This is a genomic window from Plantactinospora sp. B6F1, assembly GCF_040120695.1.
GTDB lineage: Bacteria > Actinomycetota > Actinomycetes > Mycobacteriales > Micromonosporaceae > Plantactinospora.
The window spans coordinates 57,672-115,342 of sequence record NZ_JBEEAC010000022.1; the positions used below are offsets into that span (position 1 = coordinate 57,672).

Below are 57,671 nucleotides of genomic sequence, written 5' to 3' on the forward strand. Positions count from 1 at the left end.
GGAAGACTCGCGCTCTACCCGGGAAAGAGTGGCCGTCCGGTGGGTATGGGCCACTCCTTCCCGTCAGTAGTGCGATCACTCCGCAGCAGTGCGATCACTCCGCGACGGATCGGGTGGGGTGGAATGTGGGACAGCTCGCCTGGTCGGGTGTCAAGCCTGGAGAGAGACGGGCCCTGGGGCTAGGCTCGGTGGCCGGCAGCCGCGCCGGCGGGGTCCGACCCCGTGCCGGGGGCGCACGGTTCGCGCCGTCCGGCCCGCACCTGGCCGGCGTCGCGCGGTGCTGCCGTTTGGGGGATGCGTCGCTGGGTGACCGGCAGCCGCCGTCGACCTTTCCGTCGGCGGGCCGGCCGGCGGCCGCGTGAGGGAAGGGGGCCCTGGGTGTCTGACTCGTTCGTGCACCTGCACGTGCACACCGAGTATTCGATGCTCGACGGGGCAGCCCGGCTCAAGGAGTTGTTCGCCGAGACCGCCCGGCTCGGCATGCCGGCGCTGGCGATGACCGACCATGGCAACCTCTTCGGCGCGTACGACTTCCACAAGCAGGCCAAGGCCGCCGGGGTGAAGCCGATCATCGGGGTGGAGAGCTACCTCACCCCGGGGACGGATCGACGGGACCGGACCCGGGTCCGGTGGGCCGACGGTGGCGAGAACGACGTCTCCGGTGGGGGCGCGTACACGCACATGACGATGATCGCCGCCGACGTGGACGGCCTGCGGAACCTGTTCCGGCTGAACTCGCGGTCGAGTCTGGAGGGTTACTACTTCAAGCCGCGGGCGGACCGGGAACTGCTGCACCAGTACGGCAAGGGGATCATCGCCACCACCGGCTGCCCCTCCGGGGAGGTGCAGACCTGGCTGCGGATCGGGAACTTCGACAAGGCGTGCGAGTCGGCGGCGGAGTTCCGGGACATCTTCGGGGCGGAGAACTACTACCTGGAGGTGATGGATCACGGGCTCGACATCGAGACCCGGATCCGGCAGGACCTGATCCGGCTGGGCAAGAGGCTCAACCTGAAGCCGGTGGCCACCAACGACCTGCACTACACCTACGACAAGGACGCGGACGCGCACGAGGTGCTGCTCTGCGTGCAGTCCGGGTCGACGCTGGCCGACCCGAAGCGGTTCAAGTTCGACGCCCGGGACTTCTACCTGAAGTCGGCGGCCGAGATGCGCACGTTGTGGGACTCCGAGGTGCCGGGGGCCTGCGACAGCACGCTGGAGATCGCCGAGCGGATCGGTGACTACTCCGAGCTGTTCGCGTCGCGCAACCTGATGCCGCAGTTCCCGGTGCCGGCGGGGGAGACCGAGGAGACGTTCCTGCGCAAGGAGGTGCTGCGCGGGCTGGAGCGGCGGTTCCCGGGCGGGGTGCCGGAGGACCGGCGCCGGCAGGCCGAGTACGAGCTCGACGTGATCCTCAAGATGGGCTTCCCGGGCTACTTCCTGGTCGTCGCCGACCTGGTCGCGTATGCGAAGCGGGAGGGGATCCGGGTCGGGCCGGGGCGTGGTTCGGCCGCGGGCGCACTGATCGCGTACGCGCTCGGCATCACCGAGTTGGACCCGATGGCGCACGGCCTGCTCTTCGAGCGGTTCCTCAACCCCGACCGGGTGTCGATGCCCGACATCGACATGGACTTCGACGAGCGTAGGCGCGGCGACATGATCCGTTACGCCACGGAGAAGTACGGCGAGGAGCGGGTCGCGCAGATCATCACGTACGGCACGATCAAGGCGAAGGCGGCGATCAAGGACGCGGCCCGGGTCCTGGGGTACCCGTTCGCGATGGGTGACCGGATCACCAAGGCGATGCCCCCGGCGGTGATGGGCAAGGACATCCCGCTCGGCGGCATCTTCGACCCCGGCCACCCGCGCTATCCGGAGGCGGCCGAGTTCCGGCAGCTCTATGACGGCGACGGCGAGGTACGCAAGGTCGTCGACACCGCCAAGGGCCTGGAGGGGCTGAAGCGGCAGTGGGGGGTGCACGCGGCCGGGGTGATCCTGTCCCGGGATCCGCTGGTCGACGTGCTGCCGATCCAGAAGCGGGAGCAGGACGGCTCGATCATCACTCAGTGGGACATGGGTGCCTGCGAGACCATCGGCCTGCTCAAGATGGACTTCCTCGGCCTGCGCAACCTGACCATCATGGACGACGCTCTGGAGGCGATCCGGGAGAACCGGGGCGAGGAGCTGGTCCTGGAGGACCTGCCGCTGGACGACAAGGCGACCTACGCCCTGCTCGGCCGGGGTGACACCCTCGGGGTGTTCCAGTTCGACGGCGGTCCGATGCGGGCGCTGCTGCGGTCGATGGCGCCGGACAACTTCGAGGACATCTCGGCGGTCGGCGCGCTCTACCGGCCCGGCCCGATGGGTGCGAACGCGCACAACGAGTACGCCGACCGCAAGAACAACCGCAAGCCGGTGGTGCCGATCCACCCCGAGCTCGCCGAGTCGTTGCAGGACATCCTGGGTGACACCTACGGGCTGATCGTCTACCAGGAGCAGGTCATGGCGATCGCGCAGAAGGTGGCCGGGTACTCGCTCGGCAAGGCCGACCTGCTGCGTCGGGCGATGGGCAAGAAGAAGAAGGAGATCCTCGACAAGGAGTTCGCCCCGTTCGCCGCCGGGATGAAGGAGAACGGCTACAGCGACGCGGCGATCAAGACGCTCTGGGACATCCTGGTCCCGTTCTCCGACTACGCGTTCAACAAGGCGCACAGCGCCGCGTACGGGGTGGTCTCCTACTGGACCGCCTACCTGAAGGCGAACTATCCGGCGGAGTACATGAGCGCGCTGCTCACCTCCGTCGGCGACGACAAGGACAAGTCGGCGGTCTACCTGGCCGAATGCCGGCGGATGGGCATCAAGGTGCTGCCGCCGGACGTCAACGAGTCCAGCGCCCGGTTCGCCGCGGTCGGCACCGACATCCGGTTCGGGCTGGCCGCCGTCCGCAACGTCGGCGCGAACGTGGTCGAGTCGATCCGCCGGTCCCGCAGGGAGAAGGGCAACTTCACCGACTTCTACGACTACCTGCGCAAGGTCGACGCGGTGGCCTGCAACAAGAAGACCGTCGAATCGCTGATCAAGGCGGGTGCCTTCGACTCGCTCGGGCACACCCGCAAGGGGCTGCTCGCCGTACACACCGACGCGATCGACTCGTTCATCGCGCTCAAGCGCAACGAGGCGGTCGGCCAGTACGACCTCTTCGGCGACGCGTTCGGCGGCGGGAGCGACGGCGACTCCGGCGGCGGCATGGTGGTGACCCCGCCGATCCCGACCGGCGAGTGGGACAAGACCGACCTGCTCACCTTCGAACGCGAGATGCTCGGCCTCTACGTCTCCGACCATCCGCTCTTCGGCGTCGAGCACGTGCTCGCCGCCGCCGCCGACATGTCCATCGCGGCGCTGGCCGAGGAGGGCGGTGTCGCCGACGGGCAGGTGGTCAACCTGGCAGGCATCCTCTCCGGGGTGCAGCGTCGGATCACCAAGCAGGGCCGGGCCTGGGCCTCGGCGACCCTGGAGGACCTCGGCGGCGCGGTCGAGGTGCTCTTCTTCCCGAACACCTACGAGTTGGTCGGGCAGTACATCGCCGAGGACGCGATCGTGGTGGTCAAGGGCCGGATCGACCGCCGCGACGACCAGCCCCGGCTGATGGCGATGGACCTCTCGATGCCCGACATCACCGCGGCCGACGAGGTCAAGCCGGTGGTGCTGGCCCTGCCGCCGTCCCGCTGCACGCCACCGCTGGTGGAACGGTTGCGCGAGGTGCTGACCAGCCATCCGGGCTCGGCCGAGGTGCACGTCAAACTCGTCAACGGCTCCCGGGCCACCCTGCTGCGGCTCAGCCCGCTCCGGGTCGCCCCCACCACCGCGCTGATGGCCGACCTCAAGGCGCTGCTCGGGCCGAGCGCCGTCGTGGGCTGAGCTTCGCGCGGTGGCGCGGCGCTTTGTGCGCGCCGAGTGTCGTGATAGCGACAACCACTGCGCACACAAACTACGGTTTGATCAGTGGGTGCGGGACGGGGCTGGCGGACTGGAGTGGTTGCTGTTCGAGCAGGCGGGGGTGGTCACCTGGAGTCAGGCGGTCGCGGAGCTGACTCCCTCGAAGGTGCGGCACCTGCTCAACACCGGCCGCTGGCGCCGGGTGTCCCACAATGTGCTGGTCACGCAGGGCGGCCAGTTCACGCGGGAACAGCAGTGGTGGGTGGCGGTGCTCGCCGCTGGTGACGGCGCGCTGCTCGCCGGTCTGGCGTCGGCCCGCGCCGGCGGGCTGCGGGGGACGTGGCGCAGCGATGTGGTCGACGTGCTCGTTCCGTACGGCAAGAGGGCTCCGAACCTGCTGCGCCGGCTGCCGTTGGGTCTGCCGGCCGTACGGGTACGCCGAACTCGGCACCTGCCCGAGGCTGACCGTCAGCGGGGCCGGCCCGATCGCACCACGATGGCTCGGGCCCTCGTCGACGCGGCACAGTGGGCGCCCACCGACGACGAGGCGCAGACGATCCTCGCGGCCGGTTGCCAGCAACGCCGGGTCACGCCGGCCGAAATCGACGCGGTGATCGAGCGGATGCCTCGGCTGCGACGTCGGGCGCTGATGCGACAGACGATGGCAGACGTGGCGGGTGGAGCGGAGGCGCTTTCCGAGATCGACTTCATCCGGCTCTGCCGCCGACACCGGTTGCCGTCGCCAGATCAGCAGGAGCGTCGCAGGGACGCCAGCGGTCGGGCCCGCTATCTCGACGCCTACTGGCGGCGGTGGCGGCTGCACGCGGAGGTCGACGGCGCGCACCACATGGAGGCCCGACACTGGGCCGCGGACCTGCGGCGCCAGAACGAAATCTGGGTGGCCGGCGACCGCATTCTGCGCTTCACCGCCTTCGACGTGCGCCGCAAACCCGAGTACGTGGCGGCACAGGTGCGCGCCGCGCTCGAAGCCGCTGGCTGGCGCGAGAGTCCGTGACCACTTTCTGGCCGGCGTACGACCAGCGTACGGGCCGGATCGCATTGACCGGAGGACATCGCGCTGCCTCGGAAGCAGGTTGGGTGGTTTCCTGTACCGGGCCCCCCAGTGCTGGGCCGGGCCTGAGAGGATCATTCGGTGAGTCCGGCAACCTCCCGCCCCGACGGCCCGTTCGGCGATGGCGACGACGACCGCCCCCAGCCAACTTCAACTCCGGCTGCCCGCTCCGATCACGACGGCCCCGACGCCGCGCTGCGGGCGGACGCGCTGGACGCCGGACCGGTGGGCGCCGGACCGGTGGGCGTCGGGGTGCCGCCGGAAACGCCGGCTGGCTCGTACGGCTCTGGGCCCGCGGACGGCCCCGGATCGGCCCCTCCGCTCGGGAACCCCGTCGTCCCGCCTCCGGTCGGCGGCGATCCGGCCCCTCGACTGGTCCGGGGCCGGGCGGTACACGTCGGTGCGCTGCTGGTGTTGATCCTGCTGGGGATTCCGTTCGGTCTGGTCTGGTCGGCGGTGTCCCCCGGTGTGCCGGTGGTGCAGACCGAGGACGGGGCGCTGCTCGGCGCGCCGCAGCCGGAGGAGTTCATCGCCGCCGACGCCTGGTTCAGCGTCCTCGGATTCGGTCTCGGAGTGCTGGCCGCGATCGCGATATGGCTGCTGCTGCGCCGCCACCGGGGCCCGGTCGGCATCCTGGTGGTGGTGCTCGGCATGCTCGGCGCGGCTGTGCTCGCCTGGCAGCTCGGTCGGCAGATCGGCCTGTCCGGCTACGAGCGGCTGCTCGCCAGCGCTCCGCCGGGAACGACGTTCAGCAAGCCGCCGGACCTGCACGGCGGGCAGTACGATCTGCTGCTCGGGTTCATCCCCGCCATTCAGGACCTGCTGGTGCCGGCATTCGGCGCCGCGGTGATGTACACCCTGCTGGCCGGCTGGTCCCGGTATCCCGGGCTGCGGCCCGACGCCGAGCCGGCGCCGGTCAGTTGGGACTCGCCGGCACCGCCAGCTCCGTCAGCGGCACCGGCACCGCACGCACCTGACGCAACAGAGCCGCCTCGCGATTGAGCAGCCGCAGCTCCGCGCTCAGCCGGCCGGCGGTGTCCGGCGTCGCCAGCAGCCGCTGCCGGTCGGCGAGGGTGAGCGCGGCGGTCGCGGCCACCAGGTGCGACAGTACGGTCGGGTCGTCCGGCAGCTGTTCGGAGATCTCCTCCTGGTCGTCCCGGACCAGCGTGAGGTAGCGCCGGAAGACCGCGAGCACCCGGGGCGCGAGCAGGTCGGCGAGCTGCTCCTGCCCGGCCGGCTCGGGCAGCCACTCCACCTCCGCGGTCAGGTACGGGGTGGGGCCCTCCTCGACGCGGGCGATCCGGAACCGTCGCCGGCCGACGGTGACCACGTCCAGCCGGCCGTCCGGCAGCTCGGTCACCTGCCGGAGTTCGGCGGTGCAGCCGACCTCGTGCAGGGTGACCGGTGAACCGTCCGGACGCCGGTCGGTCAGCTCGGGCGGCGACACCGACTCGGCGCGGGACTCCGGGCCCGGGCCGGCGGAGACCGATGCCGACCCGCCGCTGCGGATGGCGACCACCCCGAACTGCCGGGGCGTGCCGTCCGGCAGGGCGCGCAGGTGCCGCATCAGTTCGAGGTAGCGCGCCTCGAAAATGTGCAACGGCAGGACCAGACCGGGAAAGAGCACCGTCCCGAGCGGAAACACCGGCAGCCGCGCGTCCACCGGTCGAGCCTAGCCCGTCGACTCCGGCGGTGGACCGCTCCGCCGGTCGATCGTCCGCCGCCGACTCGGCCCCTCTTTCTTACGGCCGCCGTCTCGCCCCTCCTGAGGTGCTCCGGCTCAGGGTGGTCGGGCTCACCGTCCCGCCGGCTGGGCGGACGCGGTCCGATCGGTGGGCGCCCGAATAGACTGCCAAGGGTGTTGAACCGGATCGACCTGCGCGGTGGTTGGCGCGACCCGCGCGCACTGCTGCCCCGTGCCCAGCTTGACGTCTCCCTGGCGGTGGAGAAGATCCGCCCTATCGTGGAGGCGGTCCGCGAGCATGGCTTCCCGGCCATCCAGGACGCCACCCATCGGCTCGACGGCCTGCGGCTGGACCGGTTCCGGGTGCCGGCCGAGACGATCACCGAGGCCGAGGCGACGCTGGAGCCGGAGGTCCGGACCGCGCTGGTCGAGGCGATAGACCGGGCCCGCCGGGTGCACGCCGACCAGCGGCGGGCCGACGTGACCACCGAGGTGGTCCCGGGCGGGACCGTCACCGAGCGCTGGGTTCCGGTCGACCGGGTCGGGCTCTACGTCCCCGGCGGCCTCGCCATGTACCCCTCGACCGTGGTGATGAACGTGGTGCCGGCCCAGGTGGCCGGGGTCCGTTCGCTGGTGGTGGCGAGCCCTCCGCAGCAGGAGTTCGGCGGCCTGCCCGACGCCCGGGTGCTGGCCGCGTGCGCGCTGCTCGGAGTCGACGAGGTCTACGCGGTCGGTGGTGCCCAGGCGGTCGCCATGCTGGCGTACGGAGCGGACACGGACGTCGACGGAGAGACCCGGTGCGAGCCGGTCGACATGATCACCGGCCCGGGCAACATCTGGGTCACCGCCGCCAAGCGGCTGCTGCGCGGCGTGGTCGGGATCGATGCCGAGGCCGGCCCGACCGAGATCGCCGTACTCGCCGACGAGACCGCCGACCCGGTGCACGTCGCGGCCGACCTGATCAGCCAGGCCGAGCATGATCCGCTGGCCGCGAGCGTGCTGGTCACGCCGTCGGTGGAGCTGGTCGAGGCGGTCGACCGGGAGCTGCGTCGCCAGGTGCCGGAGACCAAGCACGCCGACCGGATCGGCACCGCGCTCGGCGGGCCGCAGAGCGGTGCCGTGCTCGTCGACGACCTCGAAGCGGGACTGCGGGTGGTCGACCTCTACGCCGCCGAGCACCTGGAGATCCAGACCCGGGACGCCCGGACCTGGGCGATGCGGGTACGCAACGCCGGGGCGATCTTCGTCGGGCCGTACGCGCCGGTGTCGCTCGGCGACTACTGCGCCGGTTCCAACCACGTGCTGCCGACCGGTGGCTGCGCCCGGCACTCCTCGGGACTGTCGGTGCAGTCCTTCCTGCGCGGCATCCACATCGTGGAGTACGACGAGGCGGCGCTCCGCGACACCGCCCGGCACGTGGTGACGCTCGCCAACGTGGAGGACCTACCCGCGCACGGCCAGGCGGTCCGGGCCCGGTTTCCGGAGAGCACCGGCGGGGTGGTGGCGTGACCTCCCTCTCCGACCTGCCGATCCGGGACGACCTGCGTGGGCGTAGCCCGTACGGGGCGCCGCAGCTCGACGTGCCGGTGCGGCTGAACACCAACGAGAACTCGTACCCACTGCCGGAGCCGGTGGTGGAGGCGATGAGCAAGGCGGTCGCGGCCGAGCTGCGGGACCTGAACCGCTATCCCGACCGGGACGCGGTGGCGCTCCGTGCCGAGCTCGCCGACTACCTCGGGCACGGACTCGGCACCGCGAACGTGTGGGCGGCGAACGGCTCCAACGAGGTCCAGCAACAGCTGTTCCAGGTCTTCGGCGGGCCGGGGCGGACCGCGCTCGGCTTCACCCCGGCGTACTCGGTGCATCCGCTGCTCGCCACCGGCACCGGCACGGCTTGGCGGGACGGCAGCCGGGGTCCGGACTTCGGACTGACCGTCGGCGACGCCGTGGCGCAGGTCCGGGAGTATCGGCCGGACCTGGTCTTCCTCTGCTCGCCGAACAACCCGACCGGCACGGCCCTGGATCCGGCGGTGCTGGACGCGGTGCTGGCCGAGGCACCCGGGATGGTGGTGGTGGACGAGGCGTACACCGAGTTCTCCCGCCCCGGCACCCCGAACGCGCTGGCCCTGCTGCCCGGCCACCCCCGGCTGGTGGTGACCCGGACCATGAGCAAGGCGTTCGGCTTCGCCGGCGGACGGCTCGGCTATCTCGCCGCCGACCCGGCGGTGGTGGAGGCGGTGCAGCTCGTTCGACTGCCCTACCACCTCTCGGCGCTCACCCAGGCCGCCGCCCGGGCGGTGCTGGAGCACCGGGACCTGCTGCTCGGCACCGTCGAGGTGATCAAGGAGCAGCGGGACCGGATCGTGGCCGGGCTGCGACAGCGCGGTCTGACGGTCGCCGACAGTGACGCGAACTTCGTGCTCTTCGAGGTCGGCGGCGACCAGCGGGTGGCCTGGCGGACCCTGCTGGATCATGGGGTGCTGGTCCGTGACGTCGGGCTGCCCGGCTGGCTGCGGGTCACCGCCGGCACACCGCAGGAGACCGACGCCTTCTTCGCCGCCATAGAATCGGTGCCGACCGGCTCCGACTCCGGCCCGGCCGGCCCGGCCGTGCCACCGGCGGCCACCGGCCCGGCGCCGACCGAGACCGGGACGGTGTGATGCGTTACCGAACAGCAGGTCGGCCGGCCCGGACACCAGGTCGGCCGCCCCGGACAGCGAAAGGTCCTACCGTGAGCAGAACCGCCCGGGTCGAGCGGACCACGGCCGAGACCAAGGTGCTCGTCGAGCTGGATCTCGACGGCTCCGGACAGGCCGACATCACCACCGGGGTCGGCTTCTACGACCACATGCTCCACCAGATCGCCCGGCACGGTGGTTTCGACCTGACCGTGCACACGGTCGGCGATCTGGAGATCGACGCCCACCACACCATCGAGGACACCTCGCTGGCCCTCGGCACCGCCTTGGACCAGGCACTCGGCAACAAGATCGGCATCCGGCGGTACGGCTCGGCCACCATTCCGATGGACGAGGTCCTGGTCCGGGCCGCCGTCGACCTCTCCGGTCGGCCGTACGTGGTGCACGACGAGCCGGCGCTCGCCCCGTACATCGGGCCGGTCTACCCGACCAGCATGACCCGGCACATCTGGGAGTCCTTCGGGCAGTCCGCCCGGCTGACCCTGCACGTCTCGGTGCTCCGGGCCGCCCGGCCCGGCGGGCACCCGGACGCGCACCACGTGGTGGAGGCGCAGTTCAAGGCGGTCGCCCGGGCGCTGCGCGAGGCGGTGACGATCGATCCCCGGTCGGCCGGCGAGGTGCCGAGCACCAAGGGGCTGCTCTGATGGACACCGTCCTGCCCGTGGCGCTCTTCGCGCTGGGTGGCGTGCTGATCGGTGGTGCCTGGTCGCTGCACCGGCAGGGCGCCCCGCGGCAGATGCTCTGGATCGTGGGCCTGCTGGCCGTACTCGCCACCGTCGGTGGCGTGCTCTGGCTCGTACCGGGAGCGGATGGATGATCCCCGACCGGCCGGCGCCGTCCCGGGTGGTGGTGTTGGACTACGGTTCCGGCAACCTGCGCTCCGCACAGCGTGCGGTGGCCCGGGCCGGCGCCGAGGTGACGGTCACCGACGACCTCGACGCGGCGGCCGCCGCCGACGGACTGGTGGTACCCGGGGTCGGCGCCTTCGCCGCCTGCATGGCCGGGATCGACGCACTGCGGGCCGGTCCCGTGATCGCCGAGCGGGTCGCGGCGGGCCGGCCGGTGCTGGGCATCTGTGTCGGCATGCAGATCCTCTTCGAGTACGGCGAGGAGCACGGCGTCGTCACCAAGGGACTCGGCCTGCTGCCCGGCGGGGTGACCGGGCTGACCGCCCGGCGGGTCCCGCACATGGGCTGGAACACCGTGGCACCGCCGCCGGGATCCCGGCTCTTCGCCGGCCTGCCGGCCGGCACCCGCTTCTACTTCGTGCACTCCTACGCCCCGGCCGACGCGGCCGCGCTGGCCGCCGCCGGTGCGCTGCCGACCACCGCCGAGCACGGCGGGCGGTTCGTGGCGGCGGTGGAGCGCGGGCCGCTGTCGGCCGCACAGTTCCACCCGGAGAAGTCCGCCGAGGCCGGCCGGACGCTGCTGCGCAACTGGCTGGCGACGCTGTGACCGCGTCCCGGTCCGGGGCCGTCCCGGCGTGGCGCGCGGGGGCCGTCCCGGTCTGCCGTGTGAGGGCCGTCCCGGTGTCGGGCGCGGGGGCCGTCCCGGTCTGCCGTGCCGGGGCGGTACCGGTCTGCCGTGCCGGGGCCGTCCTGGTCTGCCGCGCGGGGGCCGGTGGCGCCCGGTGAGCAAGGAACGGGCCCGCCGCCGTGCGGTTCGGCTGGCCGAGGCGGAGCGGGAACGGGCCGCCCGGGCGCGGAGGGTGGCCCGGCGTCAGCGCCGGCGAGCCGTGCTGCGCCGGATCACCCCGCGACTGCCGGATCGGCGTACCGGGCGATTGTTCGCGCGGCGCAGCCGGGGCGAGCGGGCCGGGGTGGTCGTACTCTCGGGGGCGGCGGTGATCGGCATCTGGCTGCTCGTCGACGACCTGGCCCTGCGGCTCGGCCTGATCGCGCTGCTGTTACTGGTGCTGCCGGCGGTCGTGGTGATCGCGCTGGGCCGCCGGACCTGAGCACCACCTTCGTTCCGCCAACCGAGGAGGGCCCGTTGAGCCTGACCCTGCTTCCCGCCGTCGATGTCGCGAACGGCCAGGCCGTCCGCCTGGTTCAGGGCGCCGCGGGCAGTGAGACCAGTTACGGCGAGCCGTTGGAGGCGGCCCTGGCCTGGCAGCGGGACGGCGCCGACTGGATCCACCTGGTCGACCTCGACGCCGCGTTCGGCCGGGGCTCGAACGCCGAACTCCTGGCCGAGGTGGTCGGCCGGCTCGACGTCAAGGTGGAACTCTCCGGTGGGATCCGGGACGACGAGTCGCTGCGTGCGGCGTTGGGCACCGGGGCGGCCCGGGTCAACATCGGCACCGCCGCCCTGGAGGACCCGCAGTGGTGCGACCGCGTCGTCGGCGAGTACGGCGACCGGGTTGCCATCGGGCTGGACGTGCGCGGGCGTACCCTGTCGGCCCGGGGCTGGACCCGGGACGGCGGCGACCTGTTCGAGGTGCTCGATCGGCTCGACAAGGCGGGGACGGCGCGGTACGTGGTGACCGACATCACCAAGGACGGCATGATGCGCGGCCCCAACCTCGACCTGCTGCGTGAGGTCTGCGCTCGTACCGACGCCCCGGTGATCGCCTCCGGCGGCGTCTCGACCCTGGACGACCTGCGGGCGCTCGCCACGCTGGAACCGGTCGGGGTGGAGGGCGTGATCGCCGGCAAGGCGCTCTACGCCGGTGCGTTCACCGTCGCCGAGGCCCTCGCCGTGCTACGCGCGGCATGACGGCGTGTGGCATGACCGCGTGTGACATGACGGCGTGCGGGGTGCCGGCGCGTGGGTGGGATGGATGGCCGGGTGTGGACGCCAGAGGTGCCGGCGTGCGGGGTGGACGGATTGATGGCGGCGGCGGTTAGGCTCGGCAGATGACGGTGGCGGTGCGGGTGATCCCCTGTCTCGACGTGGACGCGGGGCGGGTCGTCAAGGGCGTCAACTTCGTCGACCTGCGGGACGCGGGCGATCCGGTCGAGCTGGCCGCGGCGTACGACGAGGCGGGTGCCGACGAGCTGACCTTCCTGGACGTGACCGCCTCCTCCGATGACCGGGGCACCATGCTCGACGTGGTGCGCCGGACCGCCGAGACGGTCTTCATCCCGCTCACCGTCGGCGGCGGCGTGCGTCGGGTCGCCGACGTCGACGTCCTGCTCCGGGCGGGTGCGGACAAGGTGGGGGTGAACACCGCCGCGATCGCCCGCCCGGAGCTGATCGCCGAGATCGCCGAGCGGTTCGGGCGGCAGGTGCTGGTGCTCTCGCTGGACGTGCGGCGTGCTCCCGCCGGCACCAGCACCGAGAGCGGCTTCGAGGTGACCACCCACGGCGGCCGGCGCGGCACCGGAATCGACGCGGTCGCCTGGGCCGCCCGGGCGGCCGAACTGGGCGCCGGGGAGATCCTGCTCAACTCGATGGACGCGGACGGCACCAAGGCCGGATTCGACCTGGAGCTGATCGGCGCGGTGCGGCGGGTGGTGGACGTGCCGGTGGTGGCCAGTGGCGGGGCCGGCGCGGTCGCCCACTTTCCCTCGGCGGTGGCGGCCGGCGCCGACGCGGTGCTCGCGGCCAGCGTCTTCCACTTCGGCGAGCTGAGCGTCGGCGAGGTCAAGGACGCGCTGCGCGACGCCGGCCACCCTGTCCGCTGACCCGACCCGACCACCGACCGGACCCGACCCGACCACCTACCGGGCCCGACCCGACCACCGACCGGACCTGATCACCCGGTTCCGTCCGACCGTCCGGTTCCGCCCGGTCGTCGGGTTCTGCTCGGTCGTCGGGTTCCGACCGGGGCGCTGGTCGGGGCGGCTGGCCGGGCGTCGGTTATCCGCTGTTCTCCGGCGAGCGGCGCGGCATCGGCAGCGTGAACCGGGCGGCGTACTCCTGCACCGCCGCCGCGTGCTCGTCCTCGGCGAGTTCCCAGTCGTGACTGCCGGGAGAATGCCGCCGGGTCAGCACCCCGTGCACCGTCTCGACCGTGGTGGCGAGACCGCCGTGCGGCCGGGTACGCCACAGGTGCTCCCCGGCGGAGGTGACCCGGAACCAGCCGTCCGAAACGGTGATCAGACCGGCGCCGACCAGGCGGCGCACCGCTGCCTCGATCTCGTGCCGGGCCGGGAGGGCCCGGTTGAGATGGTCAGCGGTGGAGAGCACGTCGGCGAGCCGGACGCCCTCAGGTCGACGGGTGCTGCTTGACCGGCGATGCCGGCCGGCACCGCCGGCGATGATCAGTGATACGAAGATCCATGCGTCGGACCAACGCCATCCCTCATCCCCCATGGGGAAATGATGCCGTGCCGGGCCATCCGACGGAACGGTTGTGCACCGGTTCATTCCGCCGAACCGGAGCGACCCGCGTTCCACGTGGGATGATCCGATCCGGATCGACGATCTTTTTTCTCGGCGGGCAGCCGCGGGTCCGCGGGCATGCCCGTGTCGGTGGTCAGCCGGTACCGGCCTCGGTGACCGTTCGGGGCAGGTCGCCCGGGTCGGTCCGCGACACCGGTGGCACGGTGAACATCGGGATGAAGACGTGCACCAGCGGACCGATGGCGAGGGCGTACGCCAGCGTGCCGATCCCGACCTGGCCACCGAGGGCGAACCCGATCGCCAGTACGGTCAGCTCGATCACCGTACGGACCAGCCGCAGCGACCGGTTCGGCCGGCGGGCGACGTACCCGGTCATCAGGCCGTCGCGCGGCCCGGGGCCGAGGCGGGCGCCGATGTACAGGCCGGTCGCCATCCCGTTGAGCAGGATGCCGGCGACCAGGAAGCCGATCCGGGTGGGCAGTGCCTGGACGGTGGGCAGCAGGGCGAGCCCGAGGTCGACGGCGAGTCCGATGACGACGACGTTGCTCACCGTGCCGACGCCGGGACGCTGGCGCAGCGGGATCCAGAGCAGCAGTACGAGGGCGCCGACGGCGATGGTCACGGTGCCGAACGACGCGCCGGTGAGCTTGGAGAGCCCCTGGTGGAAGACATCCCAGGGGTCGAGCCCGAGGGACGCCTCGATCATCAGCGCCATGCTGGCGCCGTAGAGCGCCAGGCCGACGTAGAGCTGCCCGAGACGCCGGACGAGCCGATCGCCACGGTTGCCAGTTCTTGCCATGCATGCCACTCTGAGGGCCAATCCGGCGTTTCTGAAGGTCCAATCGAGGTGAAGTGGCCATGACCAGCCTCGTTCGAGGAGCCCATCTGGGGCGGATGCTCGGGCAGTGGCACGCGTTGCCGGGACGCCGGCGCAACCCGGACTATGTCGCCTTGGCCGGCGCGGTGCGTGGACTGATCGCCGACGGCCGGCTGCCGCTGGGCGTACGACTGCCGGCCGAGCGGGAGCTGGCCGAGGCGCTCCGGGTGAGCCGGACCACCGTCACCGCCGCCTACCGGGAACTGCGGGAGAGCGGGCATCTGACCAGCCGCCGGGGCGCCGGCAGTTGGACCACGCTGCCCGGCGGGCACCGGGTGGCCAGCTCGGGGCTCTGGACCCCGCAGGACGACCTGGACATGATCGACCTCGGCTGTGCCGCGCTGGCCGCCCCGGCGCAGCTCGCCTCGGCGGCCCGGGCCGCCGCCGAGGATCTGCCCCGCTACCTCGGCGGCGCCGGCTACCATCCGACCGGGATCGTCGAGCTGCGCACGGCGGTGGCCCGTTCGTACACCGAGCGTGGTCTGACCACCAGCCCCGAGCAGATCATGGTGACCAACGGCGTACAGCATGCCCTGGACCTGGTGCTCCGGCTCGCGCTGCCGACCGGCGGCAGCGTACTCGTGGAGTCGCCGACTTATCCGAACGCGCTCGCCGCGCTCGCCGCGCGCCGCGCCCGGATCGCCACCCACGGCCTGTCCGCCGAGGGCGCCGGCTGGGATGCCGACCTGCTGCTGGGCAGCTTCCGGCAGACCCGTCCCCGACTCGCGTACCTGATCCCGGAGTTCCAGAATCCCACCGGTCACCTGATGCCGGCCGAGCTGCGCGAACGGGTGGTGGCGACCGCACACGCCAGCGGCACCGACCTGGTGGTCGACGAGTCCTTCGTGGATCTCGCCCTGGACGGCACCGAGGTCCCCCCGCCGACCGCCGTCTTCGATCGGCACTCCCGGGTCGTCACCATCGGCGGGATGAGCAAGCCGTACTGGGGCGGTCTGCGGATCGGCTGGATCCGTGCCTCGGCACCCCAGGTGCAGCGACTGGCGGCGGCCCGGGTCGGCGTCGACATGGCCGGTCCGGTGCTGGACCAACTGGTCGCGGTGCGGCTGCTCGCCGAAGCCGGGACGATCGTCGCGGCCCGCCGGGCGCAGTTGGCCGCCCAGCGCGACGCCCTGCTGGCCGCGCTCGGCGCGGAGCTGCCGAACTGGCGGGTGCGGACCCCGGCGGGCGGGGTGACGCTCTGGGCCGAGCTGGACGGGCCGATCGCCAGCGCGCTCGCCCGGGCGGCCGAGGAGGTCGGGGTACGGCTCGCGCCGGGCCCCCGGTTCGGCCTCGACGGCACCCTGGAACGCTTTCTCCGGCTGCCGTTCACGCTGCCCGCCGCCGAGCTGACCGAGGCGGTACGCCGCATCGCGGCGGTCCGCTACGACATCGACCGGGTGGAACGCCCGCTCTGGCGGGAGCCCGCGGTGATCGCCTGAACGGCGCCCGTCGGTTCGGGCGTTCGTCGGTTCGGAGCCGTTTGCGGTTCGAGCCGGTCAGGCCGGGTAGCCGGCCCGGGGGATGGTGGCCAGGCTGGGCATGCGCAACCGAGGCGCCGGAGTGGCGGCCATCCTCGCCCAGACGATCTTGCCGTCGGTGCCGGGCAGCACGCCCCAGTTGGTGACCGACCGGGACACCATGGCCAGCCCACGACCGCGTAGGGCGAGCGGTTGCCGCGAATCCGGGGCCGGTTCCCGCCGGGGCGGTGCCGGTACGCCGGGGTGCCGGTCGGCGACCGCGATCCGCAGTCGCTGCCGGTGGTAACAGAGGGTGAGATCGATCTCGGTGCCCGCGTGCTCGACGGCGTTCGCCACCAGCTCGGAGGCGACGAGCTGGGCATCCTCGGTGACGTCGGAGAGCCGCCACCGCTCGCAGCACTCCCGGACCAGTCCGCGCGCCGCGCTCACCGCCTGCGGCACCGGTGCCAGCCGCCGGTGGGCCCGCCGGGTGCGGGCCGTAACGGGATACGGCCGGACCCGGCTGAGCGCCTCGGCGAGCCGGGGGTAGAGCCGGACCCGCCGGGTCGGCAGGCGGCGGAGCAGCTCGGTCAGGGTCGAGGCCGGGGCGCAGACCAGTACGGTGATGCCACGCCGGCACGCCTCCCGGATCATCACCATCGCCGGCAACAGGGTCGGCAGCAGCCCGTCCGGAGCGACCCGGGTGCAGTCCACCGCGACGTACGGCGGGTGGTGCGCGATGCAGCGCGAGAACGCCCGTTGCAGCGTGTACGCCTGGGCCACGCTCCACCGGCCCGCCATGGTGATCACCAAGGCGCCGGTCTCCACGTGTGCTGCCACCGTGGCCACCATCACCGGAAACCCCCTCGCCCGTTCGCGCTGCCGGCCGGCCACCCTGACCCGGCCCGTCGTGCGCCTGATCCTGCTATTACCCCCGTGATGGACCGGTGAAGCCGGCCGGGTGTCATGTTGTCCAGCGGTAGCCGAGCCGGGACGTCCGGTAGTGCTCCAGGTGGCAGGGCCCTCCGGACAGCACCGGACCGCCGCGCGATCGCGGGTCGCGCGGCGGTCCGGTGGGGTGCGGATCCGATCTCCGGGGGGAGAGACCGGATCCGGCACGGGTCAGATCTGGGCGAGGCTGCCCTGGTACATCTGGTCGATCTCCGTCTTGAAGCTGGTCTCCACGGCACGGCGCTTGATCTTCATCGACGGGGTCATCTCGCCGTCCTCGACGGTCAGGTCGCGGGTCAGCACGGTGACCTTCTTGATCGTCTCCCAGCGGTTCAGCTTCTTGTTCAACTCGGCGACGTACCCCTCGACCAGGGTGCGCACCTCTGCCGAGCCGACGATCTCGGCGTACGGACGGCCGGCGAGCGGGCCGCCCTCGGCCCAGGTGGCGATGGCGTCGGCGTCCAGGGTGACCAGCATCGTGCAGTAGTTGCGGGCCTGCCCGATCACCACCACCTGAGAGGTGTACGGGCACAGCGCCTTGAACAGGCCCTCGATGTGCGACGGCGAGATGTACTTGCCCCCCGACGTCTTGACCAGGTCCTTCTTCCGGTCGGTGATCTTGAGGAAGCCGTCGGCGTCGAGTTCGCCGATGTCACCGGTCCGGAAGAAGCCGTCCGGGGTGAACGCCTCGGCGGTCTCCTCCGGCAGGTTGTGGTAACCCCGCATCACCGGCGTGCCCCGGAGCAGGATCTCGCCGTCGGAGTCGATCCGGCACTCCAGGTCGCCCATGGCCTTGCCGACCGTGCCGATCTTGAGCGCGCCGGGCCGGTTGACGAAGTTGCCGGCACTGGTCTCGGTCAGCCCGTACCCCTCGGAGATCGGCAGGCCGGCGGCGGCGAAGAAGTGTGCGATCTCCTGGCTCAGCGGCGCGGCGCCGGAGACGAGCACCCGGATCCGGCCGCCCAGCCGGGCCTGGAGCTTGCTGAAGACCAGCTTCTCGGCGAGCCCGTAACGCAGCCGCAGCCCCGCCGAGACCGGCTGCCCGGCCTGCTCCAGCGCCACCTTGTGCTTGCCGGTCCGGACCGCCCAGGCGAAGATCTTCGCCTTCGCGCCGCCCGCCGTCTGCGCGGTGGTGACCGCCCGGTTGTAGACCTTCTCGAAGATCCGGGGCGCGCCGCACATCAGCGTCGGCCGGACCACGCCGAGCAGTTCGACCAGCCGATCGAGCCGGCCGTCGACGTAGGTGGGCATGCCGACGTGGATCACGCCGCAGATCAGCGTCTTGCCGAACGAGTGCGACAGCGGCAGCCAGAGGTACTGCAGGTCCTCCGCCTTGATCAGCCCGAGCTGCGCCTGGGCCACCCCCTCCCAGCACCATCCGGCGTGCAACAGCTCGACGCCCTTGGGGCGGCCGGTGGTGCCGGAGGTGTAGATCAACGTGGCCAGGTTGTCCTGGTCGATCCCGGCCACCACCCGGTCGATCTGGTCCGGGTCGCTCTCCAGCGCCAGCGCACCCTGTGCCTCCAGGTCGGCGAGGGTGAGCTGCGGCGGGGTGGCGTCCGGATCGGCGGACCCGTCGATCAGTACGACGTGGGTCAGCGCGGGCAGTTCCACCCCGGCGATCTTGGCGGCCTGCTCGGCGTTCTCGGCGATCAGCACCTTCGAGCCGGAGTCCGCGAGGATGAAGGCGGTGTCCTCCGGCTCGGTGGTCGGGTAGACCGTGGTGGTCGCGCCACCGGCGCACATGATGCCGAGGTCGGCGAGGACCCAGTCGAGCCGGGTGTTGGCCAGGATCGCCACCCGGTCCTCGTAGTCGACGCCGAGCCCGCGCAGCCCGGCGGCGATCGCCTTCGCGCGTTGACCGACCTGTGCCCAGGTCAGCCAGACCGGGCCGGAGTCGTCCGGGGCGGGGTGGGCGAAAGCGTCCCGGTCGGGGGTGGCCGAGACACGCTTCAGGAACATGTCGGGGATGGACCGGTAGGGGACGTCGAGTGCCATGGCGGGGGGTGCCTCCGGATATCGTCTCGTGACGGTGATCACGTCAACTCGCGGTTACCGAAGGGTATTGCCTGCCCCTGCACCTGGGCTAGTCCCGTTCGGCTCCGCCGATCTCGCCGATCGGGTCGCCCACCCGGTCCCCGCCTCGTGGTTTCTCCGGTTGACCGGAACGGGGCCCGAGTGGCAAACCCGAAATTTCGGGGTACGTCTCTAAGCTATCCAGGCGTCTCCAAGGCTATCCAGGCGTCGGCCCGGACCGGTCGGACAGGTGCCGCCGCCTGGACCGGGGCGCGGAGGTCATCAACCACGGGTGAGGGTCGTCAACCATGGGTCATGCAGGACCGGTCATGCGAAGTCCCGGTCACGACGATGCGGTGCCGGGCCACGTCATCCACCTTCCCGTCGCGGTACCCACCCTGCACGCCGCCACCGAACTGGCCGCGCGGCTGGCCGAGTCGCTGGCCTTCCTGCCGGAGCTCGACGCCGGCGAGGTCACGGTCTCGGCCGAGGACGCGCAGCACGAGCGGTACCGGGTCTTCTGCGACCGGCTGCTGTTCGGTGCCGGCCGGTGTGGCGAGCGGGAGGGGCACCCGGGCGCCTGTGTCGCCGGCCCGCCCGGCACCGGCTCGACGGCCGGGCGCCGGGCACTGATCGACGCCACCTCGGGCAGCCGGGTCGGCGCGGTACCGCCGACCGGATGACCCGCCGGGCCAGGGCGAGGCGGCCGTGGCCGGCTCCGGCGCTGCCTGCCGGAGCTCGTGCCGCCCGGTCACCAGCAGGTGAAGCCGCCGTCGACCACCAGGTCGACGCTGGTGCAGAAGCTGGCGGCGTCGGTGAGCAGGGCGACACGGTCGTCGAGGCGGAACGAGGGTACGTCCTCGTGCCTCGGCGTTGCCCACCACGCCGAAGAGTTGACCCTCAGCGGCTGCCCCGGGCATCGGCGGCTGGTGGGCAGGTCGGGCTTGCCCGCGCACCACAGCTCAGCATCGTGGGGCCTGGTCCGGATCATTGCCGGTGGCTTTCCACGCCTCGGCAACTGTCTGCGTGCCGCGCAATGCGGAGCAGACGTCGGACAGCACTCGATCGGGGTCGGGATCCACGATATTGATCTGCGAATACACGCCGGCAATGGCGATCAGTCCGGTACCGGGTTGCACGGCAAGACCGTTGGAAGAGGTGGATGTACGCACCGCGGCCAGGAATCGTTGCGTCGATACCTCCCACAGCCGCAGCGAAACGTCATAGTCGCTGACCGAGGCAAGTGTGTCGCCGTTCGGCAGGAAGTCGACTCCCCTGATGGTGCCACCATGCCCGCTCAACGTACCGCCGACCTGCTTTCTGGTGGCGACATCCCACAGCCGCAGATTTCGGTCGCTACCACCGCTTGCCAGGAGCGTACCGTCATGGTTGAACGCCACCGCGGTGGCGAATCCGTGGCGGCCGTCCAGGGTGTCGACCAGATCACCGGTGCGCGGATCGCGAAGCTCGATCGTCCCGTTGCTCAACGGGACGGCGAGCAGACTCCCATCCGGGGAGAAGTCGATATTGCCGCCTGGATAGGGGTCGTGTGAAACGTCCCCGGGTTCGTAACTGATCCGAACCGGTGGCGAATCGGGGTTGGCGAAATCCCACCGGACCAGCCGAAGACGTAGAGCCGTGACGTCGCCCGAGTTTATCGCCTCCCGGGACGGGCCACCGAACGCGACCAGGGTCCTGCCGTCCGGACTGTACTGGACGGCGTAAGGCACCATGTCGGCTCCGATGACTCCGGGCCTACCCGACTGTCCGGTCGCGATATTCCACAACCGCACGGTGCCGTCGGCACCCGCCGTCGCCAGCTCGGCACCGTCCGGCCTGAAGGAAAGCGAATCGATCACGCCGGTGTTCAGTTCACGGACCACGGATTGCCTGGTCATGTCCCAGAGCGTCACCACCGTGCCTCTCGTGACGGCCAGCAGACGCCGGTCCGGACTGAACGCCACGGCAGTGGGGGTGTGGGACTGGTCGATAACGCTGGTCTGCGCCCGCCACAGAATCGCCGATCGATCGACGCTGCCGCTGAGCACCGTGTGCCCGTCCCGACTGAACCCGACCGAAACCACACCTCCGGTGTGTCCGACAAAGGAGCGGACGCTGGCACCGTCGACAACCCTCCACCACTGAACGCTTCTGCTCCTGTTCAGCCCCGCGATCACGTGTCGCCCGTCCGGACTGAAGACCGCCTCCTTGACGAACTCGTCCCCGCCGGGTGGGCGCAGTACCGGAACGTTGGCGGCCCGGCCGTCGCGTACGTCCCACAGCCGTACCGTACCGTCGGCACTGCCACTGGCCAACAGCCGGCCATTCGGACTGAAACTCGTGCTCGTCACGTATTTTTCGTGGCCGGCCAGAACCGCCATCTGGCGTCCGGTGGCGGTCTGCCAGACCCGGACGCTGTTGTCCCCGCCGCCGGCCGCGAGCAGCGAGCCGTCCGGACTCAACGCGACTCCGAGCCCGGCGCCACCCTTGTCGTAGGTACGCACCCGCCGCCCGCTTGCCACGTGCCACAACACGATGGTGGGTTCGCTCCGGGACACGGTTGCGATGGAGGTCCCGTCCTGGCTGAATGCCATACCGACGGCGTCGCCGGGCAGGCTGCGGACGAGTTTGCGCGTGCGCACGTCCCACAACCGCAGCCGGTGCTCGGCTCGTTCGCTGGAATGGGCGGTGCCGAGTGTGTTTCCGTCCGGGCTGAACTCGACGATCGGCATCTCGCCATCCGTGCCGGTCAACTCGGCGACCTGTCGATGACCCTCGGTGTCCCACAGCGTCACCGAGCCGTCGGTGGCCGCCAGCGCGGCGAGCGTGCCGTCGGGACTGAGCGCCGTGTCGAAGAGCCGGGCCGCAACGGGGCCGAGCACGCCCCGGTAGGGAATCCCCTGTGCGCTCAGGAGGGCGCCGCGCGACTCCTCGGTCGGCGCGGCCTGCCATGCCGCAATCGCCAGCAACAGCGATCGGCGCGGATCGGTGTCGCGGGTGGCCAGCGACTCCGACGAGTGCAGCCGGGACAGCGCGACGGCTCGCTGCTGCTCGGCCCGGAATCTCTGCTCGTCCGCTACCCGCTGTTGCCACACCGCGAGCCCGCTCGCAACCAGGGCGGCGACGAGCAGGAACGCGAGCGCCACCACCCCGCGACGCAGGCGCCGGTTGTTGCGCCGGACGGTGTCGCGCGCGGATTCCTCCGCGGCCTCGCTCGCCGCGACGAACTCGCGTTCCAGGTCCGAGAGGCCGGTCGGGCGGTCGTCGCGCTCGGCCAGCCAGGCCCGGGTGTCGGCCAGCCGAGCACCCCGGATCAGGCTGCCGCTGTCCCGATCCAGGCTCAGCCAGTCGTTGGCCGCATCGGTGAGCCTGCGGTGTACGACGAGACCGGCCCGGTCCTCGCTGAGCCAGGTGCGCAACCGTGGCCAGGCCCGCAACAGGGCTTCGTGGGCGATCTCGGCGGTGTCCTTGTCCAGGGCTACCAGCCGGGTCGCGACCAACCGGTTGAGCACGGTCACCGAGTCGTCGTCACCGCCGGTCAGTTCCGACTTCGACACCCTTCGACGGGTGTCATCGGCACCGGCACCGACCGCCACCATCGTCAGCAACAACCGCCGTACGATCTTCTGCTCCGGCTCGGACATCGAGGTGAACAGCCGCTCCGCCGCCTCGCTGATCGCGCCCCGAACGCCACCGGATTCCTGATAGCTGGCCAGGGTCATGGTGTTGCCTCGCCGCCTGTTCCAGGTGGCCTCCAAGGCGTACGCGAGCAACGGCAGGGTGCCCGGTTGATGACCGGCGGCGTCGACGACGTCCTCGAGGATCCGATCGACCAGGCCCCGCTCCACGTCGAGACCGACGACGGCTGCGGGTCCTTCCACGACGCTCCCCAGTTCGGAGATCGTCATCGGACCGACAAGAAACTGGTTGTCCTGCAGGATCTCCGCCAAGCCCGGTTCCTCCGCACAGGAGGAGAAGAAGTCCGTCCGCAGGCTGGCGAGCACCAGTGCGCTCGGGGTGGTTTCGTCGCCGGCGACGCTGTCGGCCGCCGCCCGGAGGGCCGCGATGAACGCGGCCCGTTCGGCGGCGTCCCCGCAGAGCGTGAAGATCTCCTCGAACTGGTCGACGATCAACACCACCGGCCCGGCACCGTCGAGTCCCTTCCTGCCCGCGTCCGCGAGCGTCGCCTGGCGGGCCAGCGCCGCGAACCTGACCGGGTTGTCGCGTACCTCGTCCACCCAGGACCCGACGGAACTGCCCGCCAGGACCGCCATGCGGCTGACCAGTTCGGTCAGCGGCCTGGAACCGGGCGTCAGCCGGATCCGCGGCCAATCCGCGGAACCGGGAATCGGAAGGTCGCCGCGCGACAACGCGGGCACGAGACCGGCCTGCAACAAGGACGACTTGCCCGAGCCGGAGACGCCCACCACGAGCAACGGTAATCCGCGATCCTTGGCCACGACCAGCCGGTCGACCAGTTTCGCGGTCAGCTTCTCGCGGCCGAAGAACCACTCGGCCTGGCCTGCGGTGAACGCGGACAGGCCGGGGTAAGGGCAGATGCCCGGTGCGGGCGGTTCGACGTACTCGGCCTTCTCCCTCGGCCGCAGCTCGACACCGACGTCGCGCAGCAGGGGGGCCAGGTCTTCCGTCCGCGCGACCCACACCGTGTCCCGGCCCCAGTTGTCGTTGGTGTTGTACCTGGCCGACACGACACCCACGACCGTGCCGTCGACACCCCGCACCGGGGCACCCGACATCCCCCGCATCACCGCGTTCGCCGTCAGCCGGCCCAGCCGCACCCCATCCCGGGTCGTACCACCCGCCCAATGCCCCGGCGCGTCCAGGAAGCGATACTCCTGAAAGTCCGGCAGGTCCACCGAACCCGTGACCACCACCTCGGCCCGAAGCTGGACGCCATCCGTGGCCGCTACGCCGGGTGCGACCGCGGGAAGCCTGCCTTCCGCCCGCAACACACCGAGGTCGTGCACCCGGTCAACGTTGATGATCCGCGCGGCGAAGTCGTCCCCACCGCCCAACGGATCCACCCGCACCACGCCGCCGATGTCTCCGGTGTCGGCTGTGCCCGCGTTGACGTTGCGCAGCACGTGCCACGCTGTCACGAACACCCCAGGCGCTACCTGAAAACATGTGCCTCCGGGACGACCCGCCGCATCGAGAACCCGGCCGAGAAACCCCGGAACCCTTTCGTCAGGCGCCATCGGGGTGGGGCTCCGCCGCAGCGCGGTACGTCAGTGCCACCTCCAGGGTCGCCTCGGTCGACACACCCGCGATGATCACGCTGCCGTTCGCCGAGAACTTCAACCCGAACGTGACCTGAACCTCGTCGGGCCGCTGCCCCTGCTCACCCAGTCGGGCGATGGTGCCCACGGTCGAGGTCGCCACCGCGACAATCGCGTCCTGGGCGCGCTCGAATGCGTCCGTCACTGCGTCGCGCACCATCTCCCCGCGCCCGGTCTCCTCCGAGCCGACCGGGCGGGCCACCTCAACCTGGAGTTCCACACCCGCCACGGAGACGGGAAGTACAACCGAACGACCAGTCAACGACGCCTCCCCAGGCCAATGCCGCGATACCCGACGTCGATCGCCCTTGTGAGGTACCGACTACGGTCCGCACCATACCGATAGCCGACAACCTGTGCCACGGCCACGAAACCTGGCTGATCGAGGGGGCCAGCGTCCACGTCCACCTCGAACTCCCAGCCGTCCCTGAGAATTTCGACGATCCACACCTCTCGGGGACGCCGATCCGGACGAGCTGCTCGACGACCTGGACGCGGAGGAGCGGGAGGGCAGCCGGCCCGGTAGGAGCCCGGTGCGAAGGAGTCTGCTTCGACCGGGCGAGGACCAGGGTCGAAGACCAGGTGAGCGCGCAGTTGCTCGCCCCCGGGCATCCGCTGCACGACGCGGTGATCAACCAGACCATCAAGCCCGTACGCGCCCGCGTTGGAGCGCGGTTGCGTCCTGGTCGACCGGCGGGACCGCAGCAGCAGTCCCGGCTGCTGCCGGTCGCAGCGGGAGGAGATCGCAGGCCGCCGCCGGCAGTGGCGCGCGATCTCGACGGCCCGCGCCGAGTCGACCGATCCGGCGGGTAGACGCCCGCTCGGTTCGGCCTCCGTCCCAGTTCCGCCGCACGGCAGCCGCCATGGTTGCCTCGCGGCCGTACGGCGGCCCTCGCCGAGATCTCATCGGACGTTCGTCCTGCGGTATCCCTTGCCCGGGTGTCGATCGGAGCCGGGCTGACCGGCCCGGCGGATGAGGTGCGCAGCCCGGACGAGGTGGCCCGGGCGCTGGCCGCCACCCCGCCGCCGGCGGCCCCGGGCGCGGTGCCCTCCGGTGACCTCGCCGGCCCGGTGCCGACCGCCTCCGGCACTGTGCCGGGCTCCGCCAGTTACCGGGTCGGCGAGGTCGAGCGTGGCCCGGACGACGACGCCGAGGTGACCTTCCACGGATCGGGGGGCGGGCGGATCGAGATCGAGGTCGAGTGCGTCGGCGGCAGGCCGGTGCCGACCTGGAAGGCGCACGGCGGCGACGACTGACCGGCCGCCGCGCACCGGTCAGGAGTGCCGGCGGCGGCCCGGCGGTAGCGGCCCGCGCCCAGGGACGTTCAGTGGTAGCGGCCCGCGCCCAGGGACCAGTCGAAACTGCCCCGGATCCAGGCCCGGCGGGCGGTGACGAACCGGAGGGTGTCGGGGTCGCCGCCGGCCAGCAGCGTGGACTCCAGCCTCAGGTACGCCCGCAGCCCCGCGTTGAACCGCCGGGCCGCGTCGAGGAGTCCCACCCGCTCCTCCCATCCCGCCTCCCTGGCGAGTACGACGATCAGGTTGTGACCGTCCCGACCGTGCCGGCGCTCCTTGGCGTACGAGAAGACGTCGTTGCACCAGCAGACCAGGTCGGCGGCGAGGTCGTCCAGGTGGGACGCGTCGGGGTCGGCCTGGCAGATGGCCTCGGCCAGTCCGCCGTACGCCAGGTCGGTCAGCGTGAAGCTGGGGCGTACTCCGCCGGTGTGCCGGCGCATCTGGAGGTACTCGGCCACCGCCGGTACCCGGTCCCGTTCCCGGTTCGCCGCCTCCCAGAGCAGCGCCAGCAGGTAGTCCCGCATCTGGGCGGCGAACCGGAGCAGCAGCAGGGGCGGGCCGTGTGCGCGTACCCGTCGGCAGAGGTCGTGCAGGCCGGCGGCGGTCGGGCCGGCGGCGGTGGCCGAGCCCGGTGGCGCCGGCCCGCCGCGCAGGTCGAGGACGTCGAGTAGCTGCCCGACGACCGGGGCGAGCCGGCCCGGATCGTCGCCCAGGCCGTCGTCGTCGCAGCGGTCGTCGAAGGTGAACAGCCAGGTGAACAGGTCGGCGACCAGCCGGAGGTGCTCGGGCCGGGCGTCCGGGCAGGTCCGTCCGGCCAGCTCGGCCGCGTTCGCCCGGTCCAGCCGGCGGGCCGCGGCGGGGCTGCCGATCAGGCCGAGTTCGGTGGCCCAGAGCGTGGACTCCGCGCCGACCCGAACGACGTGTGCGCTCACCCGTTCCGGAAAGGGTGGCCGGGTCAGCCACGCCAGGGCGAAGGCGCGCATCGGCACGTCCGGCCGCCTGCCGGGTCAGAGCCCGAGTCTCGCGGTCCGTAGCCGCTCGGTCAGCGCGGGTGGACCGACCAGTTGTACCCGGGCGACGCGCTGCCGGCCGAAGAGGAAGATCGTCAACTCGCCGGGCGACCCGACCATCCGGACCTGCTCGCCGCCGGCTCCGGCGGTGGCCTCGCCGTGCTCCGGTGCCTGGATCAGCAGGGTGGCCGGGAACCGGCGCAGCGAGAGCCGGGCCATCGGGGGGATGCGCTTCCAGAGTGCCGCCCGCTGCCCGACCGGAAGTTCCCGGGGCTGCCAGTCCGGCCGGGCCCGCCGGGCGTCCTCGTGGTGCACGAAGAACTCGACCAGGTTCGCCAGCTCGTCGACCGGAGGCAGGGCCAGCGGGCTCCACCGGGGCGGACGCCGGACCAGGTCGACCAGGGCGGGGTACGGCTTGCCGGCCACCGCCGCCCGGACCCGCTCACCGTGCTGCCGCAGGGGCGGGAGCAGCAGCCCGGCCGCCGCGTCCGGCCGGCGTTCCCGGACCACCAGGTGGGCAGCGAGGTCCCGGGCGGTCCACTCCGGGATGATCGTGGGCGCGTCCGGCCCGATCGCGATGAGGAGATCGGCCAGTGACTGTCGCTCCGTGCTCGCGTAGCGGGGCATGTCTTGATCGTAAATCCTGATCCGGTCGCCCGGCGCGGCATGTCCGGACCGGCTCCGCTCTCCGCGCGGTCAGGCACGGTGGAACAGGCTGTGACAGCAGACACAATCAGGGCCGAGTCGGTACCACCCAGGCCAATCGGTTCGTCAAGCCCCCACCTGATCAGTAAGGATGAGCTGGACGCAGGAGGCTTACGGCGGGGGAGAGCGTGGCGGGCAAGACAAGCCGGGACATACTCGTCCGGGGGATCAGAGTCCTCGGCTACGCGATCCGCGACGAGCCACGGATCTTCGCGGTCGCGGTCGGCGGCAGCGTCCTCTACAGCCTGTTGATCATCGTCAGCGCGTACGTCGTCGGTGCCGTCGTCGGTGACGTGGTGGTGCCGTCGCTGGAGAGTGGCCGGGCCGACCGGGCCGCGGTGCTGCTCGGCGCCGGCGCGCTGCTCGCGGTCAGCCTCGGCCGGGTACTCGGCATGTTCGGTCGCCGGCTCGGCGCCGGATTCATGCAGTACCGGTTGCAGGCCAGCTACCGGCGCCGGATCACCCGCCGCTACCTGGAACTCCCGCTCTCCTGGCACCACCGGCACGCCACCGGCACCCTGCTCTCCAACGCCAACTCCGATGTCGAGGCGGCCTGGTTCCCGATCGCGCCGCTGCCGTTCGCGGTCGGCACCCTGGTGATGCTGGTAGCGGCGATGGGCTCACTCTTCGTCACCGACTGGGTGCTCGCGCTGGTCGGCGTGGCGATCTTTCCGGCGCTCTTCGCCCTGAACGTCGTCTACTCCCGACGCATGGCGCCCCGGCAGGCCCGGGCACAGCAGATGCGCGCCCAGGTCAGCGCGATCGCACACGAGAGCTTCGACGGGGCGCTGGTGGTCAAGACCATGGGCCAGGAGGCCCGCGAGACGACCCGGTTCGCCGCACAGGCCGGCGAGCTGCGGGACGCGCTGATCTCGGTCGGTCGGCTCCGGGGCGTCTTCGATCCGATGCTGGAGACCCTGCCCAGCCTCGGCACCCTGGCCGTGCTGCTGGTCGGCGCGGTCCGGTTGAGCCAGGGCGCCGTCACCATCACCGAACTGGTCAGCGTGGCCTTTCTCTTCACCGTGCTGGCCTTCCCGGTCCGGGCGATCGGCTGGGTCCTCGCCGAACTGCCGCGCAGCGTCGCCGGCTGGGACCGGTTGCAGTCCGTGCTCACCGCCACCGGCGAGATGCCGTACGGCGACACCACACTGGACCGCCGGGACGGCCGCCCGGCCACCCTCGTCTTCGACCGGGTCACCTTCGGGTACGCCTCGGCCGAACCGCCGCCGGCCACCGCTCCCGCCGAGCCGGGCCTGGCCATCGAGGAGCCGGAGGCGGCGGCGAGACCCACCGGGGTACCGCCGCCGAACGGGCCGGTTTCCGCCGAGTCGCCGGTTTCCGCCGAGTCGCCGGCGTCCGTCGGGCTGCCCGCTTCCGGCCAGCCGCCGGTCCCCGCCGTGCAGCCGGCTTCCGCCGAGCAGTCGGCTTCCGTCGAGTCGCCGGCCACCGGGCCGGTGCCGGTGCTGCACGACGTGTCGTTCACCGTGCCGGCCGGCCGCACGGTGGCGCTGGTCGGGCCCACCGGCGCCGGCAAGTCGACGATCGTCTCCCTCGCGGTACGGCTGGTCGACCCGGACGCCGGCACGGTCACCCTGGACGGGGTCGACCTGCGCTCCCTCACCGCCGCCTCCCTCGCCGGCAACACCGCGCTGGTCGCCCAGGTGCCGTTCGTCTTCGACGACACCATCCGGGAGAACATCACGCTGGGCCGGGACGGCATCACCGACGACGACGTCTGGGCCGCACTCCGGCTGGCCGAGGCGGACGGCTTCGTGGCGGCGTTGCCGGATGCGCTGGACACCCTGGTCGGAGAGCGCGGCGCGGCGCTCTCCGGCGGGCAGCGGCAGCGACTCACCCTGGCCCGGGCGCTGGCCGGTCGGCCCCGGCTGCTGGTGTTGGACGACGCCACCAGCGCGGTCGACCCGAGGGTGGAGGCGGCGATCCTGGCCGCGCTGCGCGGCGGGCAGTCGGAGCCGGCCGATCCCGACGGTCCGCCGGGACCGGGGGCGTCGATCCTGGTGGTGGCGTACCGGCGGGCGACGATCGCGCTCGCCGACGAGGTGGTCTACGTCGAGCATGGCCGGGTGGTCGGTCGGGGTACCCACGCCACGCTGCTGCGTACCACGCCCGGGTACGCGGCGCTGGTCACCGCGTACGAGCGGGCCGAGGCGGAGCGGGAGCGGGATCGGGCGTACGAGATTCCCCGGCGAGGCGAGGAGGTGGACGCGTGAGCACGACCACGGCCGGGGCGGTGCCGGAGCGGGCGGAGAGTGCCTGGGGGACGCTGCGGCGAGGGCTGGCGCTCTCCCCGGAGCTGCGTACCGGCCTGGCCGGCACCCTCGGGCTGGCCCTGGTCTCGATGGTCGGCCGGGCCGCCGTACCGGTGGCGATCCAGCAGGGCATCGACCGGGGGCTGCGCGCTCCCGGCGGGCCGGACATCGGGGTGGTCGGCCTCGTGGTCGCGGCCACCGCCGCGGTGCTGGTGGTGACCACGATCTGCGGGTACCTGATGATGCGCCGGCTCTTCACGGTCAGCGAGACGGCGCTGGCCGGGGTACGGGTGCGGGCCTTCCGGCACGTGCACGACCTGTCGACCCTGCACCAGCAGGCGGAGCGGCGCGGTTCGCTGGTTTCCCGGGTCACCAGCGACGTGGACCAGATCACCCAGTTCCTCCAGTGGGGCGGGGTGATCCTCCTGGTCAATCTCGGTCAGGTGGTGGTGACCACCGTGGTGATGGCGGTCTACTCCTGGCAGTTGACCCTGGTGGTCTTCGCCGCGTTCGTCCCGGCCATGGCGGTGATCCGGATCTTCCAGCGGCGGCTCGCCGCCGCGTACGGGGTGGTCCGGCAGCGGCTCGGCGCGATGCTGGCCGCGGTCTCGGAGAGCGTGGTGGGTGCGCCGGTGATCCGGGCGTACGGCGTCTCCGGCCGTACCGCCGAACGGCTGGACCGGACCATCGACGCGCAGCGCCGGGCCCAGCAGCGGGCGATCCGGACCAGCGTGATCAGCTTCTCGACCGGCGAGATCGCCGCCGGGCTGGCCCTGGCCGGGGTGGTGGTGCTCGGGGTGCGACTGGGCGTCGACGGGTCGCTGGGCATCGGCGAGCTGACCGCCTTCCTCTTCCTGGTCACCCTCTTCATCCAGCCGGTGCAGATCGCCACCGAGGTACTCAACGAGGCGCAGAACGCGGTGGCGGGCTGGCGGCGGGTGCTGGACGTGCTCGACGTGGCGCCGGACGTGGCGGACCCGGGCGAGCAGGGTGTCGACCTGCCGGTCGGGCCGATCGACATCCGGTTCGCCGACGTCGGTTACCGCTATCCCGGCGGTCCGCCGGTGCTGGTCGACATCAACGTGGACATTCCGGCCAAGACCCGGGTCGCGGTGGTGGGCGAGACCGGCAGCGGCAAGACCACCTTCGCGAAGCTGCTGACCCGGCTGATGGACCCGTCCACCGGGGCGGTACTGCTCTCCGGGGTGCCGCTGGACCGGGTCCGGTTCGGCTCGCTGCGCTCCCGGGTGGTGATGGTGCCGCAGGACGGCTTCCTCTTCGACTCGACCGTGGCGGAGAACGTCCGGTTCGGCCGGCCCGAGCTGACCGACGAGGAACTGGCGCTGGCCTTCACCGAACTCGGTCTCGCCGACTGGGTGGCGGGGCTGCCGCTCGGGCTGGCGACCCCGGTGGGGGAGCGCGGCGAGGCGCTCAGCGTGGGGGAGCGGCAGTTGGTCGCGCTGGCCCGGGCGTACGTGGCCGACCCGGACCTGCTGGTGCTGGACGAGGCGACCAGCGCGGTCGACCCGGCAACCGAGGTACGCCTGCAACGCACCCTCGACGCGGTGACCCGGGGCCGGACGACGGTGGCGATCGCACATCGGCTCTCCACCGCACAGGGCGCCGACGAGGTGATCGTGGTGGACCGGGGCCGGATCGTGCAACGCGGTCCGCACGAGGAACTGGTCAGTGACCCGCAGTCGGTCTACGGGCTGCTCTACGCCTCCTGGTTGGAGCAGACCCGGTAGCAGCCGGAGAACCGGTGTCGGTGACGAGATGGACTCCGAATGAGTCGTAGGTTAGCCTGCCCTTACTAAGCACAGCCTAACTTGCGCCGGAGGTCGACGTCATGCAGCCCAGCTCCGCGGAGGTGGCCCGTACCCTGGCCGCCGGTCGGCTCCCCGGCACCGCCCAGGTCGCGTACCGGCCCGGACCGCACCAGGTCCGGCACGCCATCGACCCGTCCGGCCGGGTGCTGCTGCTCGTCTCGGTCGTCAGTGATTTGGCCGCCGCGCTCTGGCCGACCGGCGACAGCCGGGGCACGGCGCTGGTGCTCGACGTCCGCGACCTGCCGCCGGCCGCCGGTGCGCCGCCGCTCGGCCGGGTCTGGATCTCCGGCTGGCCCGAGCCGCTGACCGGGGTCGAGGCGCGGCAGGCGGCCATCGACTTCGCCGAGGTGGTGCCGACCGGGGATCTGCTGGACGTCGGCCGGGGCTTCACGCTGCACCGCTTCGAGCCGGCGGAGATCCGGCTGGAGCGGGCCGGCACCGTGCGGCAGGTCGAGCCGGCCGAGTACGCCGCCGCCGAACCGGACCCGTTGCACGCGCTGGAACGGGACCTGCTCGCCGACCTTGCGGACCATCACGGACCGGAAATCGCCGCCTTCCTCCGGCGCCAGCTCCGCGACCTCGTACCGCCGGGTGGTGTGGACGACCCACCGCCCCGGGTGGTCCGGCTGGACCGGTACGGAATGGTCGTGGCCCTCGGCGGACGCGATACCCGCTGCCGGGCCCGGCTCGCCTTCCCTCGCCCCCTCGCCGGCCAGGCGGAACTGGCCGAACTGCTGCGACCGGTGCTCTGCCGACACCGGCAGCCGGGACCGATGCCCGACCGGGGGTGGCCGGTCGGCAACCCCCCGGACCAGGCCTGGTCCGACCGGTAGCCTCCGGGACCCACCCCGACCGGCAACACCCCCGACCGGTACCAGGGACCAGCCGCCCCGCGCGCCCGCGGGATCAGCGGTCCCGCCCGGTGCCACGGGGATCGGCCGCCCCGCCGGGAGTGCCAGGATCAGCCGCCCCGCCGGTGAGCCTGGTGAAGTCTGCGGTCAGGTAGCGCTGCACGGTCGGCGCGACCGCCGCGACCACGACGTCCGGTGCCGCCGAGGCGAGCGGCTCCAGCCGCAGGATGTAGCGGACGAGGATTATCCCGGACATCTGGGTGGCGACCAGCGACGAGCGCAGCGGCGCCTCGGCCGGGTCGATCTGGAGCATCCCGGTCGCCCGGCGGAGCACCTGGGTCTCCAGGAACTCCCGGAGCAGCCGGGCGGTCCACTCGTTGTTCATCGCGGACCGGAACAGCGCGACCGCGGCCGTGCCGGCGGGGGAGTCCCAGACCCGCAGGAACGTCCGGACCAGCCGTTCCCCGACCCCGTCGAGCCCACCCGCGGTGACCTGCGGCACGAACTCCTGCGGGTCGAACGGGATGTCGATGGTGGCCAGGAAGAGCTGATCCTTGGTGCCGAAGTAGTGGTGGACCAGCGCCGGGTCGACCCCGGCGGCGGTCGCGATGGCCCGGATCGAGGTGTGGTCGAAGCCGCGTTCGGCGAACGCGCTCCGGGCGGCTCGCAGGATCCCCTCCCGGGTGTCGGGGTTGCCCGGTCGTCGTCCACTCCGTCGTGCCATCGCCGTCCTCGTCCTCGCACTCGTTCCGCCGGCACCGGTCGGCGCCGCCGGTACCCGGCGCCGACCGGTGCCCCGGCCCTCAGCCGGTGCGCCGCCGCAGCGTGGCCGAGGCGAGCACCAGGGCGACGACCACCGCCGCGGCCACCACCGCGATGTCCCGCCACATCGTGCCGGTCGGCTCGTTGTGCGCGCCGACCTCCTGTAGCGCCTCGACGGCGTACGACAGGGGTAGCACGTCGCTGGTCGCCTGTAGCCAGCCGGCCATCTGGTCGCGGGCGACGAACAGCCCGCAGAGCAGGAGCTGCGGGATCACCACGATCGGCATGAACTGTACGGCCTGGAACTCCGTCTGGGCGAAGGCGCTGCAGAAGAGGCCCAGCGCCACCCCGAGTACGGCGTTGAGCACCGCGATCAGCACCACCAGCCCACCGTCGCCGGCGGTGGAGAGGTCGAACAACCAGTACGCCGCGGCGGCCGCGACGCTGGCCTGGATCGCGGCGGCCAGCCCGAACGCGAGCCCGTAACCGAAGAGCAGGTCCAGTTTGCCCAGCGGGGTGGTGAGCAGCCGTTCCAGCGTGCCGGAGGTGCGCTCCCGGAGCATCGCGATGCTGGTGATCAAGAACATGATCGTGAAGGGGAAGATGCCGAGCATGACCAGGGCGATCCGGTCGAAGGCGGCCGGCTGTCCCGGTGGGGCGGGCTGGTCGCCGTACATGTAGTAGACGAGCGTGAGCAGCGCCACCGGCACCACCAGCAGCATCGCCACGGTACGCCGGTCGTGCCGCAGCTGGCGCAGGATGCGGCCGGTGGTGAAGGCCAGGATCCGCGGGTTCATCGGGGCGACCTCCCCTCGCCGGTGCGGGCCAACCGGTCCCCGCCGGCCTGCTCGTTCGCCCGGATGAGCCGCAGGAACGCCTCCTCCAGGTCGTCGGTGCCGGCCGCCGTGCGTACCGCCGACAGGGTGTCGTCGGCGATCAGCCGGCCCTCCCGGATGAGCAGCAGCCGGTCGCACCGGGCCGCCTCGTCCATCACGTGACTGGACACCAGCAGCGTGGTGCCCTCGGCGGCCATCGCCCGGAACTTCTGCCACAGCTCGGCCCGGAGCACCGGGTCCTGGCCGACCGTCGGCTCGTCGAGGATCACCACCTCGGGGCGGCCGACCAGGGCGCAGGCCAGCGAGGCCCGGCTGCGCTGGCCGCCGGAGAGGGTGCCGACGAGCTGGTCGGTCGCCCCGGCGAGGCCGACATCGGCGATCGCCCGGTCGGCGTCGGCCCGGCCGAGGCCGTGGAGCCGGCCGAAGTAGCGGACGTTCTCCCGGACGGTCAGGTCCGGATAGACGCTCGGTGCCTGGGTCAGATAGCCGAGGCGTCGCCGCAGGCCGGGGGTGCCGGCCGGCTCGCCGAGCACCGTGACGGTGCCGCCGGCCACGATCTGCACGCCGACGATGGCCCGCAGCAGGGTGGTCTTGCCGCTGCCGCTCGGCCCGAGCAGCCCGGTGACGCTGCCCCGCGGGATGGTGCAGCCGATGCCGTGCAGGACCTGCCGCCTGCCCCGGGTCACGACGAGGTCGCGGACCTCGATCGCGGTCTCCATGAAGCCTCCTCAAAGAAAACTCATCAAGCGTTGAAATTCAACGCTAGTTGAAATCTTGCCCCGCCACAACCGCCGAGGGTTGTAGCAGGGCAGTAAAGGTGAGTTAACGGGATGAAAAGAATGAAACGCCCAGGCGGCGCGTGATCGGGCGTTGCGTCATGATCGGACCTGCGGCACGATGGCGCCGTGGATCACGGTCCGTTACGGCAACTCGGGTTCCTCGACGAATGGACGGACCGGCTGCGCCGGCTGCCCGGCCCGCCCGTCGTCGGGGTGCTGCTGCGCGGCAGCTACGCCCGGGGCGCCGCCACCCCGTACAGCGACGTGGACATCGATGTCCTGGTCAGCGGGGAGCGGTACGCTGCGTACCCGGCCTTTCTGGTGGAGGTCGGCGACCGGCTGACCCACCTGTCGGTCGCCGTCCGGGACATCGGATCCTGGCTCGAACGGCTCGACCGGCCCGCCGAGTGGTCCTTCGGACTGCCGGTCGTCGCGCCCGTACGGTTACTCTGGGCACACGCCGCCTGGCGCTCGTCCGTGGACCTGACCGAGATCCGTCAACGCCCCGCCGAGCCCGACCTGGAGGAGTTGGTTGCCGCGCTCGGCAAGGTCGGCGGCGCCCGCGCCAGCGATGCCGAGTACGACGCCCGGCTCGCCGCCGCCGAGCTGGCCCGACGCTGCCCGTCGGTGCTCCGGCTCGCCAACCCCGCCGTCACGGTGGCCAGCCGACGGGACGCGCTGGCCGCCGCACTGGACCTGCCGGTCGCCCCGGACGGCTACCACGACGACATGCTCACCTGCCTCGGGCTGCGCCCCGACACCCTGCCCCGGCTGCACGCCGCCGCGCACCGCCTGGTGGCCGGCACGGTGGCACTGGCCCGCCCGTACGCGGAGGAACTGGCCGAGGTGGTCGGCGCGGACCTCGCCGCCGCACTGCGGGACGGCCGGCTCGACCGCTACGTCGGCCAACTCGCCCGGGGCGGCACGAACACCCCACCGGGGACGCCGGGCTGCCCGCCCGGCGGCGTGGCGCGGGCCACTTCGGGGCGCGGGAGCGGGGACGGGTGGACGGTTCCGGTGCCGCGTGCGAAACAATCGGGAACTATGCCCGTACCCGACCTCTCCCCGGTGACCGCGCCCGGGCCGGCGCCGCGCGGTCGCGCGCGCCCCTCGGCCCTCGATCCGGCGATCGCCGCGCGCCTGCGCCGCACCCCCGACGGACTCGTCGCCGCCGTGGTCCGGGCGCACGACACCGGCGACGTGCTGATGGTCGCCTGGATGGACGACGAGGCGCTGCACCGCACCCTCACCACCGGCCGGGCCACCTACTGGTCGCGCAGCCGGCGGGAATACTGGGTCAAGGGCGAGACCTCCGGCCACCACCAGTACGTCCGCTCGGTGGCGCTGGACTGCGACGGCGACGCCCTGCTGGTCAGCGTCGACCAGGTCGGCGCGGCCTGCCACACCGGAAACCGGACCTGCTTCTCCGACGAACTGCCGGTCAGCGGGACGACGTCCGCCGGGCCGACGACATGACCGACCGGACCTGGACGTGGACGTGGGCGTGGACGTGGAGGAGTCGACCGATGTCCCCTCGGACGGTGATCCGATGACCACCGGCGCGGTGAGCCCGGACGAGGCGACCTTCCGCGACCTGGCCCGGACCCGGCGAGTGGTGCCGGTGGTCCGGCGGCTGCTCGCCGACGGGGAGACCCCGGTCGGGGTCTACCGCAAGCTGGCCGGCGGGCCGGGGACCTTCCTGCTGGAATCGGCGGAGCAGGGCGCCGGCGCGGCCGGGATCGCCTGGTCGCGCTACTCCTTCGTCGGGGTACGCAGCGCCGCCACCCTGGTCGAGCGGGACGGCCAGGCGCACTGGCTCGGTACGCCCCCGGCCGGGCTGCCGACCGGCGGCGATCCGGTGGCGGCGTTGCGGGCCACCGTGGCGGCGCTGACCGGCCCGGCCGCCGTCGGCCCGGTCGGATCCGAGCGGGACTCCATGCCACCGCTGCTCGGTGGCATGGTCGGCTACCTCGGCTACGACGTCGTACGCCGTTTCGAGCGGCTGCCCTCGCTGACCGAGGACGACCTGCGCCTGCCCGAACTGGGCATGATGCTCGCCACCGACCTGGTGGTGCTGGACCACTTCGACGGCTCCGCGATCCTGGTGGCGAACGCCCTGCTGCCGGCACCGCCGGACGCCTCCGCCGCCGGTCTGCCGCCCGGTGCCGCCGGTGAGGATCCGGAGCGGGCGGCCCAGGTCGGGGCGGCGTACCACCAGGCGGTGGGCCGGCTGGACGCGATGACAACGGCGCTGTCCCGGCCGATCCCGCCGATGATCGCCACGGTCGGCCGGCCCTGCGCGGGCGAGGTGTTCAGCCGGACCGCCGACGGGGAGTACCCGAAGGCGGTCGAGGTGGCCAAGGAGGCGATCCGGGCCGGCGAGTGCTTCCAGATCGTGCTCGCCCAGCGCTTCGAACGGGAGACCGAGGCCGACCCGCTGGACATCTACCGGGTGCTGCGGGCCACCAACCCGAGCCCGTACATGTATCTGCTCCGGTTCGACGACTTCGACATCGTCGGATCGTCCCCGGAGGCGCACCTGAAGGTCAGCGCCGGCGCCGACGGCCAGCGGCGGGCCATGCTGCACCCGATCGCCGGCACCCGGCCCCGGGGAAGCAGCCCGGCCGACGACAGCCGGCTGGCCGCCGAGCTGATCACCGACCCCAAGGAGCGGGCCGAGCACGTGATGCTGGTCGACCTGGGCCGCAACGACCTGGGCCGGGTCTGCCAGCCGGGCACGGTCGAGGTGCCGGAGTTCGCCACCATCGAGCGGTACAGCCACGTGATGCACATCGTCTCCACGGTGGTGGGGACGCTGCGGGAGGACCGGACCGCGTTCGACGCGCTGGCCGCCACCTTCCCGGCCGGCACCCTCTCCGGAGCCCCGAAGGTGCGCGCGATGGAGATCATCGAGGAGCTGGAGCCCACCCGTCGCGGCCTGTACGGCGGCACGGTCGGCTACGTCGGTTTCGGTGGCGACCTGGACATGGCGATCGCGATCCGGACCGCGCTGATCCGGCGCGGACGGGCGTACGTGCAGGCGGGGGCCGGGATCGTCGCCGACTCCGACCCCGCCGCCGAGGACCGGGAGACCCGGAGCAAGGCGGCGGCGGTACTGGCCGCGATCGCGGCGGCGGAGACCCTGCGGCCGGCCCGGTGAACACCGACGGATCCCCGGAGAGCACTCCGGCGCGCCCCGGGTCACCGGCCCCGGCCGGTCCACCCCGCCCCGCCGGGGCAGCGGCGGCGGCCGGGCAGCCCTCCGCAGCGGCGGCACCGGTGGCCGGGCCACCCCCCGCCGACGCGGCACGGGTGACGGGGCGGCGGGAGTTGACGTACACCGTGCTGCTCTGCCTGCTCGGCGCCGGCCTGGCGGTCTTCGCCGCAACCCGGACCTGGTCCGTCGAGCTGACCGCCCGCCCGGCGCCGCTGCCACCCGGTCGGGTGACCCGGACCGGCGGCGACCTGCTGCCCTGGCTCCCGGCGCTGGCCCTGGTCGGGCTGGCCGCCACCGGAGCGGTGCTCGGCACCCGGGGGATCGGGCGCCGGCTGGTCGGTGGGCTGCTGGCGCTCGTCGGGGTCGGTCTGGCGGCCGGCGCCGGCTACGCCGGGCTCGGCACCGACACCGAGGTCGCTGCCGGCTGGCCGCTGCTCTGCGCGCTCGGCGGCCTGCTGGCCGGCGCGGCTGGCGCGTTCACCGCGGTGCGGAGCGGGGGATGGCCGGTAATGGGTGCCCGCTACGAGCGGGGCCGGTCCGCCGGTGCGGGTCCGGAAAGTCCGCTGCTCACCCCGGACGGCCGGGTCGACGGCCGACGGACGGCCGCCGCCTGGGACGCGCTGGACCGCGGCGAGGACCCCACGGTCGGCTGACCGGCGGCGTTGCGCGATCGGCTGACCGGCTGGCGGGCGCCCCTCGCGCCGCGCCGCGTCCCGGCCGGGCCAGCGGTCCGGACGGTCCCGGGCACCGCGTTGCCGTCCGGAGGGTTCGCGACGGTCGCGGGTGCGGCCGGTGGTGCGGTGCCGAGCGCCGCCACCAGGGCACGGATCTCGTCGCGGCGCAGCGCGCGTTCCCGGTCCGCGCAGATCGCCTCCCAGGCGTTGCCCCGGGCGGTCCGGATCCGGGCGTCGCCGATCACCGCGCGCTCCACGCTCTGCACCATGCCGACCGCGACGGAGAGTACGGCCCGGGGGATGCTGGTCAGGTCGATGGTCGAGCCAGGCTTAACAGCGCTCATCGTTTCCCCGCACGAAATCGATCGATCCGACTGGTCGGCGGCGGCCCCGCGACCAGTGTGCCCGACGGTGATGGTGCCCATCCGGTGTTTCCGGCCGGTCACCCCCGGATCAACGGTTCGTCCCGGCCCGGTCCACCATCCGGGACAACCTCCGCCGCGGCGTCCGCCTTCCTTGACATCCGTCACATTCGTCGCCCGGTCGCCCGGTCGCCCGGTCGCCCGGTCGCCCGGTCGCCGGATCGCCGTCGCCCGGCCGTCCGGCTGCGGAGTGGCTTCGGCGGCGGCTCCGGTGCGATGGCGCAGCGTGATAGGCCGCTCACAAGGGTGGCCATTATGCCCCAGCCCATCTCGTGAAGCACGCCATACCCCCGAGGGCGTCCGCCCCGTGGCGACGCCTAGCATCGGCCCATGACGCCCGGAGAGGGGAGTCCGTTGGTGACTGCTGAGCATCCGCACACGGCGGGAGACGAAGCCGGATCGGCCACGTCCGCCAACGTGCTCGACGAGATCCTCGCCGGAGTCCGCGAGGACGTCGCACGACGGCAGGAAGAGGTGCCGCTGGAGCAGATCAAGCAACTCGCGGCGGCGGCCGTACCGCCCCGGGACGCGTACGCGGCACTGCGCCGCCCGGGCGTCGGGGTGATCGCCGAGGTGAAGCGCTCCTCGCCGTCCAAGGGGCAGCTCGCCGAGATCGCCGACCCGGCCGACCTGGCCGGTGAGTACGCGGCGGGTGGGGCACGCTGCGTCAGCGTGCTCACCGAGGGGCGGTGGTTCGGCGGGTCGCTGGAGGACCTGGCGGCGGTCCGGACCGCGGTGGACATCCCCGTGCTCCGCAAGGACTTCGTGGTCTCCAGCTACCAGGTGCACGAGGCCCGGGCGCACGGCGCCGACCTGGTGCTGCTGATCGTCGCGGCGCTGGAGCAGAACGTGCTGGTCGGCCTCCTGGAGCGCATCGAGTCGCTGGGCATGACCGCCCTGGTCGAGGTGCACGACGAGGAGGAGGCGGACCGCGCGCTGGAGGCCGGCGCCCGGGTGATCGGGGTGAACGCCCGCAACCTGCGCACCCTGGAGGTCGACCGGTCGGTCTTCGAGCGGATCGCCCCGGGGCTGCCGAACAAGGTTGTCAAGATCGCCGAGTCCGGGGTACGCGGCCCGCACGACCTGATCCGCTACGCCTCGGCCGGCGCCGACGCCGTACTGGTCGGCGAGGGTCTGGTCACCCAGAAGAGTCCCCGCGAGGCGGTGGCCGAACTGGTCAACGCCGGCAACCACCCCGCGACACCCCGGCCGGTCCGATGAGCGAGCGTAGTGAGCGAATCAGCCAGTTCGGTGCGTTTGAGCCTCGTGGCGGCGCGGAGCGAAGCGGAGTGCCGACATGAGCGCGCCCACCATGCCGACCGGTGAGACGGCCCTGCCCGACCTCGCCGGCCACTTCGGCCCGTACGGCGGTCGGTTCGTCCCCGAGGCGCTGGTCGCCGCGCTCGACGAACTCGACACGGCGTACCGGGAGGCGCTGGCCGACGAGTCGTTCACCGCCGAGTTCACCCGGATGCTGCGCGAGTACGCCAACATCCCGTCGCTGCTCTATCCGGCGCAGCGGCTCTCCGCCCGGGTCGGGGCGCGGGTGCTGCTCAAGCGCGAGGACCTCAACCACACCGGCGCGCACAAGGTTCGCAACGTGCTCGGCCAGGCGCTGCTCACCAAGCGGATGGGCAAGCCCCGGGTGATCGCCGAGACGGGTGCTGGCCAGCACGGGGTGGCCAGCGCGACCGCGGCCGCGTACCTCGACCTGGAGTGCGTGGTCTACATGGGTGAGCTGGACACCCAGCGGCAGGCACTCAACGTCGCCCGGATGCGGATGCTCGGCGCCACCGTCGTCCCGGTGACCGCCGGCTCACGTACCCTCAAGGACGCGATGAACGAGGCCATGCGCGACTGGGTGGCCAACGTTGACCGGACGCACTACCTGATCGGCACCACCGCCGGCCCGCACCCGTTCCCGGCGATGGTCCGCCAGTTCGTCCGGGGCATCGGGGTGGAGGCCCGGCAACAGTGCCTGGAACTGACCGGCGCGCTGCCGGACGCGGTGACCGCCTGCGTCGGCGGCGGCTCCAACGCCCTCGGCATCTTCCACGCTTTCGTGCCCGACGCCGACGTCCGGCTGTACGGCTTCGAGGCCGGCGGCGAGGGCATCGAGACCGGACGGCACGCGGCGAGCATCACCGGCGGCTCCTCCGGCGTACTGCACGGCACCCGCACCTACGTGCTCCAGGACGCCGACGGGCAGACGGTCGAGTCACACTCGATCTCGGCCGGGCTGGACTATCCCGGGGTCGGCCCCGAGCACGCCTGGCTCAACGACGCCGGGCGGGCCCGGTATGCGCCGGTCACCGACGCGGAGGCGATGGACGCCTTCCAACTGCTCTGCCGGACCGAGGGGATCATCCCGGCGATCGAGAGCGCCCACGCGCTCGCCGGCACGCTCAAGATCATCCCTGAGTTGACCGCCGAACTCGGCCGCGAGCCCACCATCGTGGTCAACCTCTCCGGCCGGGGCGACAAGGACGTGCACACCGCCGGGGAGTACTTCGGCATCCTCGACGGAGACCAGGGGTGAGCGAGATGGCCATCGCCTCCGACCGGAGCATCGGGCTCGCGTTCGAGAAGGCCCGGGCCGAGGGGCGCGCGCTGCTCTTCGGCTGCATGCCGGCCGGCTTCCCGACCATCGAGGGCAGCATCACCGCGATGCGGGCGATGGTCGACGCCGGGGTCGACGTGATCGAGCTGGAGATTCCGTACTCCGACCCGGTGATGGACGGGCCGGTCATCCAGCGGGCCAGCGACATCGCCCTAGCCGGCGGCGTACGGACCCGCGACGCGTTGCGGATCATCGAGGAGGTGGCCGCGACCGGGGCCCCGGTGGTCACGATGACCTACTGGAACCCGGTCGAGCGCTACGGCGTCGACGCCTTCGCTCGGGACCTCGCCGCCGCCGGCGGCACCGGCCTGATCACTCCGGACGTGATCCCCGAGGAGGCCGGCGAGTGGCTGGCCGCCTCCGACGCGTACGGGCTGGACCGGACGTTCCTGGTCGCGCCCTCGTCGACCGATCGGCGGCTGGCGATGACCGTCGAGCACTGCCGGGGCTTCGTCTACGCCACCGCGCTGATGGGGGTGACCGGTGCCCGGGAGAAGACCTCGGACGCCGCTCCGACCCTGGTCGGCCGGGTCCGGGCGGTCAGCACGCTGCCGGTCGGGGTGGGTCTCGGCGTTGGCACCGGCGCACAGGCCGCCGAGGTCGGCGGGTACGCCGACGCCGTCATCGTGGGCAGCGCCCTGATCCGCTGCCTGCTGGACGCCCCCGACGAGGCCGCCGGGTTGGCCGCGCTGGGCAGGCTCGGCGCCGAGCTCGCCGAGGGCGTCCGCGCCGTACAGCGCTGAGGGCCAGCCCTCGGCACCCGGACCGGTCCGCCGCCCTCGGCCCACCGGAGATTGGTCCGCGTCTTTGGCGCACCGACCGATCCGACGGCGTGTCCTTCGGTGGAAAACGGACGGCGGCCCAGCTCACCCCAGGCGTCGGGCTGAAGCGGACAGGAGTCTCCCCGGGACGACAACCGGACCGGGGTGCCGCTGACGGGGGTCGCGACGGTAGCCTGTGCACCCGTGACCCTCGCCTCGCTCTCTCCTCAGGCGGCCCTGCCGAGCCCCGCCACCGCCGTGTGGCAGCTCGGGCCGGTGCCGATCCGGGCGTACGCACTCTGCATCGTGCTCGGGATCGTGGTCGCCTGCGTGGTGACCGAAATGCGGATGCGCCGCCGTGGCGTCGCCCCCTGGGCGGTGCTGGACATCGCCGTCTGGGCGGTGCCGTTCGGCATCGTCGGCGCCCGGATCTACCACGTGATCACATCGCCAGGCGCTTACTTCGGCGAGGGCGGTGACCCGATCAAGGCTCTCTACATCTGGGAGGGCGGGCTCGGCGTCTGGGGCGCCGTCGCGGGCGGTGCGGTCGGCGCCTGGCTCGCCGCGCGGCAGCTCGGCCTGCCGTTGACCGTGGTGGCCGACGCGCTCGCCCCGGGCCTGCCACTGGCCCAGGCCGTCGGCCGGATCGGCAACTGGTTCAACAACGAGCTGTTCGGCGGGGAGACGAAGCTGCCGTGGGGGCTGGAGATCCACCGGATGGATCCGACCAATCCCGGGCACGCGCTCCGTGACGACAGCGGCAACCCGGTCCTCGAACCCGGGCTTTTCCACCCGACCTTCCTCTACGAGGCGCTCTGGAACGTCGGCGTGGCCGGTCTGGTCCTCTTCCTCGACCGGCGGTTCAAGCTCGGCCGGGGCCGGGCCTTCGCGCTCTACGTGATGGGTTACACCGCCGGCCGGTTCTGGATCGAGATGATGCGCACCGACCCGGCGAACGAGTTCCTCGGCGCCCGGCTCAACGTCTGGACCGCCGCCCTCGTCTTCCTCGGCGCTCTGGTCTACTTCGTCCGGGTCCGGGGCCCGCAGGAGTTCCTCGTGCCGGTCGGTGGCGTGCCCGCCCCGCTGGGCGCGGATGGCGCCGCCACCGGCGACGTGTCCCAGGTCGACGTCTCCCGGAAGCCGGCCGCGGTCGGCGCGCCGAGCGCGTACCGGGTGGTGACCGAGGAGGAGTTCCGGCGCTTCCAGGAGACCGGCGAGGTGCCGCCCGCCGAACCGACCTCGGCCGTGCAGCCTGCCGACGCCGACGCCGACGCCGACGCCGACGCCGACGCCGATGCCGACGCCGACGGCGCTGAGGGCGCTGAGGGCGAGGGTGACGACGACGGGTCCCGGCCGGAGGTGCCGGCAGCCTCGTCCGAGGTCGCCGCAGAGTCGGCCGCCGCCGGAGAGTCGGCCGCGGTCCGGGACGGCGAACCCGCCGACGCCGGCGCGGTGCCGGGGACGGCAGACCGGGACCGTTGAGCGGGGGAGCCGGCCCGATGCGTACGGCCGTGGTGGTGGGCGCCGGAATCGGCGGGCTGGCGACCGCCGGTGCACTCGCCCGCTCCGGGTGGCAGGTGACCCTGCTGGAACAGGACGATCGGGTACGCGCCGGCCGCACCGCGCTGGTGCTCTGGCCCAACGGGGTACGCGCGCTGCGTGCGCTCGGTCTCGGCGAGGGGTTGGCCGCCATCGCGACACCGCTGCCCGACGTCGGCGTCCGGCGCCCCGACGGACACTGGCTGGTGCAGCCCCGCCCCGGGCTCGGCGAACGCGCGCCGGTCGTCGTACACCGAGAGGACCTGCACGACGCGCTGATCGCCGGCCTCGGCGACCGGGTGGAGATCCGGACCGGCGTCGAGGTCCGGACCGTCCGGGCCGGCGACGGCGACGGCGACCGGCCGGCGGTCGGTGACGGGCGCGGCAGCTACGAGGCCGACCTGGTCGTCGCCGCCGACGGCATCGACAGCGCGGTACGCCGTCGGCTCGCCCCGGAGGCCACCGTGGTCAGCTCCGGCTGCGCGGCGTGGCGGGCGGTCATCCCGTGGTACAGGGCGCCGCAGCTTCCGGCCGACCGGCCGGTGGACGGCGAGACGCTCGGCGCCGGTTACCGGTTCGTCGCGGCCTCGCTGGGCGACCGGGGCGATTCCGGTGGCTCGACCCGGGGCGGGATCTACTGGGTGGCGACGGCGGCCGGTGCATCCCGCCCGGAGCCACCGGCCACCCAACTGACCCTGCTCCGGCGCTGGTTCGCGAACTGGCCGGCACCGATCGGCGACCTGCTCGCCGCGACCGAGCCGGAGGACCTGGTCCAGCAGGAGGTGCGCGAGCTACGCCCGCTGCCCCGCGCGTACGGCTTCCCGGCCGGCACCGGCGGGGTGGTGCTGGTCGGCGACTCCGCGCACGCCATGCCGCACCACCTGGGTCAGGGCGCCTGCCTTGCCCTGGAGGACGCCGCGACGCTGCGTTCGGCGGTCCGGGAGGCGATTCCCGGTGCGCCGCTGCGCGAGGCGGTCGAGACGTACAACCGGGTACGCCGTCCCCGGACCGTGACGGTGGTCCGGCAGACCAGGCGGATGTCGGCGGTGTTGCAGGCCAGGGGGCGGCTGGCGCTGCGAGCCCGGGACGCCGCCCTCGGCACCATCACCCCCCGGCTGCTGGGCAGCGCGGCGAGCGTGGCGGCCCAGTGGCGGCCGCCGGAGTGATCGACCGGGAATCGACCGCCGGCTGACCATCCACGGCGTCTTCGGCAGCCGGCTTGCCGTCGGCGGATCTTCGCTCGCCGGGGGAATGCTGACGGCCATTCCAGATCGTGGACACCCCGAGGTTGCGAGCCGGCCGGCGTCCGTCCGGGGGCGCGCCAGCGCCACGGCCGGAGGATCAGAGGCCGCGCAGGTGGGAAGAGCGCTCCTGCCGCGGGTGTCCCGACAACCCCCGCTGCGGGTGTCCAGATAAGAGGATGGGCCGTGGCCCGAGCGGGTCGCGCCGGACCCTCCGGTTCGTCGGCCAACCGACCGATCGGGAGGATGCCCGGTACGCCGTCGCATCGCGCACACTACCCGGGAGCGAAGGTGAGGGCTGCCAGTTGCGGCACAGCGTGCCTGGTCAACAGGCGAGTACGAAACGGCGGTACACCCCGGGCAGGGTACGGCTGCTCGGGCCGGTCCGGCTGGTCGGCCCCGACGGACCGGTCGCGCTGCCGGACGGCGCCGGTGCGCTCCTCGGGTTGCTGGCGTTGCGGCCGAACGAGCCGGTCCCGGACGCGGAACTGCTGGCCGCGCTCGCCGGTCGGGACGCGCTGTCCCGGGCCGGTGATCGTCCCCTGGAGCACGCGGCGACGCTGCTGGCGGCCGCGCTGGCCGATTGTGGATCGCCCAACGCGCTGGAGATCCGACCCGGCGGATACCTGCTCCGGATGCCGAGCGGCCGGATCGACGCGTGCCGGTTCCTCCACCTCCTCGACCGGGCTCGGCGCCGGGTCGCCGGCGGTGACCTCCAGGGCGCCGCCCGGCTGTTCCGCGCCGCACTGGCCGTCTGGCCCGAGCCGTTGGTGCCGGATCGGTCTGCCGGGCGCCGGGTGGAGGCCGGCGCCGAGGTCTGCGACACCTACCGGTTCTGCCCGTCCGGCTGGGCCGCAGTCGAGTTGGGCCGGCTGCGGCAGGCCAGAATCGACGCCTTCGAGGACCGCTGGGAGTGCGACCTGCGGCTTGCCGTGGCGGCGCACGCCGCCGCCGGTGGCCCGGTCGCCGACCGCGCGGTGGTGGCCGCCGGAGCGACCGCCGCGCGGATAGCCGGGACGGCGGTCGGCGAGCTGACCCCGGCGGTGGCGGCCCATCCGCTGCGGGCACGGCTGTGGGAGCTGCTGCTCGTCGCCACCTACCTTGCCCAGGGGCGCCGGGCCGCCGCCGCGACGCACCAGCGGGCCCGGGAGGTCTTCCAGGACCAGTTGGGCGTCGAGCCGGCCGGCCGGGTGGGCGTACTGGCGGCGGCGGTGCGGACCGGTGAACTGCCCGAGGACTGGGCGACGGGGCCCCGTCCGGCACCCACCACCGAGGTTGCCGGCGGTCCGGGGACGTCCCGACCGCGTCCGGCCGCCCGGCTGCCGGTCCCGCTCACCGCCCTGCTCGGCCGGGACGAACTGCTGGAGGCCGTCGCCGAGCGGCTCGACCGGCACCGCCTGGTCACGCTCACCGGAACGGGTGGAGCCGGAAAGACCCGGCTGGCTGTCGCGGCGGCGAAGGCCCGTACCGATCGTCCGGTCTGGTTCGTGGACCTGACCGCGGTGGAGAGCCCGGTACGGGTGCCGCAGGCGGTGGCCGCCGCACTCGGCGTACCGGACCCGGGGCGGGACACGGTGGAGGCGCTCGCCGCCGACCTGGGCCCGGTCCGGGCACTGCTGGTGCTGGACAACTGCGAACACCTGGTCACCGGCTGCGCGGAGCTGGTGGACCGGCTGTTGTCCCGCTGCCCGGGGCTGCGGGTGCTGGCGACCAGCCGGGTCGCGCTGCGGCTGCCCGCCGAGTCGCTGGTCCGGGTGCCCGCGCTCGCCGTGCCCGAGGTGGGCACCGGGCACAGCCTCGCGGCACTGGCCGCACATCCGGCCACCCGACTCTTCCTCGAACGGGCCCGGGAGTTCTCCGGCCGGCCCGTCCCCGAGGCCAGTGCCGACGCGGTCGTCCGGCTCTGTGCCGACCTGGACGGGCTGCCGCTGGCGATCGAGCTGGCCGCGGCGCGTACCCCGATGCTGACGGTGCACGAGATCATCGCGCGGCTGCGTACCGACGTGCGGCTGCTGCGCAGTCCGGACCCGAGGCCGCCGGACCGGCACCGCAGCGTCGCCGCGGCGGTGGAGTCCAGCCTGGCCCTGCTCGACGACGACACCCGCCGGCTCTTCGACCGGCTCTCGGTCTGTGCGGGCGGGTTCGACACCGAGGCGGCGCGGTCGATCGGCGGTCCGCACGCACCGGCGTCCCTGGCGTCCCTGGTCGAGGCGTCCCTGATCGAACCGCTACCCGCCGCCGCGACCACGACGCCAGCCGTCCCGACCACGACGCCAGCCGTCCCGACCACGACGCCAGCCATCCCGACCACGACGTCGGCCGTTCCGACCGCCGGACCAGCCGCCCCGACCGCTGCCCCGGTCGAGGGCGCCGGCCAGCCCGGGGCGGGCGGGGGCGACCAGGCCCGCTACCGGATGCTGGAGCCGGTCCGGCGGCACGCGCTGGCCCGGCTGGTCCGCTCCGGTGCCGAGGTGGCCGCCCGGCAGGCGCTCGCGGCGTACTGCCTGGACCTCGCCGAGCGGGCCGACGCCCGGCTGCGGGGCACCACCCGGGACTGGTGGCTGGCGCGGCTGCGCGCCGACGAGCCCAACCTGCGGTCCGCGATGACCTGGCTGGCCGAGGCGGGCGCCGGCGGCCCCGCGCGCGGGGATCTTCGACTGGCCGCCGCCCTCGCCATGTACTGCCGGCTGGAGGGCAACTACCGGGAGGGCCACGACTGGCTGTCCACGGCGCTGTCCCGGCACCCCGACGCCCCGGCCGCGCTGCGGTCCCGGGCCGGAATCGGCGCGGCCATGCTGGCGATGCTGGCCTGCGACTATCCGGCCGCGATCCGGCACGCGGAGCTGGCCCGGGCCGCCTGCCGGACGACCCGGAACCGCCGTGCCGAGGCGCGGGTGGAGCAGATCCTCGGCTCGGTGGCCCGGGAGCAGGCCCGGTACGCCGAGTCCGCCCGTCACCTGGCCACCGCCGGGGCCATCTTCGGCGACTGCGACGACGAGTGGGGCGAGGCGCAGATCACCGAGCTGCGCGGCTTCACCGCCTGGCTCTCGGGTGACCTGGACCGGGCCGACTCGCGGCTGTGGGCGAGCCTGCGCCGGCACGAGCGGCTCGGTGACGCGCTGGCGGCGGCGAGCGCGCTGATGAGTCTCGGTGCGGTCGCGCTGTACCGGGGCGACATCGACCGGGCGTCGTCGTTGCTGGACGTGGCGCTGCGGCGGTACTCGGCGGTCGGCTTCCCGGAGGGAGTCGGCTGGGCGCACAACCTGCGCGGCCTGGTGGAGCTGCGCGCCGGGTGCATCCGGCGGGCCGCCCACCACCTGCGGCTCAGCCTGGCGGCGCACCGCCAGGTCGGCGACCGGTGGCGCACCGCCAGCGTGCTGGAGGCACTCGCCGAGGCGGCCCGGCTGGCCGGCGATGCGGTCGGCGCCGCCCGGCTGCTCGGTGCGGCGACCGGGATCCGGGACGAGATCGGCGCCCCGGTGCCGTCCTGCGAGCGACCGGACGTCGACGCGACGCGCCGGGCACTTCGGGCCGAGCTTGGCCAGCGGTACGCCGAGGCGTGCCGCTCCGGTCGCGATGCGGGCCTGGACGGGGTGCTGGCGGCCGCCAGGGTGGCCCAGTCGGCGGGCTGACCGTCGGCGTCGCAGCCGACCACCGGAGAGCCGCACGGCACCGACGACATGTCCGATGAGGACCGAGTTGGTGGAGTTGCTTCCTCAGGTTCTGAGCATAATCATCAACCTCTGTTGACTGCCGTCGACCCCGCAGTACACCCTTGCTCCAGTCATTGCACGGGGGAAGGTGCATAGTGGACACTGCTCTGTTTTGGCGTGCCCAAAATCAGCAACGGGGACCGGTCGGGTTTCTCGCGCTACTGGTCACGCTCGCGTCGGCGACCGTCAGCATCGGTGCACCCGCGGCCAGCGCCGCCACCGATACGGCGCCGGACTGTTCCGTTACCGAAGCCGCCGACGAAGCGTCGGCGGCCAGTCTGGCCGCGGCGTGCGGCGATCCGGTCGAGGTGCTGAGCAGACGGACCGAGTCTGCGCGGGTGCTCGTCGACTCCGCCGGTGTCCGCACGCTGGTCGCCTCGGCCACCCCGCAACGGGTCCGGCGCGGCGACGGTACCTGGTCGGCGATCGACCCGACCCTGCGGCGGGTCGGCGGCGGCGTCGTCCCGGCGGCGACCCTCGCCGACGTGTCGTTCTCGGCCGGCGGCTCCGGGCCCATGGTGACCTGGCGCTCCGGTGCCGCGACCTTCACGCTCGGCGCACCGTCCGGCGGGCTGCCCGCACCGCGGCTGGCCGGCGCCACGGCCGTGTACGAGTCGGTGCTGCCCGGAGTCAACCTGCACGTCACGGCGACCGCGGAGGGGTTCACCCACGCGGTCGAGGTGCTGACCCCGGCCGCTGCGGCGAATCCGGCGGTCCGGCGCCTGCGCTACCCGACCGGCGGCAACGTCCGGGTCGACCGGCTCGCCGACGGGGGCATCCGGCTGGTGGACGCAGCCGGTGCGACGCTGGGCGTGACCCGCGCCGCCTCGATGTGGGACTCGACGCGAGAGTCGGAGCGGGCCGGCGAGGTGCTGCCCGGTGTCGCGCCGGCCGCGCCGGCCGAGCCGGCCTCCGCCGCCGAACCCGGTGTCGCCTCCCGGCAGGCCGAGGTCGCGGTGGACGTCGTCGACGGTGGCCTGGTCGTGCGGGGCGACGAGCGGATGCTCGCGGACCCGGCGGTCACCTGGCCGGTCTTCATCGACCCACCCTTCAACGGGCTGCGGTCGAAGTGGGCATACGCCAACAACGCCAACAAGAACTGGGACGTCGGCAATCGCGCCTGGGTGGGTCGCAACCCGTACGACGGGGTGCTGTACCGCTCGTTCTTCGACTTCGACACCTCGGCGATACGGGGCACCCAGGTGCTCTCGGCAAAGGTGACGATGAAGCTCGACCACTCGTACTCGTGCGACAACGACTGGGTGCACCTCTATCGCACGGCCACCGCCGGGATCACCTCCGCCAGCGGCGGCCGGATGGCCTGGGCGACCCGTCCGCTCCCGTCGTCGACCTGGCTCGACTCCTGGGAGGGGCACGCGAACGAGGCCGGCGGCTGCGGCCAGACCCAGCCGGACGCCGACGCGGTGTTCGAGAGGGCCGAGTTGACCGCCGACGTGCAGGCCCAGGCGACGGCGAACGCGACCACCTACACCGTCGGGCTCTGCGCCTGCAACCCGGCGGGCGAGTACGAGTCGTCGCAGGGTCGGTGGAAGAAGTTCTTCACCGACCGGACCTACCTGATCGCGACCTACGACAAGTCGCCGAACGTGCCGACCGTGACGCCGTTCTCGACGACCACCGACTGCTACCGGGCCTGCGTCTCACCGGCCCGGGTGCGGACCGCGACTCCGACGCTGGGCGTGGGCGTGTCGGACCCGTACAACGGAAACCTGCGGACGACGTTCGAGGTCCGGACCGCGGCCTCGGAGACGGCATCGCTGGTCGCCGGCAACGCGGCCGCACCGGTCACCACCTCTGCTCCGGGACCGGCGACCTGGCGGGTGCCCTCGGGCGTGCTGACCAACGGCACCAGCTACTACTGGCGGGCCTGGTCGGTCGACGAGAACAACCTGACCGGGCAGCCGACCGGCTGGCAGACGCTGACGGTGGACACCGCGGCACCGGCCGCGCCGACGGTCTCCTCGGGGCAGTATCCCGAGCAGCGCTGGGGTGCGGTGCTGGGCACCGCGGGCACGTTCCAGCTCGGTGGGGCGTCGGACGTCGCGGAGTTCGCCTGGCGGATCGACTCGGGGCCGACCACGACCGTCGCGGCGACCGCGGGTACCACCACCACGGCCACCGCCTCGGCGACGCCCGGCACGGACATGGTCCACACGCTGGCGGTCACCGCCAGGGATACCGCCGGCAACACCAGCCCGACCCGGTCCTACCAGTTCTGGGTCTCGCCGGTGCCGAACAAGTACGCGCACTGGAGCATGGACGAGGTCTCCGGGGTGACGGCGGCGGACACCGGCGGCGGTGGCAGTGCCCGTTCGCCGATGACCGCCTCCGGCGGGGTCAGCTTCGGCCCCGGCTACCTGGGCAACGCGGCCTCGTTCACCGGCGGCGGCAGCCAGCTCGCGGCCGCCGGCCCGGTGCTGGACACCACCCGCAGCTTCACCGTGATGGCCTGGGTCCGGGCATCCGACCTCACCACCAGCCAGGTGGCCACGGTGCTGAGCCAGGACGGCACGACCGCCGGCCGATTCACCCTGGGCTACCGGCGCAGCGCCAACGGTGGCGCGGGTGGCTGGTGCTTCGCCATGCGGACGACCGAGGCCGGCACGCCGACCACCGCCTGCACCAACGGCTCCAGTTGGGGCCTGCCGTCCACCGGCACCTGGATGCACCTCGCCGGGGTGTACGACACCAGCACCGGCACCATCCGGGCATACGTGATGGGCGATCCGCTCAGCTGCGGCGGTGAGGTCGCCGAGACCGCGTTCACCGGTTCGTGGGCGGCCACCGGTTCCTTCGTGATCGGCCGATCCCGCAATCCGGATGCCACCACCGACCACTGGCGGGGCGCTGTCGACGACGTCTACGCCTTCCAACGGGTGCTCTCGGCCGCCGAGATCTGCCAGCGCGCCGTCGAGTGACCCGACCGATTCCGGTCTTTCGCTGACCGACCGGTTCCGGTCTTTCGCTGACCGCCCGGTGGCACCCGGACCGCCCGGTCCGGGTGCCCCGGGAGGCTCCGCCCATCCACCGCAGCCCGAACCCCAGGCATCCCGCCGACGGGTTTCGTGGCTTCCTTCCACAGCTCCGGTCGCTGCCGATCGTCCGTTCGAACGGGGGAACAGTTCGATGAAGCCAGACGCCACGGGTAGTCCATCCTCCACACCGCAGAGAAGAGCGGCCCGACGCCGGCCGGTCCGCGTCCCCTGGCGACCGGTCCGACGCGGTGTCGCCGCGACCCTCGCGGCGGTACTCGCGGTGACGCTGCTGGGGCAGCCGCCGGCCGGCGCCGTCGACCAGGGCTGGAAGCCGCCGGTGCCCCGGGACGTCCCCGGGGTCGAGGTGACCGAGCACCGACCGGCGGCGCCGCGGCCGGCCTGGTCGGCCGAGTCCCGGGCGGTACGCGGTGCCCGGCCGGTGACCTGGCCGCAGCCGGGCACCGCGACGGCCTTCCCGGCGTCCGCCGACCGGCGGCGGGCCGGATCCCTGCCGGTGACCGTCACCCGGGCGCCGGCCGACGTCGACCGGGCTCCGAGGGCGGCCACCGCCGGGGCCGGCGCGGTGGCGGTGACCGTCTTCGACCGGGCGGTGACCAACCGGGCCAACGTCTCCGGCCTGCTGCTGAGCCTGGCCCCGGCCGACGCCGCCGGCACCGGCCCGCTGTCGGTGGGCGTCGACTACGCCGGCTTCGCCGACGCGTACGGCGGGGACTGGGGGTCCCGGCTGCGGCTGGTCCGCCGCCCGGCGTGTGTCACCACAACCCCCGAGCTGCCCCGCTGCCAGGGCGGCACCGTCTTGCCGACGACGAACCAGGCCACCGCCCGTCGTCTCTCCGCCGAGCTGCGCCTGGCGGCGGACGGGCCGACGGTGCTGGCCGTCGAGCCCGGACCCTCCGGCGACAACGGCGACTACACCGCCTCCGATCTCTCCGCCGCCGGCACCTGGGAGGTTTCCACCCAGACCGGTGCCTTCACCTGGTCGTACGAGCTGGGGATGCCGCCCGCCCCGGAGGGTCCGGAGCCGAGCGTGTCGTTGGAGTACTCCTCCAGCTCCCTCGACGGCCGGACCGGCAACTCCAACAACCAGGGTGGCTGGGTCGGCGACGGCTGGGACTCCTGGCCCGGCTTCATCGAGCGCCGCTACGCCTCCTGCGCCGACGACAATCCGGGGCACAAGACCGGGGACCAGTGCTGGTTCTCGGACAACGCGACGCTGTCGATGAATGGCCGATCGGGTGAGCTGATCCGCAGCGGCAACGTGTGGCGGCTCAAGGACGACGACGGCACGAGGATCGAGCGGCTCTCCGAGGCGGCCCGGGCCAACGGCGACAACGACAACGAGTTCTGGAAGGTCACCACCACCGACGGGATGCAGTACTTCTTCGGCTACCACCGCCTGCCGAACTGGACCGCCGACAAGCCGGTGACGAACTCGACCTGGACGGCGCCGGTCTACGGCAACAACGCCAACGAGCCCTGCAACAAGTCCACCTTCGCCGCCTCCCGCTGCGACCAGGCGTGGCGGTGGAACCTGGACTACGTCGTCGATCCGAACCAGAACACGCTGGCCTACTACTACGGCAAGGAGACCGGGGCGTACGGCCGGGACAACACGCCCAGCCAGCGGACGACGTACGACCGTGGCGGCTGGCTGGACCGGATCGAGTACGGCACCCGCTACGGCACCGAGTACTCGGCCGCCGCCCCGCTGCGGGTTCTCTTCAGCACCGCCGAGCGCTGCCTGGCGGGCTGCTGGACCGGCACCCCGTGGCAGTCCGACCCGGTCCGGTCGGCCTGGCCCGACACCCCGTGGGACCAGTACTGCAAGGCGTCCCCGTGCAACGAGCAGACCGTGGCGACCTTCTGGTCGTCCCGGCGGCTGACGAAGGTGACCGCCCAGCTGCGCAACGGGACGTCGACCTATCGCGACGTCGAGTCGTGGACGCTGCGCCAGGAGTTCGTCAACGCCGGCACCGGCGAGAGCACCCCGATGTGGCTGCGCGGACTGCTGCGCAAGGGGCACGTCACCACCGCCGGTGGCGCGGAGGCGCAGGACCCGGAGATCACCTTCGATCCGGGGGCGGAGCCGCTGCCGAACCGGGTCGACGCCCTGGACGACCAGCGGACCGAGCTGAACCGCTGGCGGATCAAGGCCATCCGGACCGAGAGCGGCGGCGACATCCTGGTCAGCTACGCCGGTGGAGACTGCACCCGGAGCAAGGCGCCGAAGCCGGAGTCGAACACGACGCGCTGCATGCCGTCGTACTACGCCTGGCCGGGCAGCGGGGATCCCACCCTGGACTGGTTCCACAAGTACGTGGTGACCCGGGTCGACCTCGACGACATCGTCACCGACCAGCCCACCCAGTCGATCTTCTACGACTATCTGGACACCCCGGCCTGGGCCTACAACACCGACGAGCTGACCAAGGACAAGTACCGCACCTGGGGCGACTGGCGGGGCTACGGCCGGGTCCAGGTCCGCAAGGGCGACCCGACCAGCGGGGTGCGAACCGCGACCGAGTACCGCTACCTGCGCGGCATGCACGGTGACAAGCAGCCCTCCGGCACCCGTAACGTGCAGGTGCCGGACACCTGGGGCGGCTCGATCACCGACCACGAGGCGTTGCGGGGCTTCCTCCGCCAGGAGATCACCTTCGACGGCGCCGGCGGCGCCGAGGTCTCCAGCAAGCTCTTCGAGCCGTGGCGGGTCGGCCCGACGGCCACCCGGACCCGGCAGTCCCTGGTCACCAACGCCTGGAAGGTGGAGACGGCGACGACGCGGACCCGGACCGCGCTGGCCGACGGCCGGTTCCGGACCGCGAAGAGCACCAGCACCTTCAACAACGACGGTCTGGTGACCGCCGTCGACGACTTCGGCGACGAGAACGTCACCGGGGACGAGACCTGCGTGCGGAACCGGTATGCCCGCAACGAGACCAGCTGGATGATCGACCGGATCAGCCAGACCGAGACGCTCACCGGCACCTGCGCCGCGGCGGCCGACCCACCGGCACCGTCGACGGTGTTGAAGCGGAACCGGACCTTCTACGACGTCTACCGGGACGAGTCCTCGTTCGGCGCGGCGCCGACCAAGGGCAACGCCGTCCGGACGGAGGACCTGGAACGCTTCGCCGGCAGCACCCCGGTCTACGTCCGCACCGAGACCCGTAGCTACGACGAGAACAGCGGCCGGCTGACCAGTCAGACCGACGCCCGGGGCTACACCACCCGGTTCGAGATCGTCACCGCGCATGGTGGACTGGTGACCCGGCGCAAGGAGATCAATCCGCTGGGCCACACCGTCACCACCACTGTGGAACCCGCCTGGGACCTGCCGGTGCGGACGGTCGACGCCAACGACCGGATCACCGACCAGCGCTACGACGGGCTGGGCCGGCAGATCGGCGTGTGGCTGCCGGGCCGCGACTCGGCCACGCAGAGTCCGAGTGTGCGGATCGGCTACCAGATCCGCAACGCGGGTGGCCCGAGCGCGGTCACCACCGAGACGCTGCTGGTCACCGGCAGTTCGTACCGGACGAGTATCGAGCTGTTCGACGGCTTCCTCCGGGACCGGCAGACCCAGACCCGGGCCACCGGCGGCGGCCGGCTGCTCACCGACACCTTCCACAACGCCCGGGGCGAGGTCGACTGGGTCTCGCAGCCCTACTACGACACCGGCAACGGGGCACCGTCGACGACGTTGGGCCGGCCGGCCGGACAGATTCCGGCGGTGACCCAGACGCTCTACGATGGCGCCGGCCGGCAGATCGTCGAGATCCTCAAGGCCGCCGGGGCGGAGAAGTGGCGCACCACCACCGACTACGCCGGTGACCGGGTGCACACCGTGCCGCCGGACGGCGGTACCGCGACCACCGAGCTCAAGGACGTGCAGGACCGGACCACCGAGCTTCGGCAGTACCGGTCCCGCGCCGACGTCGGCTCCACCGACCCGGCCCGGTTCGAGGCGACGAAGTACACGTACACCCCGCTCGGGCAGCAGGAGACGGTCCGGGACCCGGCCGGAAACCTCTGGTCCTACCGGTACGACCTGCGTGGCCGCGAGATCGTTTCGGTGGACCCGGACCGGGGCGAGAGCATCGCGACGTTCGACGCCAGCGGCAACCAGGCGTCGAGCACGGTGCGGCTCGGCAGCGGTACCGCCACCATCGCCTACACCTACGACGAGCTGAACCGGCGGACCAGCGCCCGGGACGACAGCGCGACGGGCGCGTTGCGGGCCGCCTGGGTCTACGACACCCTCCCGTACGGGAAGGGGGCACTCACCTCGGCGACCAGGTATGTCGACGGGGCGGCCTGGATCACCCGTACCGACGAGTTCGACAACCTCGGCCGGCCGCTGGCGACGTCGGTGGTGGTGCCGGCCAGCCAGCCGCAGCTCTGCGCGTCGGCGGCACCGGACCCCTGCGTCTACACCACCAGGACCAGCTACCGGGCCAACGGGAAGGTGCACCAGACCACCCTGCCGCAGGCGGCGGACCTGCCGTCCGAGCGGCTCACCAGCGGCTACACCGACGTCGACGGTGAGGGGACCCTGCTGTCGCCGCAACAGATCTACGTCAACAAGGTCACCCACGACAAGCTCGGGCAGACCATCTCGCGCGAGTTCGGCGCCTACGAGTCGCGGCTGACCGTCACGGCGCAGATCGAGGAGGCGACCGGCCGGCTCACGGAGGCCAGCGCGATCCCGGTGGGCGGCGACCCGATCGCGAAGTGGTCCTACAGCTACCAGGACAGCGGCAACCTGAAGCGGATCGTCGAGGGCGTCGACGCGGCGAGCCAGGACGTCCAGTGCTTCGGCTACGACCACCTGCGCCGGCTCGACTCGGCCTGGACGCCGCGCAGCGGTGACTGTGGTCCGGCGCCGACCGTGGCCGGATTGGGCGGCCTGGCGCCGTACTGGCGGTCGTGGAGCTTCGACGCCAGCGGTAACCGGCGGACCGAGACCCGGCACGGCAGCACGAACACCACGTTCACGTACACCCATCCGGCGCCCGGCGCGGCCCGGCCGCACGCGGTGACCCGGGTGACCGCGACCGGCGGGTCGACGGAGGTGCGCGACTACACCTACGACACCGGCGGCAACACATCCACCCGGCCCGGAGTGGCCGGTGGCACCGCCGAGCTGACCTGGGACCGGGAGGGTCGCCTGCAACGGGTGGTCGACGGCGGGGCCACGACCAGCTACCGCTACGACTCCGAGGGCAACCGGCTGACCCGCTCCGACTCCTCCGGCGACACCCTCTATCTGCCGGGTGGCCTGGAGGTGCGGGTCGACCGCTCGACCGGGGTGCGGACCGCGACCCGCTACTACACCCACGACGGGGAGACCATCGCGGTGCGCTCCGGTGGCAAACTCTCCTGGATCGTCTCGGACCACCACGGCACCGCCGAGCTCACCGTGGACGCGACCACCCTGGCGGTGGCCCGGCGGCGCACCCTGCCCTACGGCGAGTTGCGGGGCGGTGCCAGCGGGGTCTGGGCACCCGGGTTGGACAAGGGATTCGTCGGGGGCACGGTCGACCCGACCGGGACCACCCATCTCGGCGCCCGCGAGTACGATCCGTTCCTCGGCCGGTTCATCTCCAGCGATCCGTTGCTGGAGACCGGGAATCCGGTGCAGATGCAGGGCTACGCGTACGCGAACCACAGCCCGACGACCGAGTCCGACCCGACCGGCCAGATCGTGCTCGGTGACAACGAGGGAAAGCTGAAGGCCTACAAGCCGGTGGGCAGCAAGAAGTACAAGATCGTCGACAGCCGGCCGAAGCCGAAGCCGAAGAAGAAGGACAGCTGCAAGTCCCTCTGCAAGGCCAACAACAAGAT

At 72.7% G+C, this 57,671-nt stretch carries 40 protein-coding genes and 4 pseudogenes (1 of these 44 only partly in view); 30 read left to right on the plus strand and 14 right to left on the minus strand.

All coding sequences use genetic code 11. The features are described from left to right. The first annotated feature begins 378 nt into the window (after positions 1–378). The 3 genes from dnaE to ABNF97_RS24405 all read left to right on the plus strand — a co-directional run bounded on the left by dnaE (position 379) and on the right by ABNF97_RS24405 (position 6,010). Positions 379–3,918, plus strand: coding sequence for a DNA polymerase III subunit alpha (dnaE, locus tag ABNF97_RS24395; protein ID WP_349339930.1), 3,540 nt, complete (start codon positions 379–381; stop codon positions 3,916–3,918). 88 nt (positions 3,919–4,006) lie between these two features. Then, positions 4,007–4,951 (plus strand): endonuclease domain-containing protein, encoded by a 945-nt coding sequence (locus ABNF97_RS24400; protein ID WP_349339931.1) that lies wholly within the window; start codon positions 4,007–4,009, stop codon positions 4,949–4,951. A 252-nt stretch (positions 4,952–5,203) separates the two neighbouring features. Next, positions 5,204–6,010, plus strand: a complete 807-nt coding sequence (locus tag ABNF97_RS24405) for a DUF2567 domain-containing protein (RefSeq protein ID WP_486484902.1) — start codon at positions 5,204–5,206, stop codon at positions 6,008–6,010. Here the strand turns inward: ABNF97_RS24405 and ABNF97_RS24410 are convergent. Beyond that, the gene (locus tag ABNF97_RS24410) at positions 5,925–6,671 is read right to left on the minus strand and encodes an LON peptidase substrate-binding domain-containing protein (protein ID WP_349339933.1); all 747 of its coding nucleotides are present in this window, start codon (positions 6,669–6,671) and stop codon (positions 5,925–5,927) included. The genes ABNF97_RS24405 and ABNF97_RS24410 overlap by 86 nt on opposite strands. A gap of 195 nt (positions 6,672–6,866) precedes the next feature. Between ABNF97_RS24410 and hisD the strand changes: the two genes are divergently transcribed. From hisD to hisF, 8 genes are all read left to right on the plus strand, one after another. Beyond that, positions 6,867–8,201: a histidinol dehydrogenase gene (gene hisD, locus ABNF97_RS24415; protein ID WP_130460666.1), complete on the plus strand. Its 1,335-nt coding sequence runs from the start codon at positions 6,867–6,869 to the stop codon at positions 8,199–8,201. Continuing rightward, the gene (locus ABNF97_RS24420) at positions 8,198–9,352 is read left to right on the plus strand and encodes a histidinol-phosphate transaminase (protein ID WP_349339934.1); all 1,155 of its coding nucleotides are present in this window, start codon (positions 8,198–8,200) and stop codon (positions 9,350–9,352) included. The genes hisD and ABNF97_RS24420 overlap by 4 nt, the downstream gene beginning before the upstream one ends. A 71-nt stretch (positions 9,353–9,423) precedes the next feature. Then, positions 9,424–10,035: an imidazoleglycerol-phosphate dehydratase HisB gene (hisB, locus tag ABNF97_RS24425; RefSeq protein WP_130460664.1), complete on the plus strand. Its 612-nt coding sequence runs from the start codon at positions 9,424–9,426 to the stop codon at positions 10,033–10,035. Continuing rightward, positions 10,035–10,208 carry a CG2302 family histidine operon protein gene (locus ABNF97_RS24430; protein ID WP_165436591.1) on the plus strand — a complete coding sequence of 58 codons (174 nt, stop codon included), beginning with the start codon at positions 10,035–10,037 and terminating at the stop codon, positions 10,206–10,208. The genes hisB and ABNF97_RS24430 overlap by 1 nt, the downstream gene beginning before the upstream one ends. Beyond that, positions 10,205–10,846, plus strand: a complete 642-nt coding sequence (hisH, locus tag ABNF97_RS24435; protein WP_349339935.1) for an imidazole glycerol phosphate synthase subunit HisH — start codon at positions 10,205–10,207, stop codon at positions 10,844–10,846. Before ABNF97_RS24430 ends, hisH begins: the two co-directional genes overlap by 4 nt. A 175-nt stretch (positions 10,847–11,021) precedes the next feature. After that, positions 11,022–11,348 (plus strand): hypothetical protein, encoded by a 327-nt coding sequence (locus ABNF97_RS24440; RefSeq protein ID WP_130460662.1) that lies wholly within the window; start codon positions 11,022–11,024, stop codon positions 11,346–11,348. A 35-nt stretch (positions 11,349–11,383) separates the two neighbouring features. Further along, positions 11,384–12,109, plus strand: a complete 726-nt coding sequence (gene priA / locus ABNF97_RS24445) for a bifunctional 1-(5-phosphoribosyl)-5-((5-phosphoribosylamino)methylideneamino)imidazole-4-carboxamide isomerase/phosphoribosylanthranilate isomerase PriA (RefSeq protein ID WP_349339936.1) — start codon at positions 11,384–11,386, stop codon at positions 12,107–12,109. A 140-nt stretch (positions 12,110–12,249) separates the two neighbouring features. Next, positions 12,250–13,020, plus strand: a complete 771-nt coding sequence (gene hisF / locus ABNF97_RS24450; protein ID WP_349339937.1) for an imidazole glycerol phosphate synthase subunit HisF — start codon at positions 12,250–12,252, stop codon at positions 13,018–13,020. Between the two features lie 175 nt (positions 13,021–13,195). On the opposite strand, the gene ABNF97_RS24455 is transcribed toward hisF, so the two are convergent. Together ABNF97_RS24455 and yczE are read right to left on the minus strand one after the other, a co-directional pair. Beyond that, on the minus strand, positions 13,196–13,651 hold the full coding sequence (locus tag ABNF97_RS24455; protein WP_130460659.1) for a hypothetical protein: 456 nt from the start codon (positions 13,649–13,651) through the stop codon (positions 13,196–13,198). A gap of 163 nt (positions 13,652–13,814) precedes the next feature. Next, the gene (gene yczE / locus ABNF97_RS24460) at positions 13,815–14,480 is read right to left on the minus strand and encodes a membrane protein YczE (RefSeq protein WP_349339938.1); all 666 of its coding nucleotides are present in this window, start codon (positions 14,478–14,480) and stop codon (positions 13,815–13,817) included. Between the two features lie 59 nt (positions 14,481–14,539). Between yczE and yczR the strand changes: the two genes are divergently transcribed. Then, positions 14,540–15,997, plus strand: a complete 1,458-nt coding sequence (gene yczR / locus ABNF97_RS24465) for a MocR-like transcription factor YczR (protein ID WP_349339939.1) — start codon at positions 14,540–14,542, stop codon at positions 15,995–15,997. 57 nt (positions 15,998–16,054) lie between these two features. On the opposite strand, the gene ABNF97_RS24470 is transcribed toward yczR, so the two are convergent. Both ABNF97_RS24470 and ABNF97_RS24475 read right to left on the minus strand, forming a co-directional pair. Next, positions 16,055–16,855 carry an ATP-binding protein gene (locus ABNF97_RS24470; protein WP_165436590.1) on the minus strand — a complete coding sequence of 267 codons (801 nt, stop codon included), beginning with the start codon at positions 16,853–16,855 and terminating at the stop codon, positions 16,055–16,057. A gap of 282 nt (positions 16,856–17,137) precedes the next feature. Beyond that, positions 17,138–18,964 (minus strand): AMP-dependent synthetase/ligase, encoded by a 1,827-nt coding sequence (locus ABNF97_RS24475; protein ID WP_349339940.1) that lies wholly within the window; start codon positions 18,962–18,964, stop codon positions 17,138–17,140. A 347-nt stretch (positions 18,965–19,311) separates the two neighbouring features. Between ABNF97_RS24475 and ABNF97_RS24480 the strand changes: the two genes are divergently transcribed. Next, positions 19,312–19,665 carry a hypothetical protein gene (locus ABNF97_RS24480; protein WP_349339941.1) on the plus strand — a complete coding sequence of 118 codons (354 nt, stop codon included), beginning with the start codon at positions 19,312–19,314 and terminating at the stop codon, positions 19,663–19,665. A 68-nt stretch (positions 19,666–19,733) separates the two neighbouring features. On the opposite strand, the gene ABNF97_RS24485 is transcribed toward ABNF97_RS24480, so the two are convergent. Genes ABNF97_RS24485 through ABNF97_RS24495 form a run of 3 tightly spaced genes read right to left on the minus strand, consistent with a single transcriptional unit; the run spans position 19,734 to position 24,502 of the window. Further along, positions 19,734–19,973, minus strand: a complete 240-nt coding sequence (locus ABNF97_RS24485) for a hypothetical protein (protein WP_349339942.1) — start codon at positions 19,971–19,973, stop codon at positions 19,734–19,736. Continuing rightward, complete coding sequence (locus tag ABNF97_RS24490; RefSeq protein WP_349339943.1) at positions 19,945–24,201, minus strand: nSTAND1 domain-containing NTPase; 4,257 nt, start codon at positions 24,199–24,201, stop codon at positions 19,945–19,947. The genes ABNF97_RS24485 and ABNF97_RS24490 overlap by 29 nt, the downstream gene beginning before the upstream one ends. Then, on the minus strand, positions 24,191–24,502 hold the full coding sequence (locus tag ABNF97_RS24495) for a CU044_2847 family protein (RefSeq protein WP_349339944.1): 312 nt from the start codon (positions 24,500–24,502) through the stop codon (positions 24,191–24,193). Before ABNF97_RS24495 ends, ABNF97_RS24490 begins: the two co-directional genes overlap by 11 nt. 719 nt (positions 24,503–25,221) lie before the next feature. On the opposite strand from ABNF97_RS24495, the gene ABNF97_RS24500 reads away from it, so the two are divergent. After that, positions 25,222–25,539: a hypothetical protein gene (locus tag ABNF97_RS24500; RefSeq protein ID WP_349339945.1), complete on the plus strand. Its 318-nt coding sequence runs from the start codon at positions 25,222–25,224 to the stop codon at positions 25,537–25,539. A 68-nt stretch (positions 25,540–25,607) separates the two neighbouring features. Here the strand turns inward: ABNF97_RS24500 and ABNF97_RS24505 are convergent, their stop codons facing one another. Continuing rightward, on the minus strand, positions 25,608–26,561 hold the full coding sequence (locus ABNF97_RS24505; RefSeq protein WP_130460648.1) for a terpene synthase family protein: 954 nt from the start codon (positions 26,559–26,561) through the stop codon (positions 25,608–25,610). Positions 26,562–26,585: 24 nt separating this feature from the next. After that, positions 26,586–27,215 (minus strand): TIGR03085 family metal-binding protein, encoded by a 630-nt coding sequence (locus ABNF97_RS24510; RefSeq protein WP_130460647.1) that lies wholly within the window; start codon positions 27,213–27,215, stop codon positions 26,586–26,588. Positions 27,216–27,421: 206 nt separating this feature from the next. Here ABNF97_RS24510 and ABNF97_RS34290 point away from each other — a divergent pair. From ABNF97_RS34290 to ABNF97_RS24525, 4 genes and pseudogenes are all read left to right on the plus strand, one after another. Then, positions 27,422–28,501 (plus strand): annotated as a pseudogene (locus tag ABNF97_RS34290) (ABC transporter transmembrane domain-containing protein); the annotation flags it as partial. Between the two features lie 138 nt (positions 28,502–28,639). Further along, positions 28,640–29,524, plus strand: a pseudogene (locus ABNF97_RS34295) (ABC transporter ATP-binding protein); the annotation flags it as partial. Next, complete coding sequence (locus ABNF97_RS24520; protein WP_349339946.1) at positions 29,521–31,311, plus strand: ABC transporter ATP-binding protein; 1,791 nt, start codon at positions 29,521–29,523, stop codon at positions 31,309–31,311. The pseudogene ABNF97_RS34295 and the gene ABNF97_RS24520, both read left to right, overlap by 4 nt. Positions 31,312–31,412: 101 nt before the next feature. Further along, the gene (locus tag ABNF97_RS24525) at positions 31,413–32,225 is read left to right on the plus strand and encodes a DUF2470 domain-containing protein (protein WP_349339947.1); all 813 of its coding nucleotides are present in this window, start codon (positions 31,413–31,415) and stop codon (positions 32,223–32,225) included. Positions 32,226–32,298: 73 nt separating this feature from the next. On the opposite strand, the gene ABNF97_RS24530 is transcribed toward ABNF97_RS24525, so the two are convergent. The 3 genes from ABNF97_RS24530 to ABNF97_RS24540 all read right to left on the minus strand — a co-directional run bounded on the left by ABNF97_RS24530 (position 32,299) and on the right by ABNF97_RS24540 (position 34,560). Then, on the minus strand, positions 32,299–32,967 hold the full coding sequence (locus ABNF97_RS24530) for a TetR/AcrR family transcriptional regulator (protein ID WP_349339948.1): 669 nt from the start codon (positions 32,965–32,967) through the stop codon (positions 32,299–32,301). A gap of 79 nt (positions 32,968–33,046) precedes the next feature. Continuing rightward, positions 33,047–33,802, minus strand: a complete 756-nt coding sequence (locus ABNF97_RS24535; RefSeq protein ID WP_349339949.1) for an ABC transporter permease — start codon at positions 33,800–33,802, stop codon at positions 33,047–33,049. Beyond that, positions 33,799–34,560, minus strand: coding sequence for an ATP-binding cassette domain-containing protein (locus tag ABNF97_RS24540; protein WP_130460644.1), 762 nt, complete (start codon positions 34,558–34,560; stop codon positions 33,799–33,801). The genes ABNF97_RS24535 and ABNF97_RS24540 overlap by 4 nt, the downstream gene beginning before the upstream one ends. Before the next feature lie 186 nt (positions 34,561–34,746). Here ABNF97_RS24540 and ABNF97_RS24545 point away from each other — a divergent pair. The 4 genes and pseudogenes from ABNF97_RS24545 to ABNF97_RS24560 all read left to right on the plus strand — a co-directional run. Continuing rightward, positions 34,747–35,421 (plus strand): annotated as a pseudogene (locus ABNF97_RS24545) (nucleotidyltransferase domain-containing protein); the annotation flags it as partial. 243 nt (positions 35,422–35,664) lie between these two features. Further along, entirely contained in the window at positions 35,665–36,096 is a 432-nt protein-coding gene (gene hisI / locus ABNF97_RS24550) for a phosphoribosyl-AMP cyclohydrolase (protein ID WP_349339964.1), read from the plus strand. 73 nt (positions 36,097–36,169) lie between these two features. Further along, the gene (locus tag ABNF97_RS24555) at positions 36,170–37,780 is read left to right on the plus strand and encodes an anthranilate synthase component I (RefSeq protein ID WP_349339965.1); all 1,611 of its coding nucleotides are present in this window, start codon (positions 36,170–36,172) and stop codon (positions 37,778–37,780) included. 119 nt (positions 37,781–37,899) lie between these two features. Next, positions 37,900–38,490, plus strand: coding sequence for a Trp biosynthesis-associated membrane protein (locus tag ABNF97_RS24560; protein WP_130465610.1), 591 nt, complete (start codon positions 37,900–37,902; stop codon positions 38,488–38,490). Positions 38,491–38,618: 128 nt separating this feature from the next. Here the strand turns inward: ABNF97_RS24560 and ABNF97_RS24565 are convergent. Further along, positions 38,619–38,855, minus strand: a pseudogene (locus ABNF97_RS24565) (hypothetical protein); the annotation flags it as partial. A 495-nt stretch (positions 38,856–39,350) separates the two neighbouring features. On the opposite strand from ABNF97_RS24565, the gene trpC reads away from it, so the two are divergent. The 8 genes from trpC to ABNF97_RS24605 form a co-directional block, all read left to right on the plus strand. Continuing rightward, a complete protein-coding gene (gene trpC / locus ABNF97_RS24570; protein WP_349339966.1) occupies positions 39,351–40,154 on the plus strand; it encodes an indole-3-glycerol phosphate synthase TrpC in 804 nt (267 codons plus the stop codon). 76 nt (positions 40,155–40,230) lie between these two features. After that, entirely contained in the window at positions 40,231–41,472 is a 1,242-nt protein-coding gene (trpB, locus tag ABNF97_RS24575; protein ID WP_349339950.1) for a tryptophan synthase subunit beta, read from the plus strand. A 5-nt stretch (positions 41,473–41,477) separates the two neighbouring features. Further along, positions 41,478–42,296: a tryptophan synthase subunit alpha gene (trpA, locus tag ABNF97_RS24580; RefSeq protein WP_130465609.1), complete on the plus strand. Its 819-nt coding sequence runs from the start codon at positions 41,478–41,480 to the stop codon at positions 42,294–42,296. Positions 42,297–42,518: 222 nt separating this feature from the next. After that, complete coding sequence (gene lgt / locus ABNF97_RS24585) at positions 42,519–43,796, plus strand: prolipoprotein diacylglyceryl transferase (protein WP_349339951.1); 1,278 nt, start codon at positions 42,519–42,521, stop codon at positions 43,794–43,796. A 17-nt stretch (positions 43,797–43,813) separates the two neighbouring features. Continuing rightward, positions 43,814–45,019 carry an FAD-dependent oxidoreductase gene (locus tag ABNF97_RS24590; protein WP_130460639.1) on the plus strand — a complete coding sequence of 402 codons (1,206 nt, stop codon included), beginning with the start codon at positions 43,814–43,816 and terminating at the stop codon, positions 45,017–45,019. Between the two features lie 380 nt (positions 45,020–45,399). Further along, a complete protein-coding gene (locus ABNF97_RS24595) occupies positions 45,400–48,726 on the plus strand; it encodes an AfsR/SARP family transcriptional regulator (RefSeq protein ID WP_349339952.1) in 3,327 nt (1,108 codons plus the stop codon). A 419-nt stretch (positions 48,727–49,145) separates the two neighbouring features. Beyond that, positions 49,146–51,746 (plus strand): LamG-like jellyroll fold domain-containing protein, encoded by a 2,601-nt coding sequence (locus ABNF97_RS24600; protein WP_349339953.1) that lies wholly within the window; start codon positions 49,146–49,148, stop codon positions 51,744–51,746. A 337-nt stretch (positions 51,747–52,083) separates the two neighbouring features. After that, positions 52,084–57,671: the 5' portion of an RHS repeat domain-containing protein gene (locus ABNF97_RS24605; RefSeq protein WP_349339954.1), read on the plus strand. It continues 505 nt past the right edge of the window; only the first 5,588 of its 6,093 coding nucleotides appear in the window; the start codon lies at positions 52,084–52,086; the stop codon falls past the right edge of the window.

Excerpts from the sequence above, each read along its gene's own strand:
- trpA (WP_130465609.1), top strand. The coding sequence starts at position 41,478 with ATGGCCATCGCCTCCGACCGGAGCATCGGGCTCGCGTTCGAGAAGGCC.
- hisH (WP_349339935.1), top strand. The coding sequence starts at position 10,205 with ATGATCCCCGACCGGCCGGCGCCGTCCCGGGTGGTGGTGTTGGACTAC.
- ABNF97_RS24480 (WP_349339941.1), top strand. The coding sequence starts at position 19,312 with ATGCGAAGTCCCGGTCACGACGATGCGGTGCCGGGCCACGTCATCCAC.
- ABNF97_RS24530 (WP_349339948.1), bottom strand. The coding sequence starts at position 32,967 with ATGGCACGACGGAGTGGACGACGACCGGGCAACCCCGACACCCGGGAG.
- yczE (WP_349339938.1), bottom strand. The coding sequence starts at position 14,480 with ATGGCAAGAACTGGCAACCGTGGCGATCGGCTCGTCCGGCGTCTCGGG.
- yczR (WP_349339939.1), top strand. The coding sequence starts at position 14,540 with ATGACCAGCCTCGTTCGAGGAGCCCATCTGGGGCGGATGCTCGGGCAG.
- ABNF97_RS24475 (WP_349339940.1), bottom strand. The coding sequence starts at position 18,964 with ATGGCACTCGACGTCCCCTACCGGTCCATCCCCGACATGTTCCTGAAG.
- ABNF97_RS24510 (WP_130460647.1), bottom strand. The coding sequence starts at position 27,215 with ATGCCCCGCTACGCGAGCACGGAGCGACAGTCACTGGCCGATCTCCTC.
- ABNF97_RS24430 (WP_165436591.1), top strand. The coding sequence starts at position 10,035 with ATGGACACCGTCCTGCCCGTGGCGCTCTTCGCGCTGGGTGGCGTGCTG.
- hisF (WP_349339937.1), top strand. The coding sequence starts at position 12,250 with ATGACGGTGGCGGTGCGGGTGATCCCCTGTCTCGACGTGGACGCGGGG.
- ABNF97_RS24485 (WP_349339942.1), bottom strand. The coding sequence starts at position 19,973 with ATGATCCGGACCAGGCCCCACGATGCTGAGCTGTGGTGCGCGGGCAAG.
- ABNF97_RS24540 (WP_130460644.1), bottom strand. The coding sequence starts at position 34,560 with ATGGAGACCGCGATCGAGGTCCGCGACCTCGTCGTGACCCGGGGCAGG.
- ABNF97_RS24525 (WP_349339947.1), top strand. The coding sequence starts at position 31,413 with ATGCAGCCCAGCTCCGCGGAGGTGGCCCGTACCCTGGCCGCCGGTCGG.
- ABNF97_RS24455 (WP_130460659.1), bottom strand. The coding sequence starts at position 13,651 with ATGGGGGATGAGGGATGGCGTTGGTCCGACGCATGGATCTTCGTATCA.
- ABNF97_RS24490 (WP_349339943.1), bottom strand. The coding sequence starts at position 24,201 with ATGGCGCCTGACGAAAGGGTTCCGGGGTTTCTCGGCCGGGTTCTCGAT.
- trpB (WP_349339950.1), top strand. The coding sequence starts at position 40,231 with ATGAGCGCGCCCACCATGCCGACCGGTGAGACGGCCCTGCCCGACCTC.
- ABNF97_RS24535 (WP_349339949.1), bottom strand. The coding sequence starts at position 33,802 with ATGAACCCGCGGATCCTGGCCTTCACCACCGGCCGCATCCTGCGCCAG.
- hisI (WP_349339964.1), top strand. The coding sequence starts at position 35,665 with ATGCCCGTACCCGACCTCTCCCCGGTGACCGCGCCCGGGCCGGCGCCG.
- ABNF97_RS24590 (WP_130460639.1), top strand. The coding sequence starts at position 43,814 with ATGCGTACGGCCGTGGTGGTGGGCGCCGGAATCGGCGGGCTGGCGACC.
- ABNF97_RS24505 (WP_130460648.1), bottom strand. The coding sequence starts at position 26,561 with ATGCGCGCCTTCGCCCTGGCGTGGCTGACCCGGCCACCCTTTCCGGAA.
- ABNF97_RS24555 (WP_349339965.1), top strand. The coding sequence starts at position 36,170 with ATGACCACCGGCGCGGTGAGCCCGGACGAGGCGACCTTCCGCGACCTG.